A 57,671-nucleotide genomic window follows, 5' to 3' on the forward strand; every position below is an offset into this window, starting at 1 on the left:
GCTACCAGCCACATCAACTGACCAGCTACCATCGGCTTGTACGGTAGTGGTGTAGGTTACGCCATTAATTACCATGGTGACCACATCGCCTGGGGCAATGTCGCCGCCAGTAGCCGTGCCCGTTACGGTAATAGTACCTGCAGCTTCAGCGGCATTAACGATATCATCGGCGGTAATGTTATTGACTTGAATAACAGCGGGTGTATTTGTTGGCTCATCATCAATGGCAACAACTGCTGCATTTATCGGCGTATCAACTGCAAGAGCTTGCGCTACAAATGAGCCAGGAGTTAATAAGGTAGCATCATTAAGTTCGACAATCCTGGTAAGCCTTACAAAGCTATTACCGCTATTTTCAGCAGAGCCGGCGCCGCCGGCAGCGGTAGCTTCAAATTGCTCCAGTAAATCACCTTCTTCATCTAGCACAGCCAAAATATCTGCAGCAGAATCAAGGTTAACCTCGGAGTCTTCTGCTGTTGTGTCGGCTTGCAGCCAACTATCTGAAATAACAATTTGCTGATTCTCTGCAACAGCAACAGTTTCATCTAAATATGCCAACACAACCTTGCCGTTGTCAGAAGTAATAACAGTATCACCGGGCATTAGTGTCTCACCCTGCTGCAAAACTCTTATTTCACCGTTAGCAGCTTGCACTTCGACGATACCTTCAACAACTTGAGCAACGATTTTTGACATAAATAAATTCCATAAATTAAATATTTCAATTGATATGTTAAGGCATCACAACAATTGAAACTATTGGACCTGAGTACAGTTTAAAAAACGTTCAGTCGGTTTATCGCCTTTTGTAGCCAACCACCTGTACTGTAGGATATAATTTGCGCAATTCAGTATTTTGTTATTTGAAGGATTCAATAAAAGTGAGAGCAGTAAACTCTTTAAAAGTATTTCAATCCGTTTTATTTATTATCTTAATCGCCATCGCTGCACCAAGCTATTCTGCTGCTACCGTGCAGGAAGCAGCAAAAATCGCAATTGAAAAAAACCCTGATGTTTTAGCAAAATGGTATGAGTTTTTGGCTGCAGGCGAAAATGTTAATGCTGCCCGTGCAGGTTATAAGCCGTCAGTTGATGGCTCGGTGGGATATCAATATCAAAAACAAGATTATGGTTTTATCAGGGAATACGATGGTGCTTATGCCAGACTTACACTTACCCAAATGTTGTACGATGGTAGCAGGACCCGCTCTGAGGTAAATAGATTTTCTAATTTTCAATTAGTTGCTTATTTTAATCTGTTAGAAACAGCTGAAAATGTCGCGTTAGAGGCCTTCAGGGCCTATCAGGATGTGCTTGCGCAACGCAAACTGGTAGCACTTGCTCAAAATAATTTAAATAAGCATTTTGAAGTTTATCGCCAAATTGAAAGTAGTGCTAAAGCAGGTGTGGCTAAATTAGCTGATTTAGAGCAAATAAGTGGCCGGGTGTCCCTAGCGCAAAGTAACTTAATAACTGAAACATCAAACTTGCACGATGTCACCACCCGCTATTTAAGAATAGTGGGGGTGTTGCCATCAGAGGTAATGAATGATGTGGTTATCCCGGATGCATTACCAGACACCGTTTCTCAGGCTTTGCTACAAGCCTATCAAGTCAGCCCTGCTTACCATGCGGCTCTGCGAAATATTAAGGCAGCTGAGTTTGCGGCTCAGGCAGAAAAGTCTAACTTTAAACCCACTGTTAATCTGGTTGGAAGTTATGGTTTTCAAAATTACTCTGATATTGGCGTACAAACAGATCAAAACGAAGCTAGAGTGGGTATTGAGTTAAAATACAATTTTTACAGCGGCGGTCGAAACTCTGCTACGTTAAAACGTGCTTATGCAGAAATAAACTTGGCGCAGGAACTCAGAGATCAAGCGTGCTTAAATATTCGGCAAACCATTCAGGTTGCTTACAATGACGGCAGCAAGCTTTTTGAACAGTTGCCGTTGTTAAATCAACACCGATTATCTTCTGACAAAGTAAGAACAGCATATAAACAGCAATTTGATATAGGACAACGTTCTTTATTAGATGTGTTGGATTCGGAAAATGAGTTTTTTCAAGCCAGCAGAGCCTATCTGGCCGCTAACTTCAGTTTAAGTGTGGCAAATGCCAGAACACTGGCAGGGATGGGTAGTTTACTTAACACCTTAGGTTTAGCTTCCAGTACCTGGCCTTCGTTAACTGACTTAGGAGCAGAAAAGCTGACGGTAGATCCTGCCACTGCCTGCCCAGCTATCGATGTATATAGCAGCTTGCAGATGGATAATGATGCCGACAACGATTCAGTTAAAGACGCAGCTGACTATTGCCCTAATACGCCTGAGACTGACAAGGTAGATGAAAAAGGGTGCTCAATATTTACTGAAACGATGGTTAATTTCACTTTAGACGTAAAGTTTGGTCATAACTCTTCTGACATTAGTGAGCAAAACTTACCTGATATCGCAAATTTTGCTGCTTTTTTGCAGCGTTATCCCAATACCAACACTGAAATTCAGGGACATACTTCATTACAAGGCGCCTCCTGGTATAACGATATTTTGTCGCAACAACGTGCCGATGCCGTGAAAGAGTTGCTGGTTACTAAGTTTGGTATAGATGAAGGGCGAATTGCGACTAAGGGTTATGGGTCAAGCCAAGTGTTGTCTAAAGCCGATACCGATGCGGCGCACAATTTAAATCGCCGGATAGAAGCCATTGTGCGTGCCAAGGATGAGAGTTCAGTTCGTCGGGGCGAATAATAAAATATAGCGATAGGAAGTAGCTCATTGATACCAGATAACCAACATACCGGTGGGCCGCTTTTTGAAGCATTACTGTATATATGTGAATTTCATCATCATGCTGTAAGCCCGGCCGCGCTAATCAGCGGCCTGCCGCTTACTAACAACATGCTAAGCCCTGCTGTTTTTAATCGGGCTGCAGACAGAGCCAAACTGGCCTCGAAAATACTACAACGACCACTGCAACAGCTTAACGCTGCCCTGCTACCGGCTATTTTAACGCTGCAAGACAACAAAGCCTGTTTAATTCACAGTATTGACCACATTACCAAACAGGCGGTAATTAGCTACCCGGAGCTACCTCAGAGTGTCTTAACTATTACTCTTGAACAGCTTAGTAACGTTTATGCGGGTACTGTATTTTACGTTCGCCCCAAAACCGATGCAGAAGAAAAAACTAACCATTTTAAGTTGCCTGCACATTTACATTGGTTTTGGGGGGTTATTAAACAAAATCGTTCGCTGTATCGGGATGTGTTACTGGCTGCGGTATTAATTAACCTTTTTGCACTGTCTATGCCGATGTTTGTCATGAATGTGTACGACAGGGTGGTTCCTAATATGGCGACTCACACCTTGTGGATCCTGGCGTCGGGAATTACTTTAGTACTAATAGCGGATTTAGTTTTAAAATCATTAAGACATCACTTCGTTGATTTAGCTGCCAGCAAAACAGATGTAATGCTGTCGTCCGCTATTATGGATAAAGTGTTGTCGATGAAGTTGAAATATCGACCGCAATCAACCGGATCTTTCGCTTCTATTGTTCAGTCATTTGAATCGGTTAGAAGTTTTATCGGGTCGTTAACTATTGTGGCATTGGCCGATTTACCTTTTGTGTTGTTGTATTGCGTAGTTATTGGCCTGATTAGTTTGCCTTTACTTGTTCCTATTATTGTTGGGGCTATTATCTCGCTAATTTATGCTTATTTTGCACAGCGTAAACTTAAATTTCTGTCTGATGAGTCAGCTAAGTCTGCAGCAGAGCGAAATTCCACATTAATTGAAGCAATTGGCTCGCTGGAAACGGCAAAGTCGAGCAATGTTAAAACCGATATTCAACATAATTGGGAGCAGTTGTCGTTAAGTTGTGCACACAATAGTGCCAAAATGCGCTCCGTGTCTGCTTCTGTCAGCAATTTCACGGCGTTTATTCAGCAATTAGCCGGGGTTGCGGTCATAATTGTTGGTGTGTATTTACTTATTGCTGGCAACCTCACTCAGGGTAGTTTAATTGCGGTGTTTTTGTTGTCATCAAGAGCATTAGCGCCAGTGAGCCAGGCCGCAGGGTTATTAGCGCAATTTCACTATGCGTCATCGGCGTTTGAAAATTTAAATGTGCTGATGCAGTATCAATCGGAACAAGATGTCAGCCGTAAAACCATTAGTAAGCCAGTGTTGCAAGGTAAAATAGAATTTAAACGCGTTAGCTTTAGTTATCAGGATGGTGATTTACCGTCCTTGCAAAATGTCAGTTTTAGTATAGAACCAGGCGAGCATGTGGCTATTTTAGGCCGCAATGGTTCTGGTAAATCAACCTTAGAAAAATTAATCTTAGGCTTGCATGAGCCAACCGAAGGACAAGTGCTGTTAGACGGCATTGATATTAACCAGCTAGACATTCATCAAGTCAGAAATAACATTGGTTATGTGCCACAAGACATTACGTTGTTCAGAGGTACGCTGCGTTATAACATTGAACTTGCGGCTGCAACCAAAAGCGCCGAGCATTTTCTTAATGTGTGTAATATCTCTGGCTTAAATCACCTGCTTAGCCAACATCCGGCCGGCTTTGAGATGCAAGTAGGAGAAAAGGGGCAAAACTTGTCGGGCGGCCAAAAGCAAATAGTTGCCATTGCCCGGGCCTTATATAATGACCCCCCTATATTGTTGCTTGATGAACCCACTGCCGCGCTTGACCATAGCAGCGAAGAGGCATTTCGTAAGCATTTAGGTGGCTATGCACAAGGTAAAACATTATTGCTTATTACCCATCGTAGCCCGCTGTTAGCGTTAGCCAACCGGATTATTGTTATCGATAATGGCAAAATTATTGCTGATGGCCCCAAAGACACGGTAATGGAAGCATTGCGTCAAGGCAAAATCATGGGTACCAGCACATGAGTAACGCCCCGGAAAAATTCTCTAAAGATTGGGTTTGTGAGGCTGAATGGGCACGCATTGCCCAGGCGCCGTTATCAGCTCGCCGGCTACTTTACGCTATTGCTATCTGCGTTATCGTGCTGCTGGTGTGGGCCGGTTTTGCACCACTGGATGAAATAGCCAGAGGCGATGGTAAGATTATTACTTCGCAACAATTACAAACTATCCAATCACTTGATGGTGGTTTAGTTACTGATATTGTGGTGCGTGAAGGACAAATTGTTGATGCCGGACAGGTGTTGTTAATTGTTGACTCAACACGTTCGGCATCTAACTTGGCTGAAAATAAAGCGCAGTTCTATGCCCTTACCGCTGAGGTAGCCAGGCTGATTGCCCTGACTAACGAAACCGAACCTCAGTTTCCTGACGAATTGAACATACTAGCGCCCGCCCGCCTGCAACACGAAATACAGCTATACCGTAATAGTTTGGCGGAGCTGAACGAGCAATTGGCAGTACAAGCTGAACAACAGCAACAGCGGCAACAAGAATTAGTGGAAGCAAGAGCGGCCCAATTTCAATATAGTCAGACGTTGGCACTGACTAATCAGGAATTAACGGTTACCAAGCCATTAAGAGCCTCTGGTGCAGTTTCAGACATTGACATTTTGCGGCTAGAGCGTGATGTTGCCAGAGCAACAGGTGAAAAAAAGCGGGCTGAAGCAAACGTTGCCAGGGCCGAGTCTGCCTTGCAAGAAGCTGGAAATAAGCTAAAAGAAATTAAGTTGATGGTGTTGAATCGTTGGCGTAATCAATTGTCTGACTCGCGCTCGAGGTTGGCTGCTTTAGCCGAATTGCAAACCGGACTGGTAGACATGGTGCAACAAGCCGAAGTGAAGTCTCCAATAAGGGGAACCATTCAACGGTTGCATATCAATACCGTTGGCGGCGTATTAACGCCAGGCAGAGATATATTAGATATTGTGCCGTTAGATGACAAACTACTTATCGAAGCCAGAATATCACCCAGAGACATTGCCTTTATTCAACTAGGCCAGCAAGCCACTATCAGAATTAGCGCTTACGACTTTGCAATATTTGGCGGTTTGCAGGCCAGCGTAAGCCATATTAGCGCCGACACAGTAACCGATGAAAAAGATAACACCTATTACGTGGTCAGGCTAAGTACCGCTAGCCAAAAGCTCGATGACCGGTTAACTATATTACCGGGCATGACGGTTCAGGTTGATATTGTTACCGGGAAACGCACGGTTTTGTCTTATTTACTTAAGCCATTACTCAGAGCAAAAAGTAACGCGATGACAGAGAGATAATAGCTTAATGGCGAATGTAGCAATTTTTACTGCACCAGGTTTTACAGCGTCTAGCTGGTGCTCAGCCTTCGGGCAGCCGGCAATTTATACCTTTCCTGATGCCAATACTCAGGCATTGCAAGAATGCGAGGTGGTGCTAATTCACAGTGCCCGGAAAGATTGGCAATCGCTGCTGCAACAGTTGCAGGCAACCAAGCATATTATTGTGATTAGCCAGCAATTATCCATGACAGAGTTGCAGGTTGCCCTTACGCAGGGGGCAAAAGGCTATTTAGATGCCGGTAGTAACAGTGCTAATTTAATGCAATCAGTTAGTGCAGTAAGCAATGGTGCGTTATGGATCCCGGCGTCTTTGCTTAATCAGCTGAACCGTTTTCTATCGAAAGTTATGCCGTCGCAGCATGGCTGGCCGTCTTTTGAACAGCGCTTATCAAAAAGAGAATATGAAGTTGCCAGTCTGGCCCGGCAAGGTTGTAGCAATAAAGACATTGCAACAACGTTATACATTACGGAAAGAACGGTAAAGCAACACCTGACGTCGACCTTTGCTAAACTGGGCATTAAAGACAGGTTGCAATTAATATTGCTGCTTTAGAGGAATAATTTTATGTATGTTAAGCGAGCAAGTGATAATGAGATAGTGGCATTAAGTACTGAGCAATCAGTTGAATATCCAGAGTATGTATCAAATAACGATCCCAATTTACTGCTTTTTATGCAAAAAAATATTCCCGCTTATGAATTGGCAAAAAAAGAGTTAAGCCATAGTAAAAAGCTGCAACACTCTGACGCAGAGTTAGCCCGTGTACTGGAAGATTTAGTAGAGTTACTTACTGCAAATGGCACCATTACCTTTACCGAACTGCCTATGGCCGCGCAGGAAAAGTTATTAAATCGAAAAACCTTACGCCATAACATGAGAAGCTTACAGCTGTTCAATGAAGAAGAAGATGACAGCCTTATGCCCTGAATAACGGCTAGCCAATAGCCGGGCCGGTAAGGCCATCGAAGCCCAGTGCCAGTAAGCTGTCAACATCTGCAGCACAGACCACACCTTCAGCAATCACCGTTAAACTTAACGTATGCGCCAGTTTAATTAACCCGCTCAGTAGCTGTGCTGTGTCAAGTGATTGATACCGTAGCACTATTGCCGAGTCTACTTTTAAATAATCGATGCCTAATTTTTCTAAATCTTTGATCGAGCCGATAGCGTAACCACATTTTTGTAACCCTACATTCACTGCCAGGGCTTTTAAGGCGGAGGTAAAATTGATAAACAGCAGTTGATGCTTAACCACCAGCCGTTCATCAAATTCCAGTGATAACCGTTGGCAAATAGCTTTGGGTAGCGCCTGCAATATCGTTAATAATTGATAGTGAGCGGTAACATCAATTAAGGTTAAATCAGATATGTTTATCGCAAGCTTCATATCTGCATTTTCTGCAAGTTGTTGCACGGCGCGCTTGACCATGGCGGTATCAAGCTGGCTGGTAAACTGGTAGCGCCTGGCCCATCCCAAGATTTGGCCTGCAGATAACCACTGTGAATTTATATTCATCCTTAGCATGGCTTCCTGATGCATTATACTGCCGTTACGCAGCTGCACCGGATAGGTTTTTGACGAAATACCATCTGAGCTAATAGCGTGTTTCAGCGCTTTAAGCCAGTCCGTCGCATCGGCTAAGGTTTTATGTGGCTGCGCTTCTTGCAACGTTTTAGTCTGCATTGGCGGCGAAGCTTCAACCTCAACCAACATGGCATCTAATTGCGACAGAGTTTGCTGCCGGCTGTTCACCGCATCCAGTGAAATACCGACCAGTAAAATAGGGGCGGTTTTATGTTGTGGTTCAATTAAGCATGCCGCGTTAAGTTGTGTAATCAATTGCTGGCAAAGCTCAGCGGTAGAGTCTAATTGGTCAACCACCACAAAAAAATCACTGCCGTTTAAGCGGCTAACTAGCCGAACGCCATGATGGTGCTGAACTTCATCAACCAGATGTTTTAACCAGACGTTTGTTGCAGCATGGCCTAATTGCAAGTTAATCGCTTGCAGGTCATTTATGCGCAGTAAAAATACACAGCTCATTTCACGGCGTTCTGTGTTGTTAAAGTAGCCCTCTAACCAACTGGCACAATATTCCCGGTTAAAGGCACCGGTAACAGTATCTAATTCATATTGCTTTTGCAGGCGATTAAGTTGTTTTTGCTCTTGCTCCAGCATAGCTCTAACTCTGCCGGTTAAGCGGTTCATGGCGGCTACCAGGCGCTTTAATTCAAATGTTGCGGGTTCATCTGTAGTGATAAACTGCCGGTTACCTAATGCTTCCGCCTGAGTAACCACTTGATTAAGGGGCTTACGAACACGATTTAACAATACACTGCCAACAACACCACACACCATGGCGATGAGCAGAAAACCCAGTGCTAAATTTTTGGTTATCTGCCATAAAGCCACTAGGCTATAATCAGTTTGGCTTTCTAATTCTATGCTGCCAAAACGTTGCCATCCATCCTGTATTTGGGCAATACCAGGGTTAATATCAAAATTAAGCAAGCTAACAAACCAATCGGGTGCCGCAATTTGTTGTGCCGGTAAGGTAAACTCCGTAACGGTATTTCCTGCTACATCTTTTAAGGCAATTCGACGGTAATATCCGGTATCAAATTGAGCCGAGAGCATCAATTCCAATGTGGTGAGATCTTTATCCATTTGTGACAGCGTTAACGCTATGCCCGTGGCATTATCAATATTTTTGACTTGCAATTGTTCAGCCAGGTAATTTTTAGTCTGATAAGCACTAATAAAGAAGCTACTGCCGAAGGCCAACAGCACGATAACAATAATAGCGATCCACAATTGTTTAATAAGCGACATTATTTACCCCTTAACCCACTTTTGCTGGGCATTACAATACAATACCTTGAAGCGTTAAACGTTGCACAAGGTCGCGCCATCTGGATAAACGCGCTGTAGCAGTTTGTTTTGATTTTTGATTGCCGCTGCCAGCCCATAACCCGGTGGAATTAAAACTAAACACCGGCGTAAGATCAGTTCTGGCTGACGCCGGCAGAATATTTTGGATTAAGCTGTCAAGAATTAGCGGCTCCTGGTTTGCTTCAGGATAATAAGCCAATACCATATGAGCCTGACTTAAACCACTATGTTCGGCCCCTACCCGGGCCCGAACATACACTAAACGCAATTGTGCATCTGGTATTCCTAATGCCCGTAAACTGACATAACTGGCAATAGCCCAATCTTCACAATCGCCTTTTTGTGAAACAAACATTTCAGCCGGGCTAGCCCAATAATCTTCAACACCATTTTGCAAAATATCTGGAATATAACTGAAAGACTGATGCATAAAAGTATTAACCGCTGCAAGCTGACGCTCAGTCGGTAACGACGAAGCATCAAGCAGCAGCTGTTGCCAAGACGTTGACAAAGGCAGCGGCGCAGCAGAATGCTGCTCGACATAACGGTCGAACAGATTAAAATCTATCAGAAGGGCCCTTTCGACCGCATAAAGTTGCTGTAAAGCAGCAAATAATATGATGCAACAAAAAGGCAGTGTGAATTTTTTTAGCGCCATTGATGGCATGTAGCATCAGCTCAGTACTCGTAGTCCAGCCCACGATAGTGTAAAACTAACGCTATCTCAATGACTTTATGCGCTAAGCTAACCTCTACCAGCGAAAACTTTCATATGTTCTAAGGCGTTAAGCTGGGTTATCTTAGGGCTGAGCTAAAAGGTTTTAAGTGCTATGCAGCGCATTTAACCTGAATTGGAGAATTTCTTGCGCGCTTCCCGCTTTAACATTGTGATGCTGATTATACTGTTGCTTGCCATAGCCTTTGGAATGTTGCGTTGGTGGCAAGGGCCACAACTTGCCGGCTTCACCGTTACAGCAATGCCACTGGTGCAAACCGTGGTGGCTACCGGGCGGGTGGTAACGTTGTCGCGCACCCAGGTTAGCAGTGAAATTACCGCCGTGGTGCTAAAACGTTTTGTGCAGGAAGGCGACCATGTTGTCAAAGGTGATGCCTTGTTGCAGCTTCGTGCAGATGAGATTACCGCTCAGGTGGGCCAGGCCGAGACGGCACTTACCGAGTTAGCCGCCCATTTGCGACCTCAAGCAGCAGTAGCGTTAGCTAATGCTGAAATACAGCTGGCACAGGCCAGCCGGGAGCAAGTAAGACGCCACGATTTAACACAGCGTGCACTGTTATCGACCGAGGCGCTAGAGCAAGCCGTTCAGGCAGAACGCTTAGCCGGCAATGCTTTGAGAGCGGCACGCTTAAGTGCAACCGCGCTAGCGCCGGGTAACATTGAGGAAGTGTTATTGCAGCAGCAGCTAGCTGCTTTGCAGGCGCAGTTAGCTAAAACGCTGGTGCGCGCTGAAGTAAGCGGTACCGTGCTAACCCGCAATGCCGAACCAGGCGATCTGGTGCAGCCCGGCAAGGTATTATTTACTATTGCTCTGGCAGGCAGCACCGAGCTGCTGGTTCCGTTGGATGAGCGTAATTTATCGCGACTGGCATTACAACAACCCGCACAAGCGGTTGCTGATGCGTATCCGGAAAACCCTTTTGCTGCCTATGTTAATTTTATTGCCCCGAGTATTGATGCGCAGCGCGGTACCGTCGAGGTAAGGCTAACGGTAGACCCGGTGCCCGATTTTTTGCGCCAGGACATGACCGTATCGGTTAATATCGAAACTGGCCGGCGCCAGCAGGCAGTGGTACTGCCCAATGATGCGCTGGGCGCAATACAGGGTGATCAAGCGCAGGTACTTTTGCTGCGGGCGGGCAAGGTATATCGGCAAGGCGTGACTCTGGGGTTGCGTGGCCTGGCCATGTCGGAAATTGTCAGCGGGCTTAACGTTGGCGATAAGGTGTTATCTGATGCGGAGTTACCATTAGACGAAGGCTCGCGGGTACGCATGCTACTGGCACCAACATTGTTGCAAACACCGCAAAGCAATAACGCGAACGACCCCACTACCCGCAATGAATTACCGGTAAAACTAAATTGACCGGTGTATTCGGGCGCTTATGGACTGAGTGGACTATTGCCATCAGTTTTTTACGTGAAGGGCGGGCGCAGTCACTGATGATCGCCATAGGAGTGGCAGTAGGTGTGGCGGTTATCGTGTTTGTTACCGCGTTAATTCAGGGGCTGCAAGTGAATATTATTGAGCGCACTCTCGGTACTCAGGCGCATATAAGGTTGTTGTCACCAGATGAAATTAACCAGGTGTTGCCACCCGCAGCGGGCACCATGCAGCTGCTATTGGAAGATAAACGGGCACAGCGGCTGCGCTCAATCAATAACTGGCAGCAGGTAAGCGCGACGTTAGATCAATTATCCTTGCTAACCGCCGTGTCGCCGGTAGTGTCTGGCCCAGCCTTTGCCAGGCGTGGCGAGGCGCTGCAGTCAGTGGTATTGGTTGGTATAGACCCGGTACGTTATCAAAAAATTATACCGCTTGACGATTATATGCAAAGTGGGCAACTGCGGGTTGGTGCTAACGATGCGGTTATTGGCAGCTTATTGGCAGATGATCTTGGGGTGCAAGTGGGTAATAAACTGCGGCTAGATACCGGCCAGCAGAATAGCGCGGTGGTGAATATTGCCGGTATTTTCGAGTTGGGTGTGCGCGAGCTGGACGCACGCTACGTTTATCTGGATTTAAAACAAGCACAAGCATTGCTAAACCTGCCTGGCGGCATCACGGTAATTGACCTGACAGTCGCTGATATTTTTGCTGCAGAAGACATCGCGGCGCAGGTAGGGCGCTTAACGTCATTGCAAGCCGAAAGCTGGATTAAAACCAACGCCCAACTGATGAACGCGTTAACCGCACAAAGTCTGTCTACCAATATGATTATCGTCTTTGTAGCCATTTCGGTGGCCTTTGGCATTGCCAGCGTGCTGTCGGTTAGTGTGGTGCAACGTACCCGCGAAATTGGCATTTTGCGTGCTACTGGCGCTACCCGCCAGCAAATTTTGCGTATTTTTCTTATTCAGGGGGCAGTGTTTGGTTTATTAGGCTCTGTTTTAGGCAGTGCCGCCAGTTACCTGCTGGTGTGGGTGTTTAACACCTTTGGGCCTGGTTTGTTTTTTATACCGATACCGGCATCATTGCTGCTAATGGCAATGTTGCTGGCAACGTTAACCGGGATACTCGCTGCCGCTGTACCATCGCGCCGGGCGGCGGCACTCGACCCTGTAGTGGCAATTCGTTATGTCTGATGATGCTATGACAGTGCTACGTTTGGAGGGGCTGCGTAAATCCTATAACGTAGGCCAGCCTAACGAAATAGAGGTGTTGCATGGTATTGATGTGGTTATTGGCCGCAGCGACTTTGCCGCACTGGTTGGTCCGTCTGGCTCGGGTAAAAGTACCTTGTTAAATTTGCTTGGCTTACTGGATCAGCCAAGCAGTGGTGAGCTGTATTTACTGGGGCAGGCCACCAGCGCCATGGATGATGCGGCGCGAACTGCGCTTCGTGGCAGCAGCATTGGTTTTGTGTTTCAGTTTCACCACTTAATTCAAGCGTTTACCGCATTAGATAATGTGCTAATGCCGTTAATGCTAAGCCGGGGTAAGCCAGACAAACTGGCAGTGCAGCAGGCGCGTGAGTTACTGGCGGCGGTTGGTCTGGAAAAGTTTGCCAACCGCAAACCTAATGAATTGTCGGGTGGCCAGCAACAGCGGGTGGCGATTGCCCGTGCGCTGATAACCGAGCCAGCCTTGCTATTGGCCGACGAACCCACCGGTAACCTGGATACCCGCACTGCAGCGGAAGTGTTTGAGTTGTTTCACAAAGTAAATCGTGAGCGCGACTGTGCGGTACTGCTGGTCACCCATGATCCGCGCTTGTCCGCCGCCTGTGATCGTACTATTAATCTGGTAGATGGCCGTATTGAAAGCGATACTTTAAACCAACCCGCCAGCCAACAAAAGTAAAGGGGCAATTAGCCCCCTTATCAAATCTTATGCTGGTAAATTAAAGTGTCTTAGTGCTGTAATACCAGTCTACATAGTTATAACCCTGGTCTTTGCGTATGTCAGCGTCAGCCGAGGTAGCCGGTGGCGGGACAATAACGTCGTCACCTGGCTGCCAGTTTTCAGGTGTGGCTACTTTATGTTCATCGCTGGTTTGCAATGCTCTAAGTACCCGTAAAAACTCATCAATACTACGACCATTACTCATCGGGTAGTAGACCATTGCTCGCAAAATACCATTTGGATCAATAATAAACGTCGCTCGAACTGCTGCGGTATCACTAGCTCCCGGCTGGATCATGCCGTAAGCCTTGGCCACTGCCATTGATAAGTCGGCAATGATAGGAAAAGTGATTTTCACCCCAAAATTTTGTTCTATGCTGCGTGCCCAGGCAATGTGTGAATGGACACTGTCAATTGACAAACCTAACAGTTCGCAGTTTAAAGCAGCAAACTGCTCTGCCCGGGTAGCAAAGCCGATAAATTCAGTGGTGCATACCGGGGTAAAATCAGCTGGATGTGAAAATAATACCAGCCACTTGCCTTTATAATCTTCCAGGGTCTTTATGCCATGAGTCGTTTTAGCATTAAAAGCCGGTGCAGCTTGGTTCAATTGTGGGAAAGTTACTACTGCTTCGTTCATGTTGATTGCCTCTGTTATTTTGATTGTTTGGTTACTCACTTTGATATGCCAATATAGAATAAGCTTATAACTTTTGGAAATAAATAATTTAGATTGTGCTAATCTACTTTTTTGATTAGGGTATCACTATGCTAAAAGTGTGACTTTTTACCGCGCAAGTCCTGTGCTAATACCACGAAAACAGCTTGGTCTTTTCCAGGCGATCTTAAGAAATGCTTAATTGTTGTGTTTTACCATGGCGGCATAACGACTGTATTATTTGGAACTAATTATGATATTTATCTCAGGGTTATTTAAAAAAACGGCCCACTTGATCACACTGCTGATATGCCTGTTTGCTGGCTTAACTGCTGCTGCCGTCGATTCGGTAACACCTCCTGCTGAAAGTTTGTTGCAACTTACTGATGCCGCTGAAGCCGCTTTGCAACGTCAGGCGATTCATGCACCAGCGTCGTGGATATCCAGCTGGTTAGCGGATGCACCAACACTGTCGACTGCATTGTTACAAAGCCAAACCGCAGGTGGCAGCGACGAAATAGAGCTAGCATTAACGCTACCACTAAAAAGCCCGGCACGAGCACAGCTCGACGACGAGTTACTGAATAATGAACAAGGTTTACGTGCGAGCTTGCTAAGTTATCGGCGCTGGTTTGCCAGTGGCATGATCCGCGATCATGTTTGGGCAATTACTCTCGAGCAAACGAGGCAGCAGGTTTTGGCTGAGCAGTTAGCGCTTTATCAGCGTTTTTTGGCGAAGTTACAAACAATAAATAGCGGAAGTGAATTGAATGTTTATCATCAGTATTTATATCAGCAAGGTTTAACTGAACTGCAGCTAGAAGTGATTCATAGCGAAAAGCAGCTGTTGAAAGCGCAGCAGCAATTACAGCAGTTAACTGGCCAGCAAACGATACCAACGCAGGTTCGTGAGGTCGAGTTTACTCAGTCAGCACTGTCGCAGCATCCACGTTTACGCCTGTTAATATTGCAAGAGCAACAACTGCAGTTGCAACGGCGAGCCAATACTGCAGCGAATGCCGCTTGGCAAATTACCACTCGTGTTAAACAGGTTAGTACAGCAGGTGTTGATGACAAGCAAATTGGTGTGCAGCTAGACGTACCGTTAAGTTTTGGTCAGCAAATAAGCCAGTTAGACCACAGTAATTACCAATTGAACTACCAACAGTGGTTAGACAATTACAGCGACGCTCAACGTGATATCACGCAACAACAACAGACGACACGCGTTGAATTGCAAGCTCTGAAAGCGCAATTAATATTGTTAAGCAGCAATGACACCTTGCGCCAACAGGCAAAAGCCAATTTGCTGTTGCTGCTGGAATATCAGGAAATTAGCCCAGATATTGCCCAGCAACGTTTGCAACAATTATTGCAGGCAGAATTACAACTTGCCTTACTTGAGGTGCAAGTGCAACAAGCCATTTCTATGTTAAATCAGGCTGCCGGAGTAATGTTATGAGCCATTTTTTAGCGCACCGTTTAAGCACCATGGCTATTATATTTTCTCTAAGCTTACCAAGTATGGCGCTGCAGTCAGCAGAAGTGGCTATCAACGATTTAGGTGCCTTAGCGCTTCGTTATGCAATAGTAACGGCAGCAACTGATTTTGCTGGCCAACATGTTAGCGCACAAGTTGCTGCTTACCCCAATAGTGCCATGCCGATTGGTCGGGTCATTGAAAATGCGGCTATGTTGTGGTTAGAGCAACCAGGTACCTTAGTCAAGCAAGGGCAACCTGTTTTGCAGCTAGAGGGGGCAGAAGTACAGCACTTTTTAACCGAATACGACACGCGTAAAACCTATTTTCAGCTAGTGAAAACACGCTATGACGATAACCAGCGGCTATTTGAACAGAAAGCGATTAGTTCCAGCGCCTGGCAAGAGCTTAGTTTAACCTATCAAAATGCTTTACTTGATTTTGAACATTTAGACCATTTCTATGAGCGGATTAGTGCCATTCGAGCAGACCGCTTACAGATTACTATAAGCGCACCCATTGCCGGCGTGGTGCTTGCGGCAGAATCGTCAGACTCTGCGTTATTTCGTATGATGGCACCAGAGCACATTCGTTTGCGCGGGGCGATATCTGATCAACAGGCGCGGCCTGCTGCAGTTCGTTTTAATGATTGCCAATTGCCGATCGCTCGCATTGACACGATGAGTCAGGGCTTTAGTCGTATATGGTGGAGTGCGCCACTAATTTCAGCCATAACCTGTCAGGTAAACTGGCAGCAACAACTCAGTGTGCTGCCGATTTATGCACAAGCCGTGTATCGGGTGCCCAGTAGCAGTATTGTTCGGCATGACAGCCAGCAACATGTCTGGATGAAAACAACCTCCACGCTGCGCTTAGTGCCGGTTACGATTATTGCCAAAGAAATAGATGCCTTTTGGGTACAGAGCGGTGAGTTTAGCAGCGCGACTGAAGTGCTGTCACAATCGGTTAGTGCAGTGTACGGCCATTACCTAGGTTTAGGAGGCGAATAATGGCTGCACTAATTCGTTTTATGCTGACCCAAAAGATATTTGTGCTGGCGATGACGGCGCTGATTATTGCACTTGCTGTGCAAGCCTGGCAGCGCTTACCCATTGATGCTTTTCCAGATATTTCGCCGACGCAGGTAAAACTGATTATTCGCGCTCCCGGCATGACAACCGCTGAAGTGGAAGCACAAATTACCCAACCGATCGAAACCGAATTGCTCGGTATACCTGATCAAAGCATACTACGCTCTACCACTAAATACGCGATAACCTCTATTACCATTGATTTTGCTGAGGGTACTGATATTTACTGGGCCAGACAGCAAGTCAGTGAGCGCCTTGCCGGTGTGTGGGGCAGCCTACCCGATAATGTCGAGGGCGGCATTGCACCCATGAGCACCCCGCTTAGTGAAATATTTATGTTTAGCTATGACAACCCTAACTTGACTCTGACTGAGCGTCGGCATGTTTTAGACTGGCAAATTCGTCCATTATTACGCACGGTGCCAGGGGTGGCAGAAGTGACCACTATGGGCGGCTATGTCCAGACTTACGAATTCACCCCTGATTTGCAACGCTTACAACAAGTGGGTATTGGCTTAGAGCAACTGATTACCTGGTTACAACAGCATCATGTAAATGGCAGTGTTGGCCGCATCAACAGTGGTACCAGCACACTGGTTATTCGCACAGAAGGTAAGCTGCACGATGCATATGATCTTGGCCAACTTACCATTCAATCAGCCAGTAATGAGTTGTTGCGTCTTGAGCAACTGGGTAACGTTAGCATGGGGCACTTGGCGCGCTTTGGCGGGGTAACCCACAATGGTGAAGAGACTGCTCAGGCGATGATTATCTCCCTTAAAGGTTCGAATACCAGTGATGTTGTCAACGCAGTAAAAATTAAAATTGAGCAAATTGCGCTGACCTTACCAGAGGGCAGTGAACTGAATGTTTTTTATGATCGCGCCAGCCTGATTGAAACTGCCGTAAGTACCATTTTGGAAGCGCTTTTTGCCGCGGTAATGTTAGTGCTGCTGGTACTGTTCGTTTTTCTGGCAGATGTGCGGGCAGCGTTAGTGGTTGCGGTGTCTATTCCGCTGGCGGTAGCGCTGACTTTTCTAGCGATGGATCAGGTAGGTATTACTGCGAACCTGATGTCACTTGGTGGTATCGTCATTGCCATTGGTATGCTGGTTGACGCGGCGGTGGTAGTGGTAGAAAACATTCTTACACAAAGCCAGCAGCAACAACATGCGCCACGCGCTCATCGTGTTTATCGCGCCACGTTGGCAGTGGCAAAACCGGTGGTGGCAGGTACTGCAATTGTTATTATTGTTTTTGCGCCGTTACTGTTTCTAACCGGTCTGGAAGGTAAATTATTTTCGCCGGTCGCCATGACTATTGTGTTTGCCATGTTGGCATCATTAATTGTGGCGTTATCGGTTATCCCGGTGCTCGCGGTTAGTATCATAAAGGTGTCAGCTAAACCGGCGCCACGCTTTTTGCAATGGTTGTTACAGCGTTATCAACACGCACTTAAGCAGGTTATTGGTCGGCCAACGCCCTGGCTGATTACTGCGCTAGTGGTGCTTATTGTCGCAGCTGGTACGATAACCTTCATTGGTAAAACCTTTATGCCAATCCTGGATGAAGGTGATCTTATTGTGCAGCTCGAGAAACACCCTGGTGTTAATTTAGCCGAGTCTCTGGCAGTGGATAGCCAAATTAGTAAACGGTTGCTGCGCGAGGTGCCAGAAATTAAGCAAATTGTGGCGCGTATTGGCTCTGATGAACTGGGTATGGACGCCATGGGCCTGAACGAAACGGATATGTTTATCCAGTTACACCCGGCAAAAACCTGGCAGGTGGAAAGTAAAAACATGTTAATTGCAAAGATCCGCGTTATTTTGCAACAGTATCCGGGGATCAATTTTAATTTTACCCAACCGATTCAGATGCGTGTTTCTGAAATGCTTACCGGCACCTCTGGCGATGTTGCAGTAAAGGTATTTGGTGATGACATTGCCACACTCAGTGAGCTGGCGCATAAGATTGCCAAGCATGCCGAGCAAATTGACGGTAGCGTCGATGTGCAAACCACGATTATTGATGGCGGCGAATTTATTAATATTCGCTTACGTCAGGAAGTGGCCGCACTTAACCAGCTTACCACGGCTGAGTTGTCACGCAGGCTTAGAATTTTTGTTGACGGCTTACAAGTAGGCAACATTACCGCCGGTAAAATTAAAACGCCTTTAATGTTTAGCAGTAGTCAAAGTGAGACGAAAGTAACTTATCTTGAGCAACTGGCGCAAATTCCTATTAGTTTAGCAGATGGCTCGGTGGCCGCCTTGGCCAGTGTCGCCACCATCGAAACACAGTTTGGTCCAAGTTTAATTGAGCGGGAAAACGGCAGCCGTTTTGCGGTGGTGACCAGTAACGTTAGTGGCCGTGATATTGTTGGCTTTGTGGAGGAGCTGGAACAACGTATCAATACCACCTTACCGCTGCCAAGTGGTTACACCATTGAATATGGAGGCGAATTTGAAAATCAAGCGCGTGCTACCAACAACTTACTGACGATAGTTCCGCTGGTATTATTGGTTATCGTACTAATTTTATTTACCACATTCCGTTCATTAGCGGTGGCGGGCTTAGTGTATGCCAATATTCCATTTGCATTAATGGGGGGCGTTTTAGCGCTGTTTATCAGTGGTGAATATTTGTCTGTACCCGCTTCCGTGGGGTTTATTGCCTTGTTAGGTGTGGCCGTATTAAATGGCGTGGTTATGCTTTCGCATTTTCAGAGTATCGACCAACGGTTCTCTACAATTAATGACTTAGTAATAACCGGCGCCAGTGATCGGTTTCGGGCCATCCTTATGACCGCCACCACCGCCATGTTGGGGCTTATTCCGTTAGCCCTGGCAACCGGTCCGGGGGCTGAAATTCAACGACCACTGGCCATTGTCGTTATTGGTGGCCTGATAACATCAACCCTCACCACCTTATTTTTACTGCCACTGATGTATGCACGTTTACGAGGCCGTTATGACAAATCTTGAAGTTTTACATGTTTTTTTTCCAATGGATTTACGAGACTTAGTTGTGGATGCTTTGCTCGAGCTTGATGACTTGAGCGGTTTCACAATCATTCCTATCGATGGTCACAGCCGTCATAACAGCCAGTTTGATAAGTTAGAGCAAGTTGTCGGCTATCGCCGGATGTTTAGCTTAGAGCTGATTGTAAATGCTGACTTACGCGAGGTCGTTATTCAGCACTTACGAACCTGCCGCTCAAGTAAGCCAGGCGATAGCGGCATTCGTTACTATGTTACACCTGTGATCGCCAGTGGGCATTTATAGTAAAACGGCCACTCTTATGTGGCCACTACCGCTTTGCTGCGACAATATGCCGCATCGTTATCAAGGCGTCTTACCGTTAATATTGTTGCTATCATTTAGCGTATTAGTAGTAAGAGGTGGTAATGGCGAGTATTAAATTGCGCCGTTTTTGTATGGTCAGTGTGCTGCTGGCGTATCCGTTGTTGGCGAAGGAACCTGTTGGCTCGCCGGATGCCAGCGCAGATATTGAGCATGCCAATATTGAACATATCGTGGTAACCAGTGTGGCAATGCAAAGCCCATTGACGGTAGTGACAAACCCTAAACAGCCACGACAACCATTGCCAGCACATGATGGTGCCGATTATTTGCGCAGCATCACCGGTTTTAGCATTATTCGCAAAGGCGGCGCCAGTAGCGACCCATTGTTCCGTGGTATGGCAGGTTCTAGGCTAAATATTCTGACTGATGGCGATATGCTACTGGGTGGTTGTGGTAGCCGTATGGACCCACCCACCGCCTATATTGCCCCGCAAGCTTATGACAAACTCACGGTGATTAAAGGGCCGCAAACCGTATTGTATGGCCCGGGTAGCAGTGCGGCTACTATCTTGTTTGAACGTAATAACCGGCGGCTGAGCCAGGCCGGTGTCAGCGGCAGTTTCAATAGCACCTTTGCCAGCGCTGCGCGCACAGATAATGCGTTAGATATCACTGCGGGCACGACCACCGGTTTTGCCCGGGCTATTGCCACGTTTGCCCGCGCTGATGATTACCAGGACGGTGCCGGGCAACGAATTCATTCAGCTTATCAGCGCTGGAGCTCGCAGCTGGAGCTGGGCTATACCCCAACAGATAATAATACGCTGTTGCTAAAGTTGGGTGTCAGTGATGGCGAAGCCGCTTATGCTGACCGATTGATGGATGGCAATGTATTTAGACGGCAAAATTTGGGACTGAAATGGTCATTAAACGATATTAACCACTACTTACAGCGTTTAGATGTGCAGTGGTATTACAATTATATTGATCATGTTATGGATAATTACAGCCTGCGCAGTTTCAGGCCTAGCATGATGATGCCAATGCCCGGTGCCAGTAATCCGGATCGGCGAACGTTGGGGGCCCGGCTTTACACCGAGTGGTTTCTCACTAACGACTTAAGCTGGCAAGTAGGGGTTGATGGGGCGCAAAATACTCATCGGATCCGTGGCAGCATGAATCAAGTTGTCATGCCTTATCAGCAACGTGATAAGCAGGAAGACATACGCTTTAGCCAGCTAGGATTATTCAATGAACTCATATACCAGCTAAGTGACAATAGCCAGCTAATCGCCGGTGGTCGGTTGGATTACTGGCGTGCTCGCGACAACCGGCAAATGCTGGGGACCATGGCGCAGTCGCAGATAAATCCTAGTTTCGGCCAAAGCCGCGACGCTTATTTAACCGGCGGTTTTGTGCGGTATCAATACCAGTTGGCAGCCTGGCAATGGTACCTGGGATTGGGTTATAACGAACGCTTTCCTGATTATTGGGAGCTGGCCGGGGCTAACCGGGCAGCAGAGCAAAGTGTTAGTGCTTTTTATGTTAGGCCAGAGCGAACTACCCAGCTTGATCTGGGGCTTGTCTATCAACATCAGGCTTGGCAGTTGGGGTTATCGTTGTTTGCAAATAATATTAACGATTATCTGCTGTCGCAGCAAAATTGGCCGTTAACGCCGCAAAACGTGACGGTAAGCCGTAATATCGACACCCGCAGTATAGGAGCCGAGCTGGATTTAAGTTATCAGTTTAATACCCACTGGCAAAGTAGTCTGGCGCTGGCTTATGTTAGGGGCAATAATAAAACTGATAACGTTGCGCTGGCCCAGCAACCGCCGCTAGAAGCAAAGTTCGCGCTTAATTATGACCAACAAAACTGGTATAGCGGAGTGTTATGGCGATTAGTAGCTGCCCAACATCGGGTGGCGCCCGGTCAGGGTAATATTGTTGGCTCAGATATCGCGCCAAGCTCCGGTTTTGGTGTGCTGTCATGGCATGCAGGCTGGCGATTTGCTGAAAAAATTACCATGGTGGCGGGTGTTGATAACTTGCTAGCGCACCGTTACCACGAGCACCTGAGTAAAGCAGGTGTCATGGTTAACGGCTATTTTCCGATCTCCCAGATTAATGAAGCCGGGCGTACGCTATGGTTAAACCTTAACTGGCAGTTTTAGCTGCCAGGTTTATCGATGCCTGTGTTGGCTTTGGCATGCCGAGCAGTGGGTAGGTTATCGCGATAAATAGGCGCCGCTAACCATTCCCGGCCTTTTAACATGGCGTGCCAGTATAACGGCGGTAACATTTTTTCTTTTAATAACCATGCCAATGTTGACGGTTTAGTACCATCAATTAACCATTTTGGAAAAGTGGGCTCTACTTTGCCACCGTACAGAAACTCGGCTAACACAATTTTACCGCGCTCTACGGTTAAAGGGCAGGAACCATAGCCATCATATTCTGCTCTAAGGTTTTTGCCAGCGAGCAAACCAAGCAAGTTTTCGGCTACTACCGGCGCTTGTTTGCGTACCGCTGCTGCTGTTTTGGCATTAGGCGAATTGCAGCAATCACCCAGCGCAAAAATATTAGCAAAGCGTTTGTGTTGCAGCGTGTCGGGATACACGTCAGCCCAGCCGGCATTGTCTGCTAGCGGGCTTTGCTTTAGAAAATCAGGGGCAACCTGTGGCGGAGTGACATGCAGCATATCGAAGTGTTTTTCTATCAGCTCATTGCTACCATCGGCCATAGTGCGTTTAAAGGTAGCCGTTTTAGCGGGGCCATCAACGGCAACCAGGTTGGTTTGCAGATTTAAGGTAATACCGTATTTTTCAACATAATCGGTGAGTGCCGGCACATAGTCAGCTACACCAAAAAGTGCTGCTCCGGCACTACAAAATTCCACATTTATCTTGGCTAATACTTGTTGCCTAAGCCAATGGTCACAAGACAAATACATGGATTTTTGTGGCGCGCCAGCACATTTAATCGGCATGGCGGGTTGGGTAAAAATAGCGTTGCCATGGTGCAACTGTTGTACCAGCTGCCAGGTATAAGGCGCCATGCCTGGCGCATAGTTTGAGGTAATACCATTGTCGCCCAAACTTTCTTTCAAACCAGGAATTGTCTGCCAGTCGAGCGTTAGCCCGGCGGCTACTACCAACGCACGATAGCTAAGTTCGGTATTGTCGGCTAATTGCACACTATTTTGTGCAGGGTTAAAAGTTGCCGTCGCACTTTTATGCCAGCTAACATTCTTGGGAATAAGTGATGCCATTGGTTTAACGGTGCTTTGCTGGTTAAACACGCCCGCACCAACTAAAGTCCAGCCTGGCTGGTAATAGTGTTGCTGGCTGGGTTCAACCAAAGCAATATTGAGATTAGGCTGGCGTTTAAGCAAGCTGGCAATAGTGGCCAACCCGGCCGCACCACCGCCAATGACCACAACGTCGAAAGATGTTATCGCTGTTTTTTTGTCAGTATTCACGTTACCCCCTGCAGTGTGAGCTACTCTGATATCAGTAGACCCCGTTTAAATCTTATGTCATTTGGTTATATGGTTATTCCATTAAAGAATAATCTAATGTAATCTATGCTTAGTTTCTGGCTAGTGCAAGTTAAAGCTGTTTTTTGCTGAAACCTTCTCGACTAAGTCCATTTATTAATAGTGGTCATGGCCAATTGAGTGAGGTGTTTACATTAATTGAGTGGTGATGATAAAGGATGATGTAGTGCCAGAAAATTGTGGCTGGCACTACAGGTTAGTGCGGCCTATGGGTATTAAACCTTGCAGGTTTTAATACCCAATAAGCCATAGAGTGGACAAAAGTTGAAAAGGCCGGTTAGTAGAGGCACTACACCAATCCAGCCCCACAGGCCAACTGTGCCGGTGGCTGCCAGAACAATAAGAGCTATGCCAGCGATAATTCGCAGCACTTTATCTGTTGCGCCTACATTAGTTTGCATAAGTAACTCCGTTAATAAGTAATGTCTTAATTATAATAGTATGGATATCGCTATTAAGCGAAATACTAAGCCGTTAAAACATGATCTGCGACAATATGTCGCACTGCTATATAAGTAAAATATAAAGTATGTTTGTTATAATGTAACAGTTCGTTTTTTGCCTTACTCAGGAGTAGTTATGGAACTCGACCCGCTATTGCTTTCCCGCGTACAGTTTGCCTTTGTGGTGTGTTTTCACGCGATTTTTCCGGTATTTACTATTGGCTTAGCCAGTTTTATTGCGGTATTGGAAGCCTTGTCGTTTAAAACCGGTAACCCGTTGTGGCAAAAGCTATCTAAATTCTGGCTTCAGGTGTTTGCCGTAGTATTTGGTATGGGAGTGGTGTCTGGCATTGTCATGTCATTCCAGTTCGGTACTAACTGGAGTAATTTTTCATACGCTACCGCTAACTTCCTCGGGCCGGTGCTCAGTTATGAAGTCATTACGGCATTCTTCCTTGAAGCAGCATTTTTAGGGGTGTTGCTATTTGGTCGTGACAAGGTGCCGCAAGGCGTGCACTTATTTGCTGCCATTATGGTGGCGCTGGGTACCTTTATTTCCTCGTTCTGGATTTTGTCTGCCAATTCGTTAATGCATACCCCCGATGGCTTAGAGCTACGAAATGGCATGTATCACGTTGTGTCCTGGGCAGATGCGTTGTTTACTGAATCGTTCGCTTATCGTTTCGCCCATATGGCGTTGGCGTCATTTTTAACCGCCGCGTTAGTAGTAGCTGGCGTAAGCGCCTGGTTTATATTGCAAAACCGCGAGTTTGACACCAACCGTAAGGCATTATCGATTGCGTTATGGATGCTGTTAATTTTAGCGCCATTACAGGTTGTAGTAGGTGATTTTCATGGTCTGAACACCTTAAAGCATCAACCGATGAAAGTGGCGGCAATGGAAGGTAACTGGGAAACCGGCACCGGTGTACCGTTGTTATTGTTTGCTATTCCGGATCAAGAAGCGCAAACCAATCATTTTGAAGTAAAAATTCCGAAATTAGCCAGCTATGTGCTGACTCATGACTGGAATGGCGAAGTGCCAGGTTTAAATGAAGTAACACCTGATAAGCAACCACCAGTATTTATTGTGTTCTGGGCTTTTCGGATTATGGTCGCGATGGGCCTGTTAATGGTGTTATTTGCGTTATGGGGCCTGGTATTACGTTACAAAGGCCGGTATTACCAAAGCAACCGCTTTTTACAAGGTTTGCGTTTAATGAGTTTAAGCCCGTTTATTGCAGTATTGACCGGTTGGGTGGTTACTGAAGCCGGCCGGGCCCCGTGGTTAATTTATAACCAAATGACCCATGCTGAAGGGTTAACGCCGTCGTTAACCGGTGGCATGGCGCTCTTTACCTTAATTGGTTACATTGTGGTGTATGCGCTGGTGTTCAGTTCAGGCGTCTACTATTTGCTTAAAGTGTTCCGCGGTGGGGTGGAAAAAGCCAACCGGCCACATGAACAAGAAGAAGTTGAACGGCCAAAACGGCCATTCTCAGCCGCACACGCCAGCCTGGAAGGAGACCAATAATGGAACAGCCATTTGATTTAACGCTGATTTGGGCCGGCATCATCGCTTTTGGTGTGATGATGTATGTGCTAATGGATGGTTTCGACCTGGGACTGGGCATTTTGTTCCCATTTGCCCCTGACGAGCACCACCGTGACATTATGATGAACTCGGTCGCGCCGGTATGGGATGGAAACGAAACCTGGTTAGTACTGGGTGGGGCAGGCTTGCTGGCTGCCTTCCCACTGGTGTATGCCGTATTTTTACCCGCCTTGTATATAGGGGTATTTTTGCTGCTGGCTGGCTTAATTTTTCGTGGTGTAGCGTTTGAATTTCGTTTTAAAGCGAAAACCTCAAAATACTTGTGGAACTGGGCCTTTGCCGGTGGTTCCACCGTGGCGTCTTTTGCCCAGGGTGCGGTGGTAGGCGCCTATATCCAAGGTTTTGAGACTGAAAATTTCCGTTATGTCGGTGGCGCTCTGGATTGGTTAACCCCGTTCACGGTGATTACCGGCCTGGGTCTGGTGGCGGGGTATGCGTTATTAGGTTCAACCTGGCTAATTATGAAGTCAGAAGGTGAAGTACAGCAATGGGCTTACAAGTTGGCGCCACGCTTGCTTATGCTGGTACTGGTAGTATTTGCGGTGATCAGTGTTTATACGCCGTTTGTTGACCCCTTTGTTAAAGCGCGTTGGTTCAGTGGTTTCAGTGCCATTTGGTTGCTACCAGTGTTGGCCTTGTATTGTGCTTATGTAGTGTTTAGTGCGTTACGTAAAAAGCAGGAAGGAATGCCTTTTGTTGCTACCATGGGGCTGTTTTTGTTTACTTATTTGGGCTTGTTGGCCAGTAAATGGCCTTATATGGTACCGCCAAACTATACCTTATGGGATGCCGCCTCCGCCTTTGAATCGCAGTTGTTTTTACTGTTGGGTTTCCTGTTCGTTATTCCGATAATATTAACCTATACCGCCTGGACCTACTGGGTATTTCGCGGCAAGGTCAAAGCCGGTGGTTACCATTAACGGCATAACAGAACGTGGCTGGTATGGTAACTGAGTTTCAGTCTGCTGGGCAGTTGCTGCGGTTTGTTAGCCAGCAGCAACGGGCTGCGCTGCGGCTGGCGGTGCTGTGTGGCGTTATGGCGAGCCTGGGTTTAATTAGCCAGTGGTATCTGTTGTGCTATTTGTTGTATCAGGGCTTATTAGCGGCGCCGGCTATAGCGGTGTCACCTGAGGTAGTAGTGGTCTTGGTGCTGGTGTTCTTGCTGCGCCTAGGGTTAATTCGCGCGCAGGAATTACTGGCTAGCAACGCCAGTACTGCCGGGCGGGTAGCGTTACGTCAAGCATTATTACAAAGCTGGCAGCGACAGCCGGTTGAGCAGTTACAGCAGCAATCTCCTGGTGCGTTAGCCAGCCAGTGGCTGGAAGACGTGGAAGCCTTCGACGGTTATTTAGCGCGCTATTGGCCACAGCAATATTTAACTGTGTTATCCCCTTTGTTAATAGTTGTTGCCGTGGCCAGTTTTAACTGGTTAGCGGCGCTATTATTGATAATTAGTGCACCGCTGATCCCGCTATTTATGGCACTAGTAGGCATGGGTGCTGAGAAACTTAATCAACACCATTTTTTATTGCGACAGCGTTTAGCGGGCCACTTTTTAGACCGGATCCGCCAGTTAGCTACCCTGCAACGATTGCAGGCCGTAGCCGAAACCCGCGCTGAAGTGGCCAGCCGCAGCGACCAATATCGCCGGGTGTTAATGCGTACTTTAAAAGTTGCGTTTTTATCTTCAGCGGTGCTGGAGTTTTTTGCCAGTGTAGCGATTGCCAGTGTGGCACTGTACATCGGCTTTGCTTTGCTGGGCGCCATTAATTGGGGCCCGGCCAGCGAACTCACTTTATTATCGGGTTTGTTTATTTTAATGCTGGCGCCAGAGTTCTTTCAGCCTTTACGTAATTTTGCGCAGTATTACCATGACCGTGCCGCTGCGTTGGCCGCTGCTAACCAGTTAGCGCCGCTGTTATGCCCTGAAGACTTTAAGTCGGTTAGCCCACTCGCCAACTTAACTTTGGCCGCTCCGCCAACAATTAAAGTCGTTGGTCAGCAGCTGGACATTAAGAACCTTGCAGTCGGTTATGCCGGCAAAGGCATACAAAGCAACTTAAATGCTAGCTTAATTACCGGCCAATGTTTGGTAATAAGCGGTGCGTCGGGCCTTGGTAAAAGTACCATTTTACACAGCATTGCCGGCTTACTGGCACCGTTAACCGGCAGTGTTGAGCTTAATCAGCAACCACTGTCCGGGCAGGCTATGGCCTATTTACCACAACAACCCTGGTTAATGAATGGCAGTTGGGTTGATAACCTCAGTTTGTTAGCCCCGGCAGCTACCGAAGCTCAAATGTTAAAGGTGCTAAGCCAGTTGGGTTTAGCGGAGTTGGTAAATGAAACCAGCCAGGGGCTTTACCGGCAAATTAGTGAACAAGGTCTTGGTTTGTCGGGGGGCCAGCTGCAGCGTTTGGCGTTGGCCAGAGTATTGTTGGCCCCAACCGCAGTAGTGATACTTGACGAGCCTACTGCCAGCTTAGACAGTGACAGTCGGGATCGGGTGATTAGCGCATTAAAGCAATTGAAACCGCAGGTTATTTTGTTGTTAGTCAGCCACGATCCAGCTTTGTTGGCACTGGCCGATCAACACTGGCAGTTGTCTCAGCCTGACTGCTTTTCATCTTTGCACGCGACCACGGATCAAGCGAACTATGACTAAGCGCGCACCTACTAAGCCGGCCAGTGCGTTACGTTACTGGAGCCGGCAACTGTTATGGCAGCAGCGACGTCGGGTATTAACCGGTGCCGCACTGGCGTTTATCACGGCGGTCTGTGGTTTGGCCTTGTTGGGCTTGTCGGGCTGGTTTATTACGGCTACCGCCATTGCCGGCATTAGCGTCGCAGCCGGCGCTATGCTGGCACTGGATGTCTATTTACCGGGTAGCGGTATTCGTTTTTTTGCTTTAGGCCGCACTGTTAGTCGTTATCTGGAGCGCTTATATAATCATGATTCAGTGCTGCGGCAATTAGCGCTGGTGCGTCAGCAATTGTTTCATGGGTTGGCAACATTACCAGTCGCTGCGGTGGAGCAACACGCCAATGCTGATTGGCTAAGCCGGCTTACGGCTGATTTGGAAAGCCTTGATAGTCTGCTGCTGCGTTTATTGTTACCGCCATTGTCAGCATTGCTAAGTGTGTTGTTACTTAGTGCAGTAATCAGTATTTGGTCTTTGCCCGCGGCGTTGTGGTTGTTGGGTGTAACGTTAGTAGTTTGTTGGCTTGTTTTTAGCTTGCTAATTCGTTATCAGCAGCCATTAAGCCAGCAACTGGCCATGCAGGTTAATCAGGCGAGGGCGGCAGTAGTCAATCATTTGCAGGGCTTGGTTGAACTCAGAGTCGCTAAATTACAAGGCTGGCAGCAACAGGCTCTGGTACAGTTTAGTCATGGGCTAAGTCAGTTACAAATGCACATTGCCCGTCAGCAAGCTAATGCGCAACTGGCGGTTAATGCGTTGCATGGGGTTCAGATGGTGTTGGCAGCGTTACTGGCGTTAGCTGGTTTTAATGCGGGTTTGTTTAATGCGCCGGTAGCCATAATGTTGGTATTAGCGGTATTTGCCGTGGGCGAACTATTACAATTATTACCAGGCCAATTAAGCCATTTTGGCAAAACCCGTTTTGCGGCAGAGCGTTTATACCCGTTGGCGCAGGCGCAACAACATGCGCCAGTTGCTGGAATTAGCCTGGCGCCCCCGTCATGGCAACGTGTAAGCTTAACGATAGAAAAGCATCCGCGGCTACGCGCCAGCCAGCAGGAACCGCTTCAGTTATATTTTAGCTCAGCCGAACCTTGGCTGTTGGCAACTGGCAGCTCAGGTTCTGGAAAATCGACTCTGGCTGGCCTGATACTGGCTGAACGGCTAGCAGAAGCACAGCAGCAGGCGGACATTTGTGATTATCAAGTTAATAACCACCCTCTTACTGCTGAGCTGGCAGGCTATATGCAGCAGCATAGCGCGTATCTGACTCAGGCGAACAGCGTGCTGGCCGACACCCTGTACACCAATTTAAGCCTTGGCTTGCAAAATATTACCGAGCAACAATTATGGCAGGTGCTTAGCATGGTAGAGCTTACTGATTGGGCTAAGGCTCTACCAAGGGGCTTAGACAGTTGGCTGGGTGACACCGGCCAACAATTATCCGGTGGCCAGGCGCGACGGTTGTGTTTGGCACGCTTGTTATTGCGCCAGCCGCATTTAGTGGTACTGGACGAGCCGTTTAATGGCCTTGATCCATTAATGGCAGCACGCATCTGGCACAATATTCAGCCTTGGCTGGCTAATAAATTTATATTGCTGCTGCTGCATAAGGCACCAATTTTTTTAATGAATAATACTGATGTAACAGAAAATAACGCAACAGCATGGCGCCAGTTAGTTTTATAAGTTGTGTGTTTGTTGCATAAAAAAAGGTTTCTACTCTTTACTATCAGGAGAAAAATAATGTTACTAAAAATAATGTTAACGAATGTACTGCTGTTTAGTTGGTTGTTAGCACCGACCGTAATGAGCCAAGACTTGACGAAAAGCAGCTTAGGTCTTTACGTAACGGCCAGTGAAGCCTTTCAAATGTTACAGCAGCAACCCCATGCTATTTTAGTTGATGTCCGTGATCCGGTTGAAATTAAATTTACCGGTTTTGCTACTCCAACCAAAATTCATGTGCCCTGGTTACTCACCGACATCAGTAACTGGAGTGAAGAAAATGCTAGTTGGCCAATGCAGGAGAACCCGAATTTTGATCAGCAAATACTTAACCGACTGGCCGAACTAGGTGCCGGAAAAGACACTCCGATTATATTGATGTGTCGAAGTGGCGCTACCCGCAGTGCGCCGGCAGTAGATCGTCTGGCTAATTATGGTTACAGCAATGTTTGGTCGGTAACGGATGGCTTTGAAGGTAATACTTTAAAAGAAGGGCCGTCAAAAGGGGTAAGAGCGGTCAATGGCTGGCGTAATTCTGGACTGCCGTGGAGTTATCAGTTACCGGCTGCAGTTGCCTGGCAGGCCCCGGTAAATCAACTTTAATAAAATTCATCAACAGGAGTAATTATCTATGCTTAATAAAATATTTATCCGCCGTTTGGCGATTACTGTACTGACACTTAGTGCCGCGTTTAGCACGGCATTGCAGGCTGAACAGCAAGTATTAATTAATGTGACCAGTGGTTCGGGACAAACCCAGGGCATGGCTATGGTGCTGGCAAATCAAATGCAGCAGCAGGGGGCGAAAGTGTCTATGGTGTTGTGCGACAGCGCTGCCGATTTAGCCTTGAAAACGTATCAGGGGGAAATATTGCTACCCATGAATGCGACGCCCGGTCAATTACTTAACAAATTGCAGCAAGGCGGCGCAATAATTCAGGTATGCGCGTTATATCTGCCAAATAGAAAAATCAGTGCCGCCGATTTAGCCAAAGGCATAACCCCGGCTGTGCCTGGCAACATTGCTGCACAAATGTTAGCAGCTGAGGTAAAAGTATTTAGTTTTTAATTGGTTTAAATGATGAGTTTAATCGTTTAAAGTTATTTCCAAAAGTTATAAGCTTATACTATATTAGTATACACTTAAAAAGTAACAGTTAATAAGCAAACACCTCAGGGGGCACTATTATGAGTTATCAGGTACAGGCTTTTTTAGATAACGACAGCGAAACGTTTAGTTATGTGGTTACTGATAACGCGTCTAAGCATGCCGTTATTATTGACCCGGTGTTGGATTTCGACTACAAATCCGGTCGTACCAGTACCGGCAGTGCAGAAAAAATTCTGGCTTTTATTCAGAAGCAAAACCTTAGCGTAGAGTGGATTTTGGAAACGCATGCCCATGCTGATCATCTTTCGGCAGCGCCTTTTTTACGCAAAAAATTAGGCGCTAAAGTCGCTATTGGCGCGCAGATTACTGAGGTGCAGGCGATATTTAAAGAAGTGTTTAATTTAGAAAAAGAATTTTTACCCAATGGCTCACAGTTCGACCGGTTATTTGCCGATGGCGATACTTTGCAGGTGGGCAGTATGACTATTCGGGCCATGCATCTGCCAGGCCATACGCCAGCCGACTTAGCTTATATTATTAATGAGCAGGCAGCCTTTGTTGGCGATACTATTTTTATGCCAGACGTTGGTACCGCGCGTTGTGATTTTCCAGGCGGCAGTGCAGAGACTTTATTCGACTCTATTCAGCAGCTCTTAGCGCTACCTGAGCAAACCGAAATTTATATTTGTCATGATTATCCACCTGCCGGGCGCCAACACGAGTATTTAACTAGCGTTAAGCAGCAAAAACAGCATAATATTCATGTTGGCGGAGCAGTAAGTAAAGCCGATTTTGTGAAGCGCCGGCAAACACGTGACGCTACGCTGGCCATGCCACGGCTTATTTTGCCTTCAGTGCAGGTGAATATTCGTGCTGGTCATTTACCGCCAGCAGAAGATAATGGCACCACGTATTTAAAGCTACCGATTAACCTGTTGTAAAGTAGTGCTGCTTTAATCTGGTTTAGAGAGTCAGCGCGGTTAAAAACAGGGGTGGTAAGCATAGGCAGCACTATGAAAAGCTCAGTAAAAGCAGCATTGTTTTCAGCGCTTGTCTTCCCGGGGGCCGGGCACTTACTTCTTAAAAAATATGCCATGTCCGCGCTATTTGCTGTAACGTTTTCCGTGCCGCTCTATTTTATGATAAGCGAACTTATTGCCAAAGCTCAGCAGATTGTGTTGCAAATTAATAAGGGTGAAATTTCTTTAGATATTGCGGCAATTTCAGCCGCATTAACCCACTCCATTGCCGGTGTTGAAGGGCAAGCGTTAAATAGCAAAATGACCGTGTTACTCATTATATGGCTGCTCGCTATAGCCGATGCCTACCGGCTTGGCCGCCAGCAATAAAATGGGTCAGAGTGATTTTATTGCGTGTTATTTAACGGAACTGCGTTGGTATTGGCACCGCTTAGCCGCCAAATAATATTACCAACATCATCTGCCACCAGTAAGGCGCCGGTGTTATCCAGCGCCACGCCAACCGGCCGGCCATAGGCTTTGCCATCTGAACTTAAAAAGCCGGTTAATACTTCTAGCGAGTCGCCTTGTGCTTTGCCATCGACAAATGGCACAAACACAACACTATAACCACTGTGTGGCCGACGATTCCACGAGCCATGCTGGCCAATAAACATGCCGTTGTTAAAACGCATCGGCAGGTTGTTATTGGCAGAATACGCCAGACCCAGCGGCGCAACGTGAGCGCCCAGCGCATAATCCGGCACCAGGGCTTTCGCTACTAAATCTGCACGTTGTGGTGTAACGCGAGGGTCCAGATGCTGCCCATAATAGCTATAGGGCCAGCCATAAAAACCGCCTTGTTTAACCGAGGTAAGGTAGTCGGGCACTAAATCGCTACCTAGTTCATCCCGTTCGTTCACTACCGTCCACAGTTCACCGGTAATTGGTTGCCAGGCTAAGCCGTTCGGGTTACGCAGCCCTGTTGCAAACAGGCGGTGTTCGCCGCTCGTTACGTCAACTTGCCAAATAGCGGCACGGCCTGCCTCTGCCGCCATGCCGCGCTCTGCGATATTACTGTTAGAGCCTACTGTTATATAAAGGGTTTTACCATCCGGACTGGCAATCAGGTTTTTGGTCCAGTGATGATTAATGGCACCAGCGGGTAAATCGAGCAGTTTATTGCCAGCAGCAGTTATCTGGGTGTCACCAGGCAGATAGTTATAGTGCAGTACCGCATCGGTATTGGCGACATATAAAGTAGTACCAACCAGCGCCATGCCAAAAGGCGAGTTAAGGCCTTGCAAAAACACTGTGCGTACATCTGCCACGCCATCACCATTACTATCACGTAGCAAGGTTATACGATTGGCACTGGCCACGCCGGCACCGGCTTTCTTCATGACCAAACCAGTAATCCAGGCTTTTAGCCCCTGGTTACTGTCAGTTTTTGCCGGCGCATTACTTTCGGCAACCAATACATCGCCATTTGGCAGCACATAAATCCAGCGCGGATGCTGTAATTGCCGGGCAAAAGCTGCAACCTGAGTGCCTGCTGCGGCCGTGGGTTTTGCCGTGGCTGGCCAACCCACCGCAGGTGCAATATTTACCGTTGGAATAAGGTTGTTTACCGGTGCCGGTAGTGTCGGGTTTGTACCACTGCCCTGTTTGATTGAAATAGTGGCGGTTTCGGCACAGCCAGATAAGGCGATGCCGATGGTTAGTGGTAAAGCTAATGGCAGCGTGAGCGTAATCGCGCGCAAAAAAGAGTGTTCCATAAGAGTTTCGATTTAGATCAATAGGTAAACTGAGTGTGGCTGACATTAGCCCACCCCGCCAATAATCTACTCTGGTTTAAGTAATGCTGTGCTAATATTTGGCGATTAGTTTTTTATCAATAACATAAACTACCCAGGAGTATCTTTAATGAGAAAACTGTATTTTATGCTGTTGCTCTGTTTGCTACCGGGCATGCTATTCGCTAGCGAGAGTAACGCCACTAGTGAAAGTGCAACTGCAGACAACAGCTTAAGTGTTGAGCGGCTATGGCAGCTGCAACGCATAGGCTCACCGATCGTCTCCAGCGATGGCAATTATATCGTGGCACCGGTTACCCATTATGATGTTAAGGCTGATAAGGGCTACACCCGTTTGTGGCTATTTAGTAGCGACGGTAAGCAGCAAGCCCCACTAACTGCTACTGGCATGCGTGCCAGCGAGCCCACGTTTTCTCCCGATGGTAAAACGCTGGCATTTATTAGCCAGCGTGATAAAGACGAAGCTGGCCAAATTTATTTACTGACGATGAATTCGCCGGGTGAAGCGCAGCGCCTTACCGAGGTGCCCACCGGCGTTTATGGTATTAAATGGCTTGGTCAACATCTGTATTTTATCAGCCGGGTTTGGCCTGATAAAAACTGGGATGAGATGACCAGCCAACTGAAAGCCGATAAAGATGATAAGGTTTCTGCAAAGCAGTGGAATGCGTTACCGTATTCGCATTTTGATCATTTTTTAGATGAAAACCGGCAAGCGCATGTCTTTCGGATCGCGGCCAGCGGCGGCGCGGTGCAACCGGTTACTCAACCATTGGGTTATCAACTGCCACGGTCTAGCCAAAGTGCTTCCAGCTATGATATTGACCCAAAAGAGCAGTATATAGCTTTTAATGCCAACGGTTGGGATAATCAGGTTGATGCCAAAATTGATATTTTTTTGGCCCGGCTAGGTAGTGCTGAAGCAATAAACCTAACTTTAGACAATCAGGCGCCTGACACTAACCCTAGTTTCAGCCCTGATAGTAAAAGTCTGGCGTTTAGTCGCCAGCGTATTGACGGCTTTTATGGCGATACGGCCCGCTTACATGTTTATGATCTTGCCAAAAAAACCAGCCGTGAGCTGACCAGTAACTGGGATCGCTCGGTTAATAACTTCGTTTGGAGTAGCGATAGTCGGAGTTTTTATAGCAGCATTGATGATGCCGCTACCAACCGCTTGTACCATATTGATGCCCGCAGTGGCAAACAACGGGCTATTACTCAGGCAACCAGCTATGGCAGCCCGGCAGTAGCGGATGCTAATACCCTTATTGCCACTAACGACAGTTTTTTGTTTCCAGCACGGTTAGTTAAAGTAGATACCCGTAGTGGCAAAAGCAGTCGGCTCGACAACTTTAATGATGATATTTTAAACAGCACTGAGTTGGGCACTTACGAGTCGGTTACCTACAAGGGCGCCGAGGGTAAAGACATTCAAATGTGGGTGCATTACCCGGCTGGTTTTGATAAAAGCAAAAAATATCCGCTGTTTTTGCTTATACACGGTGGCCCGCACAATGCCATTGGTGACAGCTTTAGCTATCGCTGGAATGCCCAAACGTTTGCCTCCTGGGGTTATGTTACCGCCTGGCCAAATTTCCATGGCTCTAGTGGGTTTGGTCAGGATTTTACTGACGCCATAAACCCAGACTGGCGCACTAAGCCACTGGCCGATATTCAAGCCGCCACCAAATGGTTTGAAAATCAAAGCTGGATTGATACCGAGCGGATGGTAGCAGGTGGTGCCAGTTATGGTGGTTACTTGTCTTCTATTTTACTGGGTACCGAGCACCCGTTTAAAGCGTTGCTTATTCATGCTGCGGTATACAATATGTACTCGCAAATGGCGGCCGACTTTGCGGTGCACTCTACCCGCTTTGGCGGTTACTGGGACAACCCGGATATTTATAAAACCATTTCGCCGCATTACTTTGCCGACAAATTTAATACGCCTACATTGGTTATTCACGGGCAGCTTGATTACCGGGTGCCGGTAGGGCAGGGTTTTGAGTTGTTCCGCACGCTGCAAAGCCGAGGTGTTGAATCGCGGATGATTTATTTCCCAGATGAAAACCACTGGATTTTAAAGCCCAACAATTCAATTTATTGGTATAACCAGGTTAAAGACTGGCTAACTAAGTACGCCGAGCCAGGCGCGCGATAAGCTTGCCTAATCTGAAAATGGCGCCCTAGGGCGCCATTTTCATTACAGCTGTTGTAAAATGTCATAACTGATTAAATTCAGCACTGGCCGGTTTACCTGACTTTCGGTATGTTTGCAATAATGGCCCGGGTTGCTTGTAAGTTAACGCCAGTTTGGTTAATAGATAACGCGCGGGCAGGTTATTTCGTAAACAATGTTAAGCCAAGCTGTGCACTACCACCGAAGTGTGGCTTAAATTATCATGTAGCGGGCAGCGCTGGCATACCTCTGTTAGAAACTGCGCTTTTTGCTCATCGGTTAAATCAGCATCAATTACCGCACTAATGCGGATTTCACTAAAGCCAACCCGATCATCCGTCGGTTTACCCAGTAAACCAGCCGGATTATAATCACCTTCTACTTTTACCTGCATACCGCGCAGGATAATTTTTTGCTGAAACGCGGCAATTCGGCCAATAGTACCAATACAGCCACCAACGGCAAACAGTAGCATTTGCAGTGGTGTCGGGCCAGTATCGCTGCCTTTGGCAGCCACAGGCTGATCAATCATAACGGTATGACCATCAATATCGCCACGAATAGCAAAACCTTCTGCCATAGTGGCGTTTATCGTTATGGTTTTAACATTACTCATTGCTGCGATCCTTTTTAATTAGGTTACACTAATTTACAAGCCCATGTTAGCGGCTTACCACAGACAGACTATTGCGCCAGATCAAAAAATTAAGGTAATCGGAAAGAATATTAACCCGTATACAATAGGGTTTGACTTTGGGTGTTAAAGCCGCACTCTGTTAACCATTGAAAGGCCTCTTGCTGGTTGGGGTATACCCGTTTTTCAAAATACTCACTGCTATCTACAATCATCCGGTCCAGTTGGTACTGCTTAACCATATGAGGGCAATACACTTGGGCGGCGAAGCGCAGGCCGTTGCCAATACACCAACTTACTAAGTCTTGGATCACCGGTTCAATTTCTGGCACGCCCAGTTGCCAGTTATCCAAATAGACAATATGTGCCCAGTCGTTACCCACTAATGGCATGGCAATAGCTTTAAACTGGCTGGCAAAATCTTCTGCAGTAAACTTATTCCAGCCACCTTTTACTTTGGCCAGTATTACCCGTTGCTCGCGCCATAAAATAAATTTAGAGGTTGGCATAGGTTATTGCTACTGCAGTAGTTTTACATAATTACAGCATAGCAGTAATTAGTAATTCGCCATTGATCTAAAGCACAATTTAATAAAACAATATTCCAGCGAAACAAAAATTGTTAGCTAGCAGCACCTAACACTGCTGTACTAAAAATCTCTTAACAAATGTTCCTAAATGTTTTTGATACTGGTATGATATGATTGTTTTATAACCATTAACCATAATTTTTGAGGGATCAAGATGTCATTTTCACCTATTCGCACCTTGTTGGGTGCTGTAACACTGATAGCTGCCAGTTTTAGCAGCCAAGCTACATTAATTACTAACGGCGACTTTGAATCAAACCAAATTGATCCCAACTCCTGGACCTTTTTAAGCAGTAGCGACGTGGCTGGTTGGCAAGGTAGCAATATTGAAATCTGGAATGCTTTAAATGGTGTTATGGCTGTCAGTGGCGACCATTTTATTGAGTTAAATGCCCATGGTGCTAATGTAGGTGATTGGTCAATATTCCAAACCTTTGCTACAGAAATTAATCGCCAATATGAGCTAAGCTTTTTTTATCGCGCTCGTAATAACAACGATGAACGTTTTGAGGTATCGGTACCAGGTTTAGAATGGGATATTAGCGGGCATGCTAAGGACGTATGGACTAAATTCGAAAATACATTTACTGCCACATCTACTAGTTCTATTTTACGTTTTAGATCATTAACTGCGGGCACTGAGGGTAATTTTATTGATAACGTACAAGTAACTGCTTCGCCAGGACGTGATGTATCAGTAGCCGTTCCTGAACCTACTACTCTGGCCGCTTTTGGTGCCGGTTTATTAGCCTTGTTTGGCTTACGTCGCAATAAAACTAAAGCGTAATTATTGCGGGTAAAGTGTTACTACAACGCCAACCTTCGGGTTGGCGTTTTGCTTTTTGTATATTTAAAATGGGCTAGCGTGAATTACCAAATATGGTACAGACCGCTATGGTGTAAACGCTTGTCATGCTGCTGTAACATTACTTACTTAATCTACCCGCCTGCAAGGATGTTCTGAATTGCCATGGAGAGTGTTGGCTCGAGCTGTTAGCTAACTAAAAGAGTAACCATCTTGGGTATTAGCGATTACCATCGTGACGAGCTGCGCCATATTCTGGCCAATAAGCGGCTAACACCGTTATTTCAACCGATTGTGCGATTGGCTGATGGTAAAAACCTTGGTTTTGAAGCACTAATCCGTGGGCCTTCGAATAGTGCTTTACACTCGCCCGGTAATTTATTTAAAACCGCCATTAGTTATAACCTGCTGGAGCCGCTAGAGCTATTATGCCGCGAACTTAGCATTAACGCCTTTGCCAAAGCCGGTGCCGAGGGCTTATTATTTTTAAATGTAAATCCGTTGCTGCTGCTGACCTCTGATCATCCATCTGGTTTAACCAAAAAAATGATTGAAGCCGCTGGCCTTGCACCGGAGCGAATTGTAATAGAGCTATCAGAGCAGTTTCAGGTAGAGGACACCGAGCTGTTTATTAATGCAGTTAAGCACTATCGCGAGTTTGGCTTTAAAATTGCCATAGATGATTTAGGCAGTGGTTTTTCCGGTCTGCGGCTTTGGTCAGAGTTACAGCCTGATATCGTAAAAATAGATCGCTATTTTATTGATCAATTACACCAAGACCCAGTTAAAAAAGCCTTTGTAAAAAACATTATTGAAATAGCCAAAGACACCGGTTGCAGCATTATCGCCGAAGGTATTGAAACCAGTGAAGAGTTGCAAATGTGTCGCGAACTGGGCGCCGAATATGGCCAGGGATATTTGCTAGGCCGCCCACAGGTCGAGTTTCAGAACAACGTTGCTGCCCTGGCGCCGCTATTGGCTAACAATCAGTTAACGTTAAACCAGGCGCTGGATCCGGTTATCACTGTTACCCCTGCTGTACAGCAAGATACACCTGCGTTGCAAGTGGCTGAACTGTTTGCTAATGACAAAAGTCTGCATTGTATTGCAGTAATTGACGACGCCGGCCGGCCGGTTGGGGTAGTTAGCCGTGGCTGGTTAAATGAAAAATTTTCACATACTTTTGGCCGAGCCTTGTATAAACGTAAAGCCGTGAATTTTTGTATGGAAAAAGCGCCTTTATTGGTTGAAAAAAGTTTATCGATTGATGATGTCAGTAGCTTGATCAGTGATGAAGCTGATGATGCCAGCCTGCATTTTCTGGTAACCGACAATGGCCTTTATTATGGTTTGGGCTCGGTACGAAAAGTGCTAAAACAAATAAGCGAAAATAAAGTATTTTTTGCCCGCTACACCAATCCGCTAACCTTATTGCCGGGTAATGTGCCGTTGAATATGCATATTGATAGCTTATTGCAGCAAAATGTTCCGTTTAGCTTAGCCTATGTTGATATAGACTACTTTAAGCCTTACAACGATTTATATGGCTATAGTAAAGGCGATTTAGTAATAGAGCTACTGGCAAAAATTCTGCAAGCTGAAGTGCGGCCTAGCATTGATTATATTTACCATATTGGTGGCGACGATTTTATTATTGTGTTTACCGACAATAACAGTACGGCTGCACTAGCACAAATTCAGTGCCGCTTTACTGAACGGGTTAAACACTATTATACCGAAGCCCATTTGGCAGCCGGTGGTTGCAGCGCGGTCGATAGGCTTGGCCAGGCATTATTCTACCCGCTTATTTCATTATCGATAGGTGTAGTAGAACCTGATCCACTGCTGTGTTTAAGCCATCACGATGTTTCCGAACTAGCCAGCTGCGCCAAGAGTGAAGCGAAAAAAATTGCCGGCCCAAGCATATTTAACAGTCGGCGCCGCGGCCCAGTTCAGCCATCGGTTAAGTTGCCAAACCCGTAATTCGTTTTGCTGAAACAGCGTTAACAGCGCGCTGCTAGGCGGGTTCGATATCCTGTAAGAAATAGCCGGCCATCAAACCACAATGGCTTTAAATGGTCGGGTATTTCTGTTTCCATCACAGACACCTGTATTGCTGTCATTTTGCTTTATATTATATTAGTCGTTATAGCTAATATGCTGATGAAAGCGAATGGTTAAATCTTGTTTTTCCGGATTAAGCGCTAACTTATCAGCAAAACTGCGTAAGCCAGCCTCTACCTGATTCATAAAACGGCCATAGCCGGTTTCAGTCATGTCATCATTGCCGGCCACAATCAAAATATGTACCGCTTCTACCAAATTATCGCCCTGCCAGTCACTAATAAACTGCGGCGCATTGTTGGTTGGATCAAAGCCTAATAATTGCAGTTCGCTGGTGGTTTCGGGTTTATCAAACTTACTATTACGTACCAGTGGTGTTAGGCCATTGGCTATAATGGCTACCCGGTTTAAGTCTTTCGCCTGAATGGCCACTTTTAGCTGCTGTTCCAGTTGCTGATACAGCGGGCTATAGTCTTGACTGTCGTTGGCAACATATTCTTGCTTTAGTGCCCGGCTCAGCGGCAGCGTAATATGCACGTAGGTTAGCGCACTGTGCTCAGGTAACTTAAGCTGGCGGGTGGCATAGCGCCCGGCAATCGCTCGCAGTTTATAACCGTAGCTTTCTTTGGTACCTTTTTGCTTGGCCAGTAAATCGTAAGATAAATGCTGATGATCACGGATCTTAACTTTCAGACCCTGCTCCGGCAGTTGTGGTAAAAATTGTTGCAATAATTGCAACACCCGCTGGTGGAAATCTGCAGCATTTGCGCGGATATCGTTGCCAGTGGCTAAAAACAGTAAGCGAATTTTCCGGGCCTGATAACCACTTTGGCTAAACAGGTTTTGTGCCTCATGGTAGGCTGGATTATAGAAAAAAATAATTTGCTCAGCGGTTTGAAACACATGGGCTTCGGTATGAAAACGCACTACCGGTAATTTATCAGTGGCAATTAAATGCACATTATGTAAATTCAGGCTGTCGGCCAAAGCAAATAACTGCTGGCTTAATTGCTGGTAACAAGCCTTCTCACTGCTAAAGTGCTGATATAGCTCTGGAGTGGCTTTAATTTCTGCCAGAATATACTGGTTAGATTTAGCGGTAGCCGGAAGATAAACTTTATGTTGAGTACTAATGGGCATGAAAACTCCTGTTTTTTCTGCAATGCGCACATTGTACCCTGTCGCACGCAATTAAGCCTGTAATTGTGATGCTATTTTGCCCGTTTTTTGCTTTAAATCAAGCTTAAGCCCAAACCCGCGCGTACAATGCCGGGGGCTGAGTTATCAGCCGGTCAGATATGCCTATAATCGGCTGCGTTATAAAGTACCGGGATTAAGTTGCCAGATACTAAAATTAAGTACTGCCGCAAAACCTACCCACAGTAAATAGGGCACTAATAGTAAAGCAGCCAGTTTGTGCAGCCGCCAGAAACTCACCAGCGTAACAATAATAAGAACGAGTAATAGTATAATATTGGCAAAAGCCAAGCCACCCTGATACCAGGCAAAAAATAGCCAGCTCCATAAGGTATTCACCATAAGTTGGCAGAAATATAGCTGTAGCGCGGGCTTGCTAAATTTACTACTTCGCCAAACCAGCCAGGCCGCTATGGCCATCAAGGTATATAGGGCGGTCCATACCGGGCCAAATAACCAAGACGGTGGTGCCCAACCAGGTAATTGTAGTTCCCGGTAAAAATTGGCAGCATTAATTGAGCCCAAGGCGCCGATGCCAGCAGCCAAATAGGTTATTGCCAGTATGGCCAGTAGCATTAGCACTTGGCGTAATACAATAGTCAGGTACATAGTGTCCTACCCTCAAAGAGATATTGCGGTTGACCGCCCAGTTTACGCTAAACTAGTGGTTTAGATCAGCTGGTTGGACGAGCACTAAAATTTGCGCTAAGCCATGGCTTGCTGTATCAAAGTGGCTATAGTTAAACGATCATAGTTAAATAGTTACCCCACGGCTACGTGATTAGCATTTTATTGTTGTTTATTAAGAGGTATTGGTATGACCCGCCCTGTATTTGACTGGCAAGATCCGTTTCAATTATCCAGTATGTTAACTGAAGAAGAGCGAATGATCCGCGACACCGCGCATCAGTATTGTCAACATAAATTACAACCTCGGGTGCTACTGGCCAACCGCAATGAGCATTTTCACCGTGAAATTATGACCGAACTGGGCGAGCTAGGCCTGCTCGGTGCTACCTTGCCAGAGCAATATGGCTGCTCGGCAGTTAACTATGTCTGTTACGGCCTGGTAGCGCGCGAAGTAGAACGGGTCGACAGCGGTTATCGCAGTGCAATGAGCGTGCAATCGTCGTTGGTAATGCACCCTATTTATGAATATGGCACAGAAGCACAACGCCAAAAATATCTGCCAAAACTGGCAACAGGTGAATGGGTTGGCTGCTTTGGCTTAACCGAACCTGATGCCGGCTCTGATCCGGCCAGTATGCGTACCGTTGCCAAAAAAACAGCTGATGGTTATCTGCTAAATGGCAGTAAAATGTGGATAACCAACTCGCCTATTGCCGATGTGTTTGTGGTGTGGGCCAAGCTAGAGGGTGAAATTCGCGGGTTTGTGCTGGAAAAAGGCATGAAGGGCTTAAGTGCGCCAAAAATAGAAGGCAAATTTTCGTTGCGGGCGTCTATTACCGGTGAAATTGTTATGGAAAACGTTGCTGTACCTGAAGACGCTATTTTTCCCGATATTCGTGGTTTAAAAGGGCCGTTTGGCTGTTTAAATAAAGCCCGTTATGGTATTGCTTGGGGTGCATTAGGCGCCGCCGAATTTTGCTGGCATGCCGCCCGCCAATATACCCTTGACCGTATTCAGTTTGGCCGGCCGCTGGCGCAAACCCAGCTGGTACAGAAAAAACTGGCCGATATGCAAACCGATATTAGTTTAGGTTTACTGGGCTGTTTGCAGGCAGGTCGCTTAATGGATCAGGGCTTGCTGGCGCCAGAAACTATCTCGCTGATTAAACGTAACTCTTGTGGTAAGGCGCTGGATGTTGCCCGTCAGGCCCGCGATATGCACGGCGGTAATGGCATTGCTGATGAATATCATGTTATGCGCCATTTAATGAACTTAGAAGCGGTTAATACCTACGAAGGTACCCATGATGTGCACGCGCTGATTTTAGGCCGGGCACAAACCGGGCTACAGGCGTTTAGTTAATCGTGGCCGAACCTTTTCATCCGTGGCTGGAGAGCTTTTTACAGCGCATAAATAGCAACAATTTGCCGTCGGTGAGCAGTTTACAGCAAAGCCTCAGCGACAGCGTCTTGTATCGGTTGTGGCATAGCCAGCTAAGCAGCCGGTTACTTGATTTGCAATCGCGCTTACTGCAAGCCAAAGGCCAAAGTTTTTATACTATTGGCAGTGCCGGCCATGAGGGTAATGCCGCCGTTGCGGCAGCACTACGTTTAACTGATCCGGCTTTTTTGCATTACCGCAGTGGCGCGTTTTTTATTGAACGCAGTAAGCAACTGCCCGGCAGCACACCATTATATGACATGTTATTGTCGTTTTGTGCTTCCAGTGACGACCCCATTTCTGGTGGCCGCCATAAAGTGCTGGGCAGCCTAGCGCTAAATATTCCACCGCAAACCAGCACCATTGCCTCGCAATTACCCAAAGCCGTTGGCGCAGCCTTTGCTATCGATTTAAGTAAACGGTTAGGCCAGGCAGGTAGCTGGCCACATGACGCTATTGTGATGTGCAGTTTTGGCGATGCCTCGGCTAATCACTCTACCGCCCAAGGTGCTATTAATGCCGCGTGCTGGGCTGCTTATCAGCATGTGCCGTTACCTTTGCTATTTGTTTGTGAAGATAATGGCTTGGGTATTTCAACGCCCACGCCGCAGGGCTGGATTGAGCAAAGCCTGGCCGACCGGCCTGAACTGCGTTACTTTGCCGCTGACGGCCGCGACTTAGCGCAAAGCTATACCGCAGCCCGCAATGCGGCGCAGTATGTGCGCAGAAAACGCCAGCCGGCGTTATTACATTTATCCACCGTGCGCTTATTCGGCCATGCCGGTGCCGATACCGAAGCGGCATACCGAAGTAAAATTCAGGTTGCGGCCGAGCTGGAACTAGACCCACTACTGGCCTCTACCGCCTGTGTGCTAGCGCGGGGCATTGTTAGCCGCCAGCAATTACAGCAAGCCATAACCGAGTTGGCCAGCCAAATTAGCCGGGTGGCACAGGTCGCCAGCAGCCGACCAAAACTGCACAGTGCCGCCGCGATAATGGCCGCTATTGCTCCCGTAAAGCCTGCTATGCCGGCACCGCCATTGCCACTGCCGGCTATTCGCAGTGCCTTGTTTGAATTTGATAAACACAACATGGCGAAACCGCAGCATTTAGCCAAGTTACTAAACTGGACGTTGCATGATCTGTTTGCTCAGTATCACAATGTTGTGCTTTTTGGCGAAGATGTTGGCAAAAAAGGTGGTGTTTATGGTGTATCGCAGCATTTAGTGCATGCTTTTGGTGCTAATCGGGTTATTAACACCTTACTGGACGAGCAAAGTATTTTGGGTATGGCTATTGGCTTAGCCCAGCAAGGGTTGTTACCGATAGCTGAAATTCAGTTTTTGGCGTATGTACATAATGCTGAAGACCAAATTCGCGGTGAAGCCGCCACCTTACCGTTTTTCTCCAATGGTCAGTACCACAATGCCATGGTGATCCGTATTGCCGGGTTGGCTTATCAGCGCGGGTTTGGTGGTCATTTTCATAATGACAATTCCTTTGCGGTGTTCCGCGATATTCCGGGTATTATTGTGTTGTGCCCGTCGAATGGCGCCGATGCTGCCTTGTTACTGCGCCAGGCGGTGCAACTGGCAGCAGAGCAAAAACGGCTAGTGATTTTTTTAGAACCCATAGCGTTATACATGACCCGCGATTTACTCAGTGCAGGCGATGGTGGCTGGCTGTGCGATTATCCAACACCCGATACGCCACTGCCAGCGCTGGGCGAGCCGGCAGTATTTAACCAAGGGCCGGCATATGAACAAAACCGAGCGGCGCGGCCACAGTTGGCAATTATTAGTTATGGTAACGGCTATTACCTAAGCCGCCAGGCCGCGGCTGAATTACAAAGCGCCGGGTATAATTTGCGGTTGCTGGATATACGCTGCGTAGTACCGCTGCATATTGACGCAATAGTGGCAGCACTGGACGGGTGTCAGCAGGTGTTAATTGTTGATGAATGCCGTCGCCGTGGCTCACTAAGCGAAGAGCTATTTACCGCATTGCACGAAGCACGGCCGGGCTGGTATCAGCTTAGCCGGATCACCGCTATGGACAGTTTTATACCGCTCGGTACAGCCGCCTATGCGGTATTGCCATCCAAGCAACAGATTATGGATAAAGTGCTGCAGCTTATCGAGCAAACGCCAAAGCCATCGGCTGCGACAACAGGTGCGCCTTTATGAAGCAGAGTAGAGTATGAACCAAAAAAAAACCGCGCTGGTGGTTTGTCCGGGGCGTGGCAGTTATAACCGCAGCGAGCTAGGCTATATTCAGCAGCAGCTGAAAGCACACTCCGAAAAGCCAGGCTTGCTGCAACAATTTGATGCGGTTCGCACTGAATTACAGTTACCCACCATCACGGCGCTGGATACTGCCGCGCAATTTAACAGCCGTGAGCATTTAAAAGCTGACAATGCCGCCGCGTTAATTTTTAGTGCCGGCCTGATTGATTTTGCCCAGATTAACCGTGATAAATTCGATATCGTGGCGTTAACGGGCAATTCAATGGGCTGGTATACCGCACTCGGTTGCGCCGGTGTCTGGCAGGGCAAAGCCAGCATGTTACTGGTAACCAGTATGGCTCAGCTTACGGCTAATGCAGCCGGGGCACAATTTATTTACCCGTTGCTTAACAGTGATTGGCAACCTGATGCGGCCAAGCAAGCCCGAGTAGCCGAGCAATTACAGTTACACCACGGCGAGTTGTTTATGTCGATTGAATATGGCGGTTATGCTGTGCTGGCGGGCAGCCATAGTGCAGTGCAAGCTGCAATGCAGGCATTGCCTGTTTGCGATGAGCGCTTTCCATTATTATTGCCGGGGCATGCGGCGTTTCACAGCCCGCTTATGCTGCCTGCCGCCGAGCAGGCACAGGCTAGCTGGAGTGAGCAATATTTTGCTACGCCCCAGCTACCGCTGATTGATGGTCGCGGCGTTATTTGGCCGGGTAATCTGGCTAATGCTGCAGCGTTGAAAACCTATACCTTAGGCCAACAGGTAACTGAAACCTTCCATTTTAGCCGGGCGTTGCAAGTGGCCGTCAAAGAGTTTGCACCTGAGCATATTATTTTGCTGGGGCCGGGTAGTGGCTTAGGTAGCGCCGTGGCACAAAGCCTTATTGCCATTAACTGGCAGGGGCTTAGCAGCAAACAAGACTTTATGGCTGATCAACAAGCCGAGCTGCCATATGTGCTCAGTATGGGCTTGTCTGAGCAGCGGCCGTTTCTGACGTAACCACTTGCTTTTAAGCTTTATTTTATATATTTACTCCTATAATACACCTGGCTATTGCAGCGTAAAAAGGCATTAACAACGCGCAAGAGGGTAGTTTTTTCTTGATAACATACAGCCATGTATGTATATTACGCTGCTAAGCTTAATGTAGCAGACAGGTGCTGTGTGCTGACATTAGCTCTTGGGTAAAACGTGCTCGTATCACACTGTCGAAAAGGTAATACAGGATAAACTATGCAACTGAAAACGTCGTGGGGTAAACCGCTGGCCGCATTACTAAGCGTAAGTGTTTTAATGTTAGCAGGTTGCAGCGAGCCCCCGGCCAGTGCAGCACAAGGCCAGCCAGTTCCTGAAGTTGCTGTGGTCACTTTACGCATAAGTAGTGTGGCATTAACCACTGAGTTACCCGGCCGTACTACTGATTACCGCCACGCCGAGATCCGGCCGCAGGTTAGCGGTATTTTACAACAACGCTTATTTACCGAAGGCCAGCAAGTACAAGCCGGCCAGTTGCTGTATAAAATTGACCCCGCTACTTATCAGGCCGCCTTAAGTAGTGCTGATGCTGCGTTAAGTAGCGCCCAGGCACTGCAGCACAACGCCAGTTTAAAAGCTAAGCGCATTAAGGGCTTACTGGGCAGTAATGTGGTAAGCCAGCAAGATTATGACGATGCCAATGCCAGTCTGATGCAGGCCGATGCGGCCGTCGCCAGCGCCGACGCGGCGTTATTAACGGCCCAAATTAATCTGAACTACACCGACATAAAGGCGCCTATTGCTGGTCAGATTGGCCGTTCACTGGTAACAGAAGGTGCCTTGTTAACCGCTAATCAGCCACAGGGCTTGGCGACTATCCGTCAGCTTGACCCTATTTATGTTGATTTAACGCAGTCCAGCACCGAGCTATTGCAGCTAAAACGTCAGTTACGTGCCGATGATGAGGCAGGTAAGGTTAGCGTTGAATTACTGTTGGATGACGGCAGCCGTTATGACGAGCCTGGTAAATTACAATTTTCAGAAGTCAATGTTGACCCCGGTACCGGCATGGTGACGCTAAGGGCGGTATTCCCCAATAGCGATGCTTATTTATTACCCGGTATGTTTGTTCGTGCCCGCCTGCATCATGGTACTGACGACCAGGCGATATTGGTGCCACAAAAAGCGGTTAGCCGCACGCCAAAAGGTGACGCTACGGTGCTGTTGGTTGATAGTGACAATAAGGTAGTGCTGCGGCCAATTACTCTCGGTGCAAGTTATGGCCAACACTGGCTGGTGACGTCGGGCCTTAATAGTGGCGAACGGGTTATTGTTACGGGTTTACAAAAAGTGCGGCCGGGTGCCAAGGTCACGGTAATTAGCGCAGCAGACGGAGAATAAGCCATGGCCAATTTTTTTATTAACCGGCCTATTTTTGCTTGGGTAATTGCGCTGGTGATTATGCTGGGCGGTTTGTTGTCAATTAAACAGCTGCCTATCGAGCAATACCCGCGAATTGCACCACCAGCCATCAGTATTAGTGCGTCTTATCGCGGTGCTTCAGCCCAAACGGCTGAAGATGCGGTAACGCAGGTTATCGAGCAGGCGATGAACGGCCTGGATAACCTGATGTACATGTCGGCCAACTCTGATTCATCGGGCAATATTAGTTTAACACTAACTTTTGAAACCGGTACCGATGCCGATATTGCCCAGGTACAGGTGCAAAATAAGCTGCAACAAGCCTTGCCATTATTACCGCAAGAAGTGCAACAAAATGGCGTACGGGTGGCCAAGTCCAGTGGCGGCTTTCTCATGGTGGTGGCCTTTATCTCAGAAGATGGCAGCCTGGAGCGGGATGATATTGCCGACTTTGTGGTTGCCAATATTAAAGATCCGCTTAGCCGCACCAATGGCGTCGGTAACGTGCAGGTGTTTGGTAGCCAATATGCCATGCGGGTGTGGTTAGATGCCGACAAGTTAAACCAATATCAACTTACCCCGGCTGACGTCACTGCAGCAATTAAAGTACAGAATAACCAGGTCACAGCAGGGCAGTTAGGTGGTGCGCCAGCCTTACCTGGCCAGCAATATAATGCGGCTATTCTGGCCCAAACCCGGCTGACCACGGCGGAAGAATTTGGCCAAATTTTGCTAAAGGTTAATGCCGACGGGGCCATGGTAAAACTCAGTGACGTGGCGCGGGTTGAACTCGGTGGTGAAGACTACTCGGTTATTGCCCGTTATAACGGCAAAATGGCCACTGGCTTAGCAATAGAGCTGGCGACAGGCGCCAATGCGCTTGATACTGCCGCGGCGGTAAAAGCAAAGCTGGCTGAATTAGCACCCTATTTTCCTGCCGGGTTAGCGACGGTTATTCCGTATGACACCACGCCCTTTGTTGAAGTATCGATAAACTCGGTAGTACAAACCCTGATTGAAGCCATTATTTTAGTGTTTTTGGTAATGTATCTGTTTTTACAGAATTTTCGCGCAACCTTAATTCCAACGCTGGCGGTGCCGGTAGTACTGCTGGGTACTTTTGGCATTATGTCGCTGTTTGGTTTTACCATTAATACCCTAACCATGTTTGGTATGGTGCTGGCGATTGGCTTGCTGGTTGATGATGCCATTGTGGTGGTAGAAAACGTTGAGCGGGTAATGAGCGAAGAGGGCTTAAGCCCGGTTGAAGCAACGCGTAAGTCGATGGGCCAGATCACCGGTGCACTGGTAGGTATCGGCTTAGTATTGTCGGCAGTGTTTGTACCTATGGCGTTTTTTGGCGGTGCAACCGGCGCTATTTATCAGCAGTTTTCTATTACTATTGTTACCGCCATGGCGTTGTCGGTGCTGGTCGCATTAATTTTTACCCCGGCACTGTGCGCTACCATGCTAAAACCAATTAAAGGCGGCCAGCATGCCAAACGCGGTTTCTTTGGTTGGTTTAACCGCGGGTTTGAGCATACCAATAACAATTATCAACGCGGTGTTGCTGGCATGCTGGCGCGACCAAAACGGTCGATGCTGGTGTATGGCGTTATCGTGGCGGTGATGGCGTTTATGTTTATGCGGTTGCCTACTTCGTTTTTACCGGAAGAAGATCAGGGTGTATTTTTAAGCTTAATTCAGTTACCTACCGGTGCCAGTCAAGAGCGTACCGAAGCGGTAATGGACAAAGTGGCCGCCCATTACACCAGCGAAGCGGCAGTGCAATCGGTATTTACCGTATCGGGTTTTAGCTTTGCCGGGCGTGGTCAGAACATGGGCTTGGCGTTTGTGCGACTAACTGACTGGGATGAACGTGGGCCAGCCGATAGCGTACAAGCGGTTATTGGCCGGGCATCGGGTTTTTTTAGTACGGTAAAAGAAGCACAAATTTTTGCCTTTAACCTGCCACCTATTGCCGAACTGGGCCGCGCCACCGGGTTTTCATTATTTTTGCAAGACCGCGGCGGCGTAGGGCATAACGCACTTCTTAATGCCCGTAACCAGTTACTAGGCATGGCGGCAAAGCAACAAAATCTGGTGAGTGTGCGGCCGAACGGTATGGAAGATGCCGCACAATTGAAAATAGAAGTTGATCAGCTAAAAGCGCAGGCACTGGGCGTGTCATTAAGTAACATTAACCAAACGTTGGCAATTGGTTGGGGTTCGACCTATGTTAACGATTTTGTTGACCGTGGCCGGATAAAAAAAGTCTTTGTGCAGGCGGAGCCAGAATTTAGGATGACACCGGAGGACATTAACCGTTGGTATGTCCGCAATAACAACGGCGAGATGGTGAGCTTTGCCTCTTTCGCCAGTAGCAACTGGGTATATGGCCCACAGCGGTTAGAGCGCTACAACGGGGTGTCTGCCATGGAAATTCAGGGTGAGCCTGCGCCAGGCGCCAGCTCGGGTGATGCCATGGCAACCATGGAGCAATTGATCAGTCAGTTGCCAGCCGGTATTGGTTTTGAATGGACGGCAACCTCTTATCAGGAGAAGCTGTCGGGTTCGCAGGCACCGGCGTTATATGCCTTATCCATACTGGTGGTGTTTTTATGCTTGGCCGCATTGTATGAAAGCTGGAGCGTGCCTTTCGCCGTTATTCTGGTAATACCGCTTGGAATTATCGGTGCGTTAATAGCGGCTAATATGCGTGGTATGGGTAATGACGTGTATTTTCAGGTGGGGCTATTAACAACCATGGGCTTAGCCTCGAAAAACGCCATCTTAATTGTTGAATTTGCCCGCGAATTACAACAGCAAGGCAAAGAGCTAACGGCGGCAATTTTAGAGGCGGTGCGCTTACGGCTGCGGCCAATTATTATGACGTCGATGGCGTTTTCATTAGGCGTATTACCGTTAGTTATTAGTAGTGGTGCCGGCTCGGCCAGTCGCAATGCTATTGGTACCGGTGTACTGGGTGGCATGATTTCGGCCACCATACTTGCAGTGTTTTTAGTACCAGTGTTTTATTTGGTGGTAATGAAATTATTTAGCCGCTCAGCGCGTGCAGAACATTAAGCTGGTGTGCTCAGGTTAGTACCTTTGCCAGCTAATCCGTTCAGTAATGGCGCGTTTAGCTGGCTTTTTTAAGGCCCAATAGCATGGCGTCTACTAAGGCCGGGGCATGTTGCTGTAAATCACACTGCTGCGGTTTTAACAAAAAATGGCTAATAATGCCGCCAACATACATATGCAATGCAATGGCCGCTAACCTTGGGCTAATGCCCGTGCGCAGCATGCCAGCTTGTTCGGCCCGTTCAAACGCCCGCTGCATTACCGCTACGGCTTCTTCGTCCAATTTGTCTTGTTGATTTACCGCCGGGTTTAGCTCGTTAATGTATTCGCAACGATGAAACACTATAGTTAGTACCCGGTGATGCCGTGCGCTGGAGGCAATTAATCGTAAACCGTTACTCATTAATTCATGCAACTGAGTAAAGGGATCGGCATCTGGGTTGTTATCTACCGCTGCCAGCAAATGCTGAAACGGTAACCTTACCCGCTCTAACATGGCGTTAAATAAATCTGCTTTATTTTCAAAGTGCCAGTAAATGGCGCCGCGGGTTACTCCGGCCGCCACGGCAATTTTTTCCAGCGTAGTGCGTGACACACCGTGTTCAAAAAATAGCACTTCGGCGGCATCTAAAATAGCAGCGCGGGTGCTTTCTGCTTCGGCTTTGGTACGTCTGGCCATAGTTAATTTGCTGAAAAGGGGTTAAAAAATAGCATGCGTTAATACTAACAGATCCTTTGTTATAGCCCTAATGGCAATAAGGGCTGCAGCAGTAGCTTGTTGGTGGCTTAGCGCACGATAAAATCAAAATATTGCTCAGTATATACCGGCGGCTGATGGGTAAAATGCCACCACTCCATGTTGTATACCTTAAAGCCTGCTGCCAGCATAATACTTTCCAGTAGTTGCCGGTTAGCCAGTTGGGTTTGGTTAATTGCCGGGTGACCAATATTTGATATCGGGTCAAACAAATCAAACGGCGAGCCCATATCCAATGCTTGCCACTGGCCGTTGGTGTCGCGGCGAGCCAGCGTTAAGTCAACAGTGCTGCCCCGGCTATGGCCAGATTGTTCAGCAATATAGTCACCCACCAGCTGGTCTTTGTTCAGGTTTGGGTAATAGTCTGCCTTGGTGCTGATATCGGTTAAGTCACTGGCCCAGCGCATAAAATGGTTAACCGCCCGTTGTGGCCGGTAACAATCAAAAATCCATAGCGTTAAACCTTTGGCAGCAGCAGTTTGCTGCGCCTGCACCAGTGCCAGGGCGGCATTATCTTGTAAATAACATTTATTAGCCTGATAACCCTCTACCGGGCTGCCAACAAAATTATTGCTACCAAGGTAAGCCATATGAATTTGTGCTGCGGGCAGCAACGTTGCCACATCAGTAAAATCGGCTGGTACGCTGGGCTCGGTCTTTTCGGCCGCCGTGAGCAAGGGGCTAGCCACTAACAATAATGTTATCAAGGCAGTTTTCATATCATTATTACTCCGGCAATCACAAAGCTAAGTAAGGCGATAACGCCGCTTACCAAGGCATAAGGCAGCTGCGTTTTCACATGTTCCAGTAAATCACAGCCAGCAGCTACCGAGCTTACCGCAGTGCTGTCTGAAATAGGCGAGCAGTGATCGCCAAACACCCCGCCACTTAAAATAGCAGCCAGAATAAGTTGTGGTGGCAAACCGAGCAGGCTGACCATTGGCATCCCAATAGGGATCAGAATAGCAAAGGTGCCCCAGCTGGTGCCGGTGGTAAAGGATATTAACGCGCCGGCTAAAAACAACAGCGCCGGAATAAGTACCTGCGGCAAGCTTTGGTCAACAATACTGGCAATAAAAGTACCGGTGCCCAGCAATTTCAAACTGGAGCCCAGTGATAGCGACAACAGCACTATAGTTACCAACGGCAGTAATTCGCTAATACCTTTAAAGCCAATATCAACCAGTTGCTGGTGAGCAAAACGGCGGCTTAATAACATCATGGCATACACCACCACACAAGCCAGCGCTGTAGCATAGAGCACCGACTTAGATCCCGAGCCCTGCACTAGCTGGCCGTTGCCGGTTAATAACATAAAACCCAGCATGGCGCTAACCAAGGTTACTAACGGCACTAACATATAAGCCGGGTGGCTTGGTGCAGTTTCAATTTCACTGTGATGTGACAACGTATGCAGCTGCTGCTCTGATTGACGCATGGGGCCGTATACCTTGCCGCTAATAATGGTGTACAGCACTACTACCAAAGTGATCAGCGCATAAAAATTAAGCGGAATAGTACCAATCAGAATAGCCACCGGGCTTTGTGGTAAATCATAAGTGCTGAGTAACCCAAGGATATAAGCACCCCAGCCATTTAATAAAATTAAAATACAAATAGGCGCACTGGTGCTGTCAATAATGTAGGCCAGCCTGGCCCGGCTCATTTTAAATTTATCGAACAGGCCGCGAGAACTGATGCCGGCAGTAAGCGAACTAAGATTCGATTCAATAAAGGTAACACTGCTAATAAAAAAGGTTAGTAACCCGGCCTGACGACCGTTGCGGGCAATACCCCGGTTGACCAGCATGGCGACAGTAGCCGACACCCCGCCCGAATAGCGCATATAGGCCAATAAGCCACCGACTAGTAAAGAGAACATTAAAATACGCGCGTTGTCGGCGTCGCCGGTAACGGCAATAATTCGCTCCAGCGTTTGAATGCTGCCATCGAGTAATAAACCGGCACCAAAGCTCTGGCCGTTTTGCATGAAGATCAACAGTTCAGAGGTACATAGCGATAACAGTAGTGCCAGAATCACTTCTTTGCGCCACAATACCACCGTAATGGCCACCAGCGCCGGAAGTAGGGTTAACCAATCTGCCACTGTAGGCTCCTATATTGATCTGTTAGTCAGGTTAAGTTGTTAATGTAAGTTGTTAGGATAAGGCGTTAGAACAATTAATATGGCAAACTGTTACTTTTATACAGATAACCACAGCCTTGGGCAAGCCAGCTTTTGGCTATTATGCGCAGTAGCGCGGGCTATGTTATGTTTAGCTTAGTCTGGTGGAGATTAACGTGATACTTAAAGAGGATGCCATGTTAAAGCAACTATCGTTATGGTTAGCACTAAGTGCGGTGTTATCAGGGCCGGCTACTGCAGCAGATTATGCCGAATTCACCGCACCTGGCCTGGCGAAAAGCCCGCTAACTCACAGCGATATTGCGCCGCTGATTACCTATTATCAGCAACAAGACTGGCTTGAGGTCACCGAGCTTGGTCGCTCGGTAGAACAGCGGCCGGTTTATTTGTTTAAAATTGGCCAGGGTGAACGCAAAGTGCTGGCCTGGTCGCAAATGCATGGCGATGAACCTACCGCCACCGCGGCTATTTTCGATTTGCTTGCGGTACTTGATGCGCAGCAACAGGCGAAAACTGCTCAGGCTAGCTGGCAAGACCAGGTAACCTTATATTTAATACCAATGCTTAACCCGGATGGGGCAGAGCGCAACAGTCGTTTTAATGCGCTTGATATTGATATTAATCGCGATGCCTTAGCGTTACAAACGCCCGAGGGGCAAATATTGATGCAAGCCGCACTGCACATCAAGCCGCATTATGCTTTTAATTTACACGATCAAAACCGCTACCATGCCTCTGGCGATAACAAAAAGCCGGCAACCATTTCATTATTGGCACCAGCTTATAATAGCGCGCGTGACATTAACCCCAGCCGTCGGGCTGCTATGCAGCTTATCAGTTTAGTGAAACCGATGCTGGATAGCGCCATACCGCAACAATTAGGCCGCTATGATGACAGTTATTCAATTCGCTCCTTTGGTGACACCTTCTCGGCTATGGGTATGAGTACCATCTTAGTGGAAGCAGGTGGCCAGTTTAATGACCCTCTTCGCCAGCAAGCCCGCCAGTTAAACCTGCAATTGTATTTAAAGTGGTTAGCGGCCATTGGCAGTGGCAGTTATCGTGATTATGACGTAAGCGGTTATCAGGCTATTCCGATGAATAACAGTGGCGGCATGAAAGACTTAATTATTAGTCACGTCGGTTTGCAACAAGCCGATGGCAGTGGCCAACTGGCACAGGTAGATTTAGCGTTTACCGCCGGTGGCAATGGCCGGGGCAGTGTTGTGCTGGATGAAATAGGTGATGCCAGTATCTATGGCGGTTACCATACACTGGATGCCAGCGGCTTACTTTACAGCGCGGGTAAGGCTTACCCACTAAGTAAGCCTGTTGAGTTAAGCACGGCGCAGTATTTAAAGCTACTGGCAGACGGCTACAGTCATTTTACTGGCAAGGCCAGCTTACTGACCAATAACTCGGGTTTGCCGGTGGCAATTAACCCGCGGGGCCTTAATAAACTTTGGCCACAGCGGCAACTTACCACTACTTTTTTATTGAGCAAAGACCAGGCCGTGCAACTGGCAGTGGTGAATGGCCGGCTGATCAAGCTGGCTGATGCCAGCCTGACAGACCCTTTTACCGGTAACTAAGGTCGTGGTAACAGGGCGGCTTTAGCCGTTGTTGCTATTAAGCCGTTGCTGCCACACCAGCAGCGCTGACAGCAATTTACGGACATTGGTTTGAATTTTGTCATCGGTTAAATTGCCATCATTATCAAAAGCACCACTAAAGGCGTTAGCGAATACTTCGGGTTGATTTAACGGGTGCAAATTTAAATAAACACATACCTGGCGTAAATGGTATTGCGCCCGGGATGAGCCCATACCTGCGGCCGAGCCCATTATGGCCACCGGTTTACCGCTTAATAAATGATTGTCGGGCTCCCGGGAGGCCCAGTCCAGCGCGTTTTTCAGTGCAGGTGCCATTGAATAGTTATATTCCGGGCAGGCCAGCAGTAAGGCATCGGCCTCAGCCAGTTGTTGCATTAACGTTGCTACTGCTGCTGGTTTTGCGCCAAGATCGCCATTATAAAAAGGCACGTCGAGTAAATCTGCAAAATGTATTTTCATGCCTTGCGGGCTATTGGCCATGGCATAGCGCACTAAACCCCGGTTGGTTGACTTGGCCCGTAAGCTGCCACAAATTGCCAGTACGTTAATACTCATCATTGCTCCTGTTATACTCTATGCCGTTTTAGTGTAGCTCATTTGGCCCGCTATGGTTATAGACCATAAATTCAGCTCTGGTAAAGTTGGCACGGCGACAATAGCCACTATACTTTCTTTTGACCGCAAGGAGCCTGTTATGCGTTACCCCCTTACTATTGTTTGCAGCGTAATGCTGTTGCTTGGCTGTCAGCCGGCGCAACAACCATCAGTAGCGCTGGCAGACACCAGCCAGAGCGCCTTAGATTGGCCAGGCCGCTATCAGGGGGTGATCCCTTGTGCCGACTGCCCTGGTATTAAACTTACACTTCAATTATCTGCAAACCAGCAGTATCAGTTGTCGCGTTACTATCAGGAAGGTGCTGCCGAACCTGAGGTGTCTGAAGGCCAATTTAGCTGGAGTAGTGATGGTACTAAAATCCAGTTGGACAATACTGCAGCCAGTCAATTTCTGGTTGGGGAAAAGCAATTATTGGTGCTTAATCCACAGGGTGAGCGAATTGATGGCGAGCTTGCGCAGCGATACCGGCTAGCGAAACAGCAGAGCGAAGAGCCACTTGCTGCCGGCGAGGCACAAAGTCTGGTGGGTAAATGGCAGTTAATCGAGCTGTTGCAAACCACAGTTGATGTCGATCATCAGGTGTTTTTACAGTTTGATCGCTCTGGCCGGGTAAATGGTTATACCGGTTGTAACAACCTAAGTGGTGGCTACCGTTTGCAGGGACCAACGTTAAGCTTTACGCCACTGGCCACAACTCGTAAAGCCTGCCAGCAAGATAGCATAGAGCCGCAATTACTGGATGTGCTGAGTAAGGTAGACAACATTAGCTTAACCGCCGATGAGCTAAGCCTGAACCAAGCCAGAATGGCGCCGCTAGCCCGTTTTAGCCGGGTAGTGGAATAACAGGCAGACTGAGCAAATCATGATGGATATCAACTACGGGTAGAGCAAGTATGGCTGGCGCTGCTTGGCAAAAACCTGTAGTGCCGGTTGCCAGCTAGCCCGAATTTGCTCTGCGGTTAAGCCCTGCTCAATTTGTTGCCGCAAGGTAGCGGTGCCGGCCAGTTTGTCCATAAAACCCGGTGCGTTAAATACACTACGCTGATGCTGTTGAAACAACTGATGCCATGCCAGTAAGTAACTTAAATTTAAACCACCGGCGCTAACCTGGCGTAAATCCTGGCCCTTACTAGGCTGGTCTTTTAGCGGCGGGTTGCTGGCAGCGCCTGGGGTTGCTACCGGTGTAAAACTAAACTCGCCGATACTAAATTGATTATAGCCAACAACCTGAAACGGAAAGGGCGTGCCGCGGCCAACGCTAAGCGGTGTGGCCTCAAAAAAGCCCAGTGACGGGTACAGTGCAATAGCTTGATCATTGGGTAAGTTCGGGCTTGGTGGCAGTGGCAGGCTGTAGTGCATATGGCGCTGGTAATTCGCCACCGGTATCACCGTTAGTGCCAGTTTATCGGCCTTATTTATCCAGCGCTCGCCTTTAATCATCTGCGCCAGCTCGCCAACGGTCATACCATGTAATAACGGAATAGGGTGCATGCCCACAAATGACTGAAAGGCTAAGTCGAGCACCGGCCCGTCCAGATAGCGGCCATTCGGGTTAGGCCGG

General features: G+C 47.4%; 47 protein-coding genes (1 of these 47 running past the window's edge). 31 read left to right on the forward strand and 16 right to left on the reverse strand.

The features are described 5' to 3' along the window. The coding region (locus tag VT06_RS08290) for a retention module-containing protein (protein ID WP_046553833.1) at window positions 1-696 on the reverse strand (696 nt) is incomplete at its 3' end. 185 nt (window positions 697-881) lie between these two features. On the opposite strand from VT06_RS08290, the gene VT06_RS08295 reads away from it, so the two are divergent. Genes VT06_RS08295 through VT06_RS08315 form a run of 5 tightly spaced genes read left to right on the forward strand, consistent with a single transcriptional unit; the run spans window position 882 to window position 7,199 of the window. Further along, complete coding sequence (locus VT06_RS08295) at window positions 882-2,750, forward strand: TolC family outer membrane protein (RefSeq protein ID WP_046553834.1); 1,869 nt, start codon at window positions 882-884, stop codon at window positions 2,748-2,750. 27 nt (window positions 2,751-2,777) lie between these two features. Continuing rightward, window positions 2,778-4,916, forward strand: coding sequence for a type I secretion system permease/ATPase (locus tag VT06_RS08300; protein WP_046553835.1), 2,139 nt, complete (start codon window positions 2,778-2,780; stop codon window positions 4,914-4,916). Next, window positions 4,913-6,229 carry an HlyD family type I secretion periplasmic adaptor subunit gene (locus VT06_RS08305; RefSeq protein WP_046553836.1) on the forward strand — a complete coding sequence of 439 codons (1,317 nt, stop codon included), beginning with the start codon at window positions 4,913-4,915 and terminating at the stop codon, window positions 6,227-6,229. The genes VT06_RS08300 and VT06_RS08305 overlap by 4 nt, the downstream gene beginning before the upstream one ends. 7 nt (window positions 6,230-6,236) lie before the next feature. Continuing rightward, window positions 6,237-6,824, forward strand: a complete 588-nt coding sequence (locus VT06_RS08310; protein WP_052750202.1) for a response regulator transcription factor — start codon at window positions 6,237-6,239, stop codon at window positions 6,822-6,824. A gap of 12 nt (window positions 6,825-6,836) precedes the next feature. Beyond that, on the forward strand, window positions 6,837-7,199 hold the full coding sequence (locus tag VT06_RS08315) for a hypothetical protein (RefSeq protein ID WP_046553837.1): 363 nt from the start codon (window positions 6,837-6,839) through the stop codon (window positions 7,197-7,199). 7 nt (window positions 7,200-7,206) lie between these two features. Here VT06_RS08315 and VT06_RS08320 read toward each other — a convergent pair whose 3' ends face one another. Together VT06_RS08320 and VT06_RS08325 are read right to left on the reverse strand one after the other, a co-directional pair. Next, the gene (locus tag VT06_RS08320; protein WP_046553838.1) at window positions 7,207-9,105 is read right to left on the reverse strand and encodes a LapD/MoxY N-terminal periplasmic domain-containing protein; all 1,899 of its coding nucleotides are present in this window, start codon (window positions 9,103-9,105) and stop codon (window positions 7,207-7,209) included. A gap of 31 nt (window positions 9,106-9,136) precedes the next feature. Next, window positions 9,137-9,832 (reverse strand): transglutaminase-like cysteine peptidase, encoded by a 696-nt coding sequence (locus VT06_RS08325; protein ID WP_052750203.1) that lies wholly within the window; start codon window positions 9,830-9,832, stop codon window positions 9,137-9,139. A gap of 196 nt (window positions 9,833-10,028) precedes the next feature. On the opposite strand from VT06_RS08325, the gene VT06_RS08330 reads away from it, so the two are divergent. From VT06_RS08330 to VT06_RS08340, 3 genes are read left to right on the forward strand one after another with little or no spacing between them, the layout of a single operon-like run. Then, complete coding sequence (locus tag VT06_RS08330; RefSeq protein ID WP_046553839.1) at window positions 10,029-11,267, forward strand: efflux RND transporter periplasmic adaptor subunit; 1,239 nt, start codon at window positions 10,029-10,031, stop codon at window positions 11,265-11,267. Further along, a complete protein-coding gene (locus VT06_RS08335; RefSeq protein ID WP_152658998.1) occupies window positions 11,264-12,487 on the forward strand; it encodes an ABC transporter permease in 1,224 nt (407 codons plus the stop codon). Before VT06_RS08330 ends, VT06_RS08335 begins: the two co-directional genes overlap by 4 nt. Further along, window positions 12,480-13,205, forward strand: a complete 726-nt coding sequence (locus tag VT06_RS08340; protein ID WP_046553840.1) for an ABC transporter ATP-binding protein — start codon at window positions 12,480-12,482, stop codon at window positions 13,203-13,205. The genes VT06_RS08335 and VT06_RS08340 overlap by 8 nt, the downstream gene beginning before the upstream one ends. Window positions 13,206-13,245: 40 nt before the next feature. On the opposite strand, the gene VT06_RS08345 is transcribed toward VT06_RS08340, so the two are convergent. Continuing rightward, the gene (locus VT06_RS08345) at window positions 13,246-13,887 is read right to left on the reverse strand and encodes a peroxiredoxin (protein WP_046553841.1); all 642 of its coding nucleotides are present in this window, start codon (window positions 13,885-13,887) and stop codon (window positions 13,246-13,248) included. 271 nt (window positions 13,888-14,158) lie between these two features. Between VT06_RS08345 and VT06_RS08350 the strand changes: the two genes are divergently transcribed. The 5 genes from VT06_RS08350 (at window position 14,159) to VT06_RS08370 (ending at window position 21,956) form a co-directional block, all read left to right on the forward strand. Next, a complete protein-coding gene (locus tag VT06_RS08350; RefSeq protein WP_046553842.1) occupies window positions 14,159-15,367 on the forward strand; it encodes a TolC family protein in 1,209 nt (402 codons plus the stop codon). Then, window positions 15,364-16,395, forward strand: a complete 1,032-nt coding sequence (locus VT06_RS08355; protein WP_046553843.1) for a hypothetical protein — start codon at window positions 15,364-15,366, stop codon at window positions 16,393-16,395. Before VT06_RS08350 ends, VT06_RS08355 begins: the two co-directional genes overlap by 4 nt. Further along, window positions 16,395-19,460 carry an efflux RND transporter permease subunit gene (locus VT06_RS08360; RefSeq protein WP_200897942.1) on the forward strand — a complete coding sequence of 1,022 codons (3,066 nt, stop codon included), beginning with the start codon at window positions 16,395-16,397 and terminating at the stop codon, window positions 19,458-19,460. Before VT06_RS08355 ends, VT06_RS08360 begins: the two co-directional genes overlap by 1 nt. Next, on the forward strand, window positions 19,447-19,761 hold the full coding sequence (locus VT06_RS08365) for a DUF3240 family protein (RefSeq protein ID WP_046553845.1): 315 nt from the start codon (window positions 19,447-19,449) through the stop codon (window positions 19,759-19,761). The genes VT06_RS08360 and VT06_RS08365 overlap by 14 nt, the downstream gene beginning before the upstream one ends. Window positions 19,762-19,883: 122 nt before the next feature. Further along, window positions 19,884-21,956, forward strand: coding sequence for a TonB-dependent copper receptor (locus VT06_RS08370; protein WP_052750204.1), 2,073 nt, complete (start codon window positions 19,884-19,886; stop codon window positions 21,954-21,956). On the opposite strand, the gene VT06_RS08375 is transcribed toward VT06_RS08370, so the two are convergent. Then, window positions 21,953-23,263 (reverse strand): FAD/NAD(P)-binding oxidoreductase, encoded by a 1,311-nt coding sequence (locus VT06_RS08375; RefSeq protein WP_046553846.1) that lies wholly within the window; start codon window positions 23,261-23,263, stop codon window positions 21,953-21,955. The genes VT06_RS08370 and VT06_RS08375 overlap by 4 nt on opposite strands. Window positions 23,264-23,556: 293 nt before the next feature. Then, complete coding sequence (locus tag VT06_RS08380; RefSeq protein ID WP_046553847.1) at window positions 23,557-23,742, reverse strand: DUF2892 domain-containing protein; 186 nt, start codon at window positions 23,740-23,742, stop codon at window positions 23,557-23,559. 178 nt (window positions 23,743-23,920) lie between these two features. Here VT06_RS08380 and VT06_RS08385 point away from each other — a divergent pair, with 178 nt between their 5' ends. From VT06_RS08385 to VT06_RS08420, 8 genes are all read left to right on the forward strand, one after another. Then, window positions 23,921-25,318: a cytochrome ubiquinol oxidase subunit I gene (locus VT06_RS08385; RefSeq protein ID WP_046553848.1), complete on the forward strand. Its 1,398-nt coding sequence runs from the start codon at window positions 23,921-23,923 to the stop codon at window positions 25,316-25,318. After that, window positions 25,318-26,319, forward strand: coding sequence for a cytochrome d ubiquinol oxidase subunit II (gene cydB / locus VT06_RS08390; RefSeq protein ID WP_046553849.1), 1,002 nt, complete (start codon window positions 25,318-25,320; stop codon window positions 26,317-26,319). Before VT06_RS08385 ends, cydB begins: the two co-directional genes overlap by 1 nt. 23 nt (window positions 26,320-26,342) lie before the next feature. Further along, window positions 26,343-28,064, forward strand: coding sequence for a thiol reductant ABC exporter subunit CydD (gene cydD / locus VT06_RS08395; protein ID WP_046553948.1), 1,722 nt, complete (start codon window positions 26,343-26,345; stop codon window positions 28,062-28,064). Next, a complete protein-coding gene (locus tag VT06_RS08400) occupies window positions 28,057-29,790 on the forward strand; it encodes an amino acid ABC transporter ATP-binding/permease protein (RefSeq protein ID WP_046553850.1) in 1,734 nt (577 codons plus the stop codon). The genes cydD and VT06_RS08400 overlap by 8 nt, the downstream gene beginning before the upstream one ends. Before the next feature lie 57 nt (window positions 29,791-29,847). Then, window positions 29,848-30,432 carry a rhodanese-like domain-containing protein gene (locus VT06_RS08405; RefSeq protein ID WP_046553851.1) on the forward strand — a complete coding sequence of 195 codons (585 nt, stop codon included), beginning with the start codon at window positions 29,848-29,850 and terminating at the stop codon, window positions 30,430-30,432. A 28-nt stretch (window positions 30,433-30,460) separates the two neighbouring features. Next, window positions 30,461-30,898, forward strand: coding sequence for a DsrE family protein (locus VT06_RS08410; protein WP_046553852.1), 438 nt, complete (start codon window positions 30,461-30,463; stop codon window positions 30,896-30,898). A 119-nt stretch (window positions 30,899-31,017) separates the two neighbouring features. Further along, on the forward strand, window positions 31,018-31,881 hold the full coding sequence (locus tag VT06_RS08415; protein ID WP_046553853.1) for an MBL fold metallo-hydrolase: 864 nt from the start codon (window positions 31,018-31,020) through the stop codon (window positions 31,879-31,881). A gap of 72 nt (window positions 31,882-31,953) precedes the next feature. Continuing rightward, window positions 31,954-32,289, forward strand: a complete 336-nt coding sequence (locus tag VT06_RS08420) for a hypothetical protein (protein WP_046553854.1) — start codon at window positions 31,954-31,956, stop codon at window positions 32,287-32,289. 17 nt (window positions 32,290-32,306) lie between these two features. Here VT06_RS08420 and VT06_RS08425 read toward each other — a convergent pair whose 3' ends face one another. Further along, on the reverse strand, window positions 32,307-33,677 hold the full coding sequence (locus VT06_RS08425; protein ID WP_046553855.1) for a sorbosone dehydrogenase family protein: 1,371 nt from the start codon (window positions 33,675-33,677) through the stop codon (window positions 32,307-32,309). Between the two features lie 148 nt (window positions 33,678-33,825). On the opposite strand from VT06_RS08425, the gene VT06_RS08430 reads away from it, so the two are divergent. Then, window positions 33,826-35,880, forward strand: a complete 2,055-nt coding sequence (locus tag VT06_RS08430) for a S9 family peptidase (RefSeq protein ID WP_046553856.1) — start codon at window positions 33,826-33,828, stop codon at window positions 35,878-35,880. A gap of 196 nt (window positions 35,881-36,076) precedes the next feature. Here VT06_RS08430 and VT06_RS08435 read toward each other — a convergent pair whose 3' ends face one another. Next, window positions 36,077-36,514: an OsmC family protein gene (locus tag VT06_RS08435; RefSeq protein WP_046553857.1), complete on the reverse strand. Its 438-nt coding sequence runs from the start codon at window positions 36,512-36,514 to the stop codon at window positions 36,077-36,079. Between the two features lie 110 nt (window positions 36,515-36,624). Beyond that, window positions 36,625-37,041, reverse strand: a complete 417-nt coding sequence (locus VT06_RS08440; protein WP_046553858.1) for a hypothetical protein — start codon at window positions 37,039-37,041, stop codon at window positions 36,625-36,627. 235 nt (window positions 37,042-37,276) lie between these two features. Here VT06_RS08440 and VT06_RS08445 point away from each other — a divergent pair, with 235 nt between their 5' ends. Together VT06_RS08445 and VT06_RS08450 are read left to right on the forward strand one after the other, a co-directional pair. Further along, window positions 37,277-37,909 (forward strand): DUF642 domain-containing protein, encoded by a 633-nt coding sequence (locus VT06_RS08445; protein WP_046553859.1) that lies wholly within the window; start codon window positions 37,277-37,279, stop codon window positions 37,907-37,909. Window positions 37,910-38,140: 231 nt separating this feature from the next. Beyond that, window positions 38,141-39,910 (forward strand): GGDEF domain-containing protein, encoded by a 1,770-nt coding sequence (locus VT06_RS08450; RefSeq protein ID WP_046553860.1) that lies wholly within the window; start codon window positions 38,141-38,143, stop codon window positions 39,908-39,910. Between the two features lie 156 nt (window positions 39,911-40,066). On the opposite strand, the gene VT06_RS08455 is transcribed toward VT06_RS08450, so the two are convergent. Next, window positions 40,067-41,131 carry a DUF3083 family protein gene (locus VT06_RS08455; RefSeq protein ID WP_046553861.1) on the reverse strand — a complete coding sequence of 355 codons (1,065 nt, stop codon included), beginning with the start codon at window positions 41,129-41,131 and terminating at the stop codon, window positions 40,067-40,069. Window positions 41,132-41,308: 177 nt separating this feature from the next. Then, the gene (locus VT06_RS08460) at window positions 41,309-41,797 is read right to left on the reverse strand and encodes a TspO/MBR family protein (RefSeq protein WP_046553862.1); all 489 of its coding nucleotides are present in this window, start codon (window positions 41,795-41,797) and stop codon (window positions 41,309-41,311) included. 208 nt (window positions 41,798-42,005) lie between these two features. On the opposite strand from VT06_RS08460, the gene VT06_RS08465 reads away from it, so the two are divergent. The 5 genes from VT06_RS08465 (at window position 42,006) to VT06_RS08485 (ending at window position 50,981) form a co-directional block, all read left to right on the forward strand. Then, on the forward strand, window positions 42,006-43,181 hold the full coding sequence (locus VT06_RS08465; protein WP_046553863.1) for an acyl-CoA dehydrogenase: 1,176 nt from the start codon (window positions 42,006-42,008) through the stop codon (window positions 43,179-43,181). A gap of 2 nt (window positions 43,182-43,183) precedes the next feature. After that, entirely contained in the window at window positions 43,184-45,445 is a 2,262-nt protein-coding gene (locus VT06_RS08470) for a dehydrogenase E1 component subunit alpha/beta (RefSeq protein WP_046553864.1), read from the forward strand. 13 nt (window positions 45,446-45,458) lie between these two features. Beyond that, window positions 45,459-46,496, forward strand: a complete 1,038-nt coding sequence (locus tag VT06_RS08475; RefSeq protein ID WP_046553865.1) for a malonyl CoA-ACP transacylase — start codon at window positions 45,459-45,461, stop codon at window positions 46,494-46,496. Window positions 46,497-46,730: 234 nt separating this feature from the next. After that, window positions 46,731-47,873: an efflux RND transporter periplasmic adaptor subunit gene (locus VT06_RS08480; protein WP_046553866.1), complete on the forward strand. Its 1,143-nt coding sequence runs from the start codon at window positions 46,731-46,733 to the stop codon at window positions 47,871-47,873. A gap of 3 nt (window positions 47,874-47,876) precedes the next feature. Further along, a complete protein-coding gene (locus VT06_RS08485) occupies window positions 47,877-50,981 on the forward strand; it encodes an efflux RND transporter permease subunit (RefSeq protein WP_046553867.1) in 3,105 nt (1,034 codons plus the stop codon). Between the two features lie 55 nt (window positions 50,982-51,036). Here the strand turns inward: VT06_RS08485 and VT06_RS08490 are convergent, their stop codons facing one another. From VT06_RS08490 to VT06_RS08500, 3 genes are all read right to left on the reverse strand, one after another. Continuing rightward, a complete protein-coding gene (locus tag VT06_RS08490; RefSeq protein WP_046553868.1) occupies window positions 51,037-51,657 on the reverse strand; it encodes a TetR family transcriptional regulator in 621 nt (206 codons plus the stop codon). Between the two features lie 107 nt (window positions 51,658-51,764). Further along, window positions 51,765-52,454 carry a M15 family metallopeptidase gene (locus VT06_RS08495; RefSeq protein ID WP_046553869.1) on the reverse strand — a complete coding sequence of 230 codons (690 nt, stop codon included), beginning with the start codon at window positions 52,452-52,454 and terminating at the stop codon, window positions 51,765-51,767. After that, window positions 52,451-53,842, reverse strand: a complete 1,392-nt coding sequence (locus tag VT06_RS08500; RefSeq protein ID WP_046553870.1) for a Na+/H+ antiporter NhaC family protein — start codon at window positions 53,840-53,842, stop codon at window positions 52,451-52,453. The genes VT06_RS08495 and VT06_RS08500 overlap by 4 nt, the downstream gene beginning before the upstream one ends. Before the next feature lie 194 nt (window positions 53,843-54,036). Between VT06_RS08500 and VT06_RS08505 the strand changes: the two genes are divergently transcribed. Further along, on the forward strand, window positions 54,037-55,473 hold the full coding sequence (locus VT06_RS08505) for a M14 family zinc carboxypeptidase (protein ID WP_235357388.1): 1,437 nt from the start codon (window positions 54,037-54,039) through the stop codon (window positions 55,471-55,473). A gap of 21 nt (window positions 55,474-55,494) precedes the next feature. Here VT06_RS08505 and VT06_RS08510 read toward each other — a convergent pair whose 3' ends face one another. Then, window positions 55,495-56,049: an NADPH-dependent FMN reductase gene (locus VT06_RS08510; RefSeq protein ID WP_046553871.1), complete on the reverse strand. Its 555-nt coding sequence runs from the start codon at window positions 56,047-56,049 to the stop codon at window positions 55,495-55,497. Window positions 56,050-56,188: 139 nt separating this feature from the next. On the opposite strand from VT06_RS08510, the gene VT06_RS08515 reads away from it, so the two are divergent. Next, window positions 56,189-56,953: an META domain-containing protein gene (locus VT06_RS08515; protein ID WP_046553872.1), complete on the forward strand. Its 765-nt coding sequence runs from the start codon at window positions 56,189-56,191 to the stop codon at window positions 56,951-56,953. A gap of 33 nt (window positions 56,954-56,986) precedes the next feature. Here the strand turns inward: VT06_RS08515 and VT06_RS08520 are convergent, their stop codons facing one another. Continuing rightward, window positions 56,987-57,671, reverse strand: partial view of an exo-beta-N-acetylmuramidase NamZ domain-containing protein gene (locus VT06_RS08520; protein WP_046553873.1) — the 3' portion only. Its footprint extends 503 nt past the window's final position; only the last 685 of its 1,188 coding nucleotides appear in the window; its start codon lies beyond the right edge, outside the window — the gene reads right to left on this strand; it ends in the stop codon at window positions 56,987-56,989.

The organism is Arsukibacterium sp. MJ3 (assembly GCF_000987765.1).
Classification (GTDB): Bacteria; Pseudomonadota; Gammaproteobacteria; order Enterobacterales; family Alteromonadaceae; genus Alishewanella.

Excerpts from the sequence above, each read along its gene's own strand:
- VT06_RS08305 (WP_046553836.1), top strand. The coding sequence starts at position 4,913 with ATGAGTAACGCCCCGGAAAAATTCTCTAAAGATTGGGTTTGTGAGGCT.
- VT06_RS08310 (WP_052750202.1), top strand. The coding sequence starts at position 6,237 with ATGGCGAATGTAGCAATTTTTACTGCACCAGGTTTTACAGCGTCTAGC.
- VT06_RS08315 (WP_046553837.1), top strand. The coding sequence starts at position 6,837 with ATGTATGTTAAGCGAGCAAGTGATAATGAGATAGTGGCATTAAGTACT.
- VT06_RS08320 (WP_046553838.1), bottom strand. The coding sequence starts at position 9,105 with ATGTCGCTTATTAAACAATTGTGGATCGCTATTATTGTTATCGTGCTG.
- VT06_RS08325 (WP_052750203.1), bottom strand. The coding sequence starts at position 9,832 with ATGCCATCAATGGCGCTAAAAAAATTCACACTGCCTTTTTGTTGCATC.
- VT06_RS08340 (WP_046553840.1), top strand. The coding sequence starts at position 12,480 with ATGTCTGATGATGCTATGACAGTGCTACGTTTGGAGGGGCTGCGTAAA.
- VT06_RS08345 (WP_046553841.1), bottom strand. The coding sequence starts at position 13,887 with ATGAACGAAGCAGTAGTAACTTTCCCACAATTGAACCAAGCTGCACCG.
- VT06_RS08350 (WP_046553842.1), top strand. The coding sequence starts at position 14,159 with ATGATATTTATCTCAGGGTTATTTAAAAAAACGGCCCACTTGATCACA.
- VT06_RS08355 (WP_046553843.1), top strand. The coding sequence starts at position 15,364 with ATGAGCCATTTTTTAGCGCACCGTTTAAGCACCATGGCTATTATATTT.
- VT06_RS08360 (WP_200897942.1), top strand. The coding sequence starts at position 16,395 with ATGGCTGCACTAATTCGTTTTATGCTGACCCAAAAGATATTTGTGCTG.
- VT06_RS08365 (WP_046553845.1), top strand. The coding sequence starts at position 19,447 with ATGACAAATCTTGAAGTTTTACATGTTTTTTTTCCAATGGATTTACGA.
- VT06_RS08370 (WP_052750204.1), top strand. The coding sequence starts at position 19,884 with ATGGCGAGTATTAAATTGCGCCGTTTTTGTATGGTCAGTGTGCTGCTG.
- VT06_RS08380 (WP_046553847.1), bottom strand. The coding sequence starts at position 23,742 with ATGCAAACTAATGTAGGCGCAACAGATAAAGTGCTGCGAATTATCGCT.
- VT06_RS08385 (WP_046553848.1), top strand. The coding sequence starts at position 23,921 with ATGGAACTCGACCCGCTATTGCTTTCCCGCGTACAGTTTGCCTTTGTG.
- cydB (WP_046553849.1), top strand. The coding sequence starts at position 25,318 with ATGGAACAGCCATTTGATTTAACGCTGATTTGGGCCGGCATCATCGCT.
- cydD (WP_046553948.1), top strand. The coding sequence starts at position 26,343 with ATGGTAACTGAGTTTCAGTCTGCTGGGCAGTTGCTGCGGTTTGTTAGC.
- VT06_RS08400 (WP_046553850.1), top strand. The coding sequence starts at position 28,057 with ATGACTAAGCGCGCACCTACTAAGCCGGCCAGTGCGTTACGTTACTGG.
- VT06_RS08405 (WP_046553851.1), top strand. The coding sequence starts at position 29,848 with ATGTTACTAAAAATAATGTTAACGAATGTACTGCTGTTTAGTTGGTTG.
- VT06_RS08410 (WP_046553852.1), top strand. The coding sequence starts at position 30,461 with ATGCTTAATAAAATATTTATCCGCCGTTTGGCGATTACTGTACTGACA.
- VT06_RS08415 (WP_046553853.1), top strand. The coding sequence starts at position 31,018 with ATGAGTTATCAGGTACAGGCTTTTTTAGATAACGACAGCGAAACGTTT.
- VT06_RS08420 (WP_046553854.1), top strand. The coding sequence starts at position 31,954 with ATGAAAAGCTCAGTAAAAGCAGCATTGTTTTCAGCGCTTGTCTTCCCG.
- VT06_RS08425 (WP_046553855.1), bottom strand. The coding sequence starts at position 33,677 with ATGGAACACTCTTTTTTGCGCGCGATTACGCTCACGCTGCCATTAGCT.
- VT06_RS08430 (WP_046553856.1), top strand. The coding sequence starts at position 33,826 with ATGAGAAAACTGTATTTTATGCTGTTGCTCTGTTTGCTACCGGGCATG.
- VT06_RS08435 (WP_046553857.1), bottom strand. The coding sequence starts at position 36,514 with ATGAGTAATGTTAAAACCATAACGATAAACGCCACTATGGCAGAAGGT.
- VT06_RS08440 (WP_046553858.1), bottom strand. The coding sequence starts at position 37,041 with ATGCCAACCTCTAAATTTATTTTATGGCGCGAGCAACGGGTAATACTG.
- VT06_RS08445 (WP_046553859.1), top strand. The coding sequence starts at position 37,277 with ATGTCATTTTCACCTATTCGCACCTTGTTGGGTGCTGTAACACTGATA.
- VT06_RS08455 (WP_046553861.1), bottom strand. The coding sequence starts at position 41,131 with ATGCCCATTAGTACTCAACATAAAGTTTATCTTCCGGCTACCGCTAAA.
- VT06_RS08460 (WP_046553862.1), bottom strand. The coding sequence starts at position 41,797 with ATGTACCTGACTATTGTATTACGCCAAGTGCTAATGCTACTGGCCATA.
- VT06_RS08465 (WP_046553863.1), top strand. The coding sequence starts at position 42,006 with ATGACCCGCCCTGTATTTGACTGGCAAGATCCGTTTCAATTATCCAGT.
- VT06_RS08475 (WP_046553865.1), top strand. The coding sequence starts at position 45,459 with ATGAACCAAAAAAAAACCGCGCTGGTGGTTTGTCCGGGGCGTGGCAGT.
- VT06_RS08480 (WP_046553866.1), top strand. The coding sequence starts at position 46,731 with ATGCAACTGAAAACGTCGTGGGGTAAACCGCTGGCCGCATTACTAAGC.
- VT06_RS08485 (WP_046553867.1), top strand. The coding sequence starts at position 47,877 with ATGGCCAATTTTTTTATTAACCGGCCTATTTTTGCTTGGGTAATTGCG.
- VT06_RS08490 (WP_046553868.1), bottom strand. The coding sequence starts at position 51,657 with ATGGCCAGACGTACCAAAGCCGAAGCAGAAAGCACCCGCGCTGCTATT.
- VT06_RS08495 (WP_046553869.1), bottom strand. The coding sequence starts at position 52,454 with ATGAAAACTGCCTTGATAACATTATTGTTAGTGGCTAGCCCCTTGCTC.
- VT06_RS08510 (WP_046553871.1), bottom strand. The coding sequence starts at position 56,049 with ATGAGTATTAACGTACTGGCAATTTGTGGCAGCTTACGGGCCAAGTCA.
- VT06_RS08515 (WP_046553872.1), top strand. The coding sequence starts at position 56,189 with ATGCGTTACCCCCTTACTATTGTTTGCAGCGTAATGCTGTTGCTTGGC.